The organism is Desulforegula conservatrix Mb1Pa (assembly GCF_000426225.1).
Taxonomy (GTDB): domain Bacteria; phylum Desulfobacterota; class Desulfobacteria; order Desulfobacterales; family Desulforegulaceae; genus Desulforegula; species Desulforegula conservatrix.
Window position 1 is genome coordinate 1 of sequence record NZ_AUEY01000003.1, and the last position, 57,671, is coordinate 57,671.

The following is a 57,671-nucleotide window of genomic DNA, read 5'->3' on the forward strand; positions in this document are numbered from 1 at the left end:
GGCCTTTACCGACGCCTGATGGTGACACTTGTGGCATTGGTACAGATCTCTTGATTTGAGCTCGCAAAATTTCGAACCGCCGCAATTCGGACAACTAAAACCATGCGGCCATCTAAGTCTGAATAATGAGTCTTGGCACTTATCTTCGGTCCCATATTCGGACAGGAATTCGTGAATACTCTTTCCTTTTTGAAATTGGATCATATTTTTTGCCATGCTACACCTCCATCATATCTGGATAATCTTTCACATGCCTTAAGATAAGCATGGCGGAGTAAAAATGGTAATCAAATAGTTTTTTATACAGGCATTACAATGCTTGATTCAAATCAAACAAAATTAGCGCAATCTAACATTTGGATTTTTAACATCGAATTGTTCAGGCGGTCAAGACTTATTTCGAAAAGGATTTTTTCTGTGAAGTGTGTTTATCCGCACATGAAGCCATGTTTTAAGGCTCCATGCGCGTTTGGTTCGAATAGTTTTACTGCTGGCCAGGAATCTTTACCCCGAACAGTTCCTTGATTCCGCCAAGCGATCCAAGAAGATTGCTTGCTTCATAAGGCATGTAGATCATCTTGTTGTCCTGGCCTCCTGCAATAATTTTCAATGCTTCAATATATCTGACTGCTAACAGGTAGTTGACTGCAAGCGCCTCTTTGTCTTTGAGAATCTCTCTGATTGTAGCTATTGCCTGGGATTCGGCTTCGGCGATCTTCAATCTTGCTATTGCGTCACCTTCGGCACGAAGTATGGCAGCCTGTTTTTCACCTTCAGCCTTGTTTACTTCCGACTCCCTCTGACCTTCAGCCTGAAGAATTGCGGATCTCTTATCACCCTCTGCCTGGAGAATAGAGGCTCTTCTGTCTCGTTCCGCCCTCATCTGCTTTTCCATTGCTTCTTTAATATCCCTCGGAGGGGTGATGTCCTGGAGCTCGACTCTGTTGACCTTCACGCCCCATTTATCACTGGCGCTATCAAGTATTTCCCTGAGCTTTCCGTTTATGGTGTCCCTCGATACAAGGCATTCGTCAAAATCAAGTTCGCCGATCACGTTTCTAAGGGTTGTCTGGGTGAGTTTTTCAATGGCATCAGGCAGGTTCGCAACTTCATAAACAGACTTTGCCGGATCTGTTACCTGGAAATAGATCATGGCGTCTATCTCTATGGTCACATTATCCTTGGTGATTACGTTCTGGCGCGGAAAATCATAAATTGTTTCTCTGAGATCTATTGTGTTGGTCATTTTGCTGATAACTATTTTTTGACCATTGGCAGCAACTGTCGTGTATCTCCAGTTGATCGGTCTCGGCTGATCAATAAACGGCCAGATAATGTTGATGCCGCTCACAAGGGACCTGTTATAGCGTCCCAGTCTTTCAATTATAATGGTTTCAGCCTGTTTGACGATTTTGAAGCCTTTGACAATTAGGATTATAACAAATACAGCAATGAAAAGTGGCACTACAAATGCAGATCCCATATTTTTCTCCTTATGTTTTAGATGCTGATTCCATTTCGAATTCAAGCGCCAACCGAATTAATCATGCCGCCATCTTGAACCAGGTTTTCTCAGTCATTTGTTTGCACAGATCATTTTCTTACAACTTTAAGTGTAACCCCTGAAATGCCTTTTATTTCGACAATCTCGTTTGCTTCTATAGTGTCATCATTTTCTGAGCATGCCTTCCAGCTTTCTCCTCCGACCATTACCCGTCCTGCGTTGTCAGTATTGCAGATTCTTTCCTCAACCTTTCCGGTTTTGCCGATCAGGGCACATGTCCCTGTGGCCAGCTTTTCGCCTGAATACAAGAATTTCTGGACAAAGGGTCTTATGGTCACAAAAACAAAAATTGATCCCACAGCAAAAACAATAAGCTGAATACCTACAGAAAATCCGAATACAGCCGCAAGCCCAGAGAACATGCATGCTATACCGAAACTTGCAAGCACAAATCCCGGCGTGTAAATCTCTATTGCAAAAAGAATTATCCCTGCAATGGTCCAGTATTTCCAGTATTCCATGATCAATCCTTTTTACCGCTGTTTATCCGGTTTGATTATTAACGGGGGTTGTTAAAACTCAGAATATTCCCATAAATGAAATGCTATTCTTTGACAAGGTCGCAAAAAGTCCGATTCTCGTCATTCCGGGGCAGGCCGAAATCCAGAAGTGTCTGAAATTTCTGGATGCCGGATCAAGTCCGGCATGACGCTAAAGCCATTTTTGACTTTTTGCAATTCCATCATTCTTTGAAAAGAGCCTTGGTTTTTTATGAATGGCTTGAATAAAAAGACTGGGGTCAAATTCTATACTTTTCTTTTTAGCACCTTTAAAGAGCCTGATTCAAGTGAAAAACCTCATCAAGGTAATGATCTTTATTAATAATCTTTTTAAAGATACTTTTTTTTGCTACATAAAACTTTGGATTTTACTGATTTTAACTTTATGCCAAATGAAGGCGGATTAATTTGATGAGTGGACTTTCTGTTTCAGATATTATTTCGGAGCTTACCTGGTACGACGGCCTTTACAAGAAAGCAGCCGTGGACGCGGCCATCGAACAAAAAGATGAGGTTGTTCCTGAACTGATCCAGAGGCTGATCCGGATTCTTGATGACCCATACCGTTATCTGAAGAAAAAAGGTTATTTTCTCCACGTTTATGCCTCCATAATCCTTGGTCACCTGAAAGTCAAAGACGCACATGAAATAATCATTGCCCTATGCAGTCTGCCAGGCGAGCTGTCTGCGGCTCTCTACGGCGATATCCTGAATACGGATCTTCCCATGGTCTTTCTTAGAACCAGCGGCGGCGATCCCAAAAGAATAATGGAACTTGTAAGGGACAAGGAGGCGGATCTCTATTGCCGCGATGCCGCACTCAAGGCCCTTATGAATGGAGTCATAAAAAATATTTTTGAAAGAGCAATGGTTCTGGAATTTATTGGGAGTCTTTTCACAGGTGAAGAATGCGAAGAAGATTCCGATTTCTGGTCGATAGTTGCTCTCCACGCAAACGATCTTTACCCTGAGGAAATCATAGACACGATTAAGCAGGCCTATGAGAAAAAGCTGATTTCCCCTAATTTTATAGACTATGAAGAATTTGAGCATGTTCTTTCGAATGACAGGGAGGAATGGCTTAAAACCCTGCTTGAGGATCCCGATGAAAATTCTTTTGAGGACATTCACTCCGTAATGGAATGGTGGGATTGCTTTAATCTTGATTCAATAATGGCAAGGCAGCAGCAGAAAAAACAGGTTTCTCCTGAAGACCGCAAGACAAAAAAGAAAAAGAAAAAAATGGCCGCAAATTCCCAGAGAAAAAACAGAAAGAAAAAGTGATGTATTCCTTTGATCTTCCCTTGTTTGAAAATATCTGTCCAAAAACTTTACAAAGAATCTGTGTCAAAGCGGAGGAACTGAAATGTTTATAATCATCGGTGGCGTGATAGTCTTGGGCTGCGTAGTCGGCGGATATCTGCTGTCCAAGGGTAATATTCATATTCTATGGCAGCCAAACGAATTCATCATTATCGGTGGCGCTGCTTTAGGCTCGTTTATCATCGCTTCGCCTCTTAGAGTACTGAAACAGGTTGCTGGATGTGTGGGAATGGTTCTGAAGGGAAAGGTCCATGGTAAGGATTTTTACCTCCAGCTTCTTACCCTGCTTTATGATATTTTCGCAAAAATGAGAAAAGAGGGTCTTCTTTCCATAGAAAAGGATCTTGAAGCGCCGGAAAGCAGCCAGATTTTTCAAAAATACCCGGATGTCATTCATAATCATCACCTCACGGACTTTATCGCAGACAACCTTAAAATCATTGTTTCAATTCCTGTCCAGCCCCATGAAATTGACAATCTAATGGAGCTTGACATTGATTCGACACATGGTGATGAGCATGTCGTCGCACACAGTATAAATACTGTTGCGGAATCATTTCCAGGTCTCGGTATTGTTGCCGCTGTTCTTGGTATTGTTGTAACAATGGGAAGTATCAACGAACCTCCCGAAGTTCTTGGTCATCATATCGGCGCGGCACTGATCGGAACATTCGTAGGTATTCTTGTGTGTTACGGATTCCTGGGCCCATTTGCCACAAACCTTGCGCATCTGTTCAGACTTGAGGGCATTGCTTTCAACTCGGTAAGGGCGGCCCTTGTGGCCTATATGCAGACAACTTCTCCGCAGATGGCCGTGGAATTTGGCAGAAGGGCTATTCCGGCTGTTGACAGGCCATCATTCTCAGAGCTTGAAAAGGCTGTTAAGAAAAAATAATCCGAAGGAGATCTGATCATGGCCAAGGCCGATGGTGATAAGGGTGGCAAAAAAGAAAGCAATATCATAATAAAAAAGGTGAAGAAGATTTCAGGCGGAGCCCACGGCGGGGCCTGGAAAGTTGCCTATGCCGACTTTGTTACGGCAATGATGGCGTTTTTTCTTTTAATGTGGCTGATAGCTGCAATGAAGCCCCAGACAAAGGCTGCGGTCGCAGCTTATTTCAAGTCAGACAGCAAGCTGGCAAAAGGAGGCCCGGCAACGCCGGAAGTCGATGTTCCTCCAACATCTCCCGAAGACAAGCCTGATGTTGGAGAAGGTTTGGCAGAAGCCATGGAACTTCAGCAGGATATTGAAGAGATAATAGAATCAAAACTCTCGGATCTTAAGGATCAGATCATAGTAGAGCTTGCAAATGGAAATGTTAGGATTGAAATAGTTGATAAGGAAAGAAATCCTCTTTTCCAGGTAGGCAGTTCCGCCCTTAATGACAATGCCAAAAAGATAATAAAAGAACTCACCAAGGCTGTGGTTGATGTCCCAAACAAGCTTATAATTGAAGGTCACACAGACTCGTTGAATTTTGCGGGTTCCAAATATACGAACTGGGAGCTTTCGACTGAAAGAGCTTCTGCTGCACGTCAGGTGCTGGAAAGCAGCGGAATGAATCAGGATCGCATTGTAATGGTTGCCGGATATGCGGCAAACATTCCATTGATAAAAAATGATCCGGCCAATCCTGAAAACAGAAGAATCAGCATTGTTATTCTGTCCAAAAATACAAAAAGCTACACAAATCTCTATAAATAGGATTTCTTTGTTTTATGAGATTCATCGCTGATCTTCATATCCATTCAAGATTTTCCATGGCCACGGCATCAAATCTGAACCTCGAAAATCTTTATATCTCTGCCAGAAAAAAAGGCATTACTGTTGTCGGTACCGGTGATTTCACCCACCCTGAATGGTATGCGGAAATGAAAGAAAGGCTGATACCTGCGGAAGACGGCCTTTACAGATTAAAGCCTGATCTTGAGGATGCCTGCGACAGGCTCGTTCCTGAATCGTGCAGGGGCCCTGTGAGATTCATGCTTCAGGCAGAAATCAGCAGCATCTATAAAAAAGACGGCAAAGTAAGAAAGAACCACAATCTCCTTTATTTTCCCACACTGGAATCAGTGTCCAGATTCAATTCCAGACTTTCAGCCATAGGAAATATCAAATCTGACGGCAGGCCTATTCTTGGACTGGACAGCCGCGATCTGCTGGAAATACTTTTTGAAACAGATGACAAGGGATTCATGATCCCGGCCCATATATGGACTCCATGGTTTTCGCTTCTTGGTTCTAAGTCCGGATTTGATTCCATTGAAGAATGTTTCGGAGACCTGTCAAAATATATTTTTGCTGCAGAAACAGGACTATCTTCTGACCCTGCTATGAACCACCGGGTTTCCTTTCTTGACAAAATATCCCTTGTTTCAAATTCAGACGCTCATTCACCCGGGAAATTAGGACGTGAAGCCAATCTCTTTGACACCGACCTTTCATATACATCCATAAGATCTGCCCTTGAAACCGGAGATCCATCCGCATTTCTCGGAACCCTTGAATTTTTCCCTGAAGAAGGGAAATATCACATGGATGGTCACAGAAAATGCGGAATAAGATTTTCACCTGAGGAATCCCTGAAAACAGGCGGTATCTGTCCTGAATGCGGGGGCAAAATGACCCTTGGCGTGCTTTACAGGGTTGAGGAACTGGCTGACAGGAATGACGGAGTTCTGCCTGAAAAAGCAAAGCCCTATCACAGCATAATCCCTTTAACTGACATAATAGCAGAAATTTTTCGGGTCGGGCCATTATCCAAAAAAGTAAATGAATCATATGCTAGAATAATAGACGTCCTTGGCCCTGAACTTGATATCCTTTACAGCATGGATATTGAAAAAATCAGAAAGGCCGACATACCTCTCTTAGGGCTTGCCATAGAAAAAATGCGCAGCCATGATATTGTTCTTTTGCCAGGATATGACGGCGAATTCGGAACCGTAAAGATTTTTACGGATGATGAAAGAAGGACGGCCTCCGGGCAGAAATTTTTTTTTGATATAAAGGATTCAGAAAAGAAAAGTCTCCGAAACCATAAACCAGAAGTGCTGAAACAAAACGCTGCGGAAAAAACTTTATTTGGAAAAATAGAAGCAGATAACAAACTGAAAAAAAACGGCGCTGAAAGCCCGACTCTCAATGACGAGCAGGCAAGGGCCGTAACCATGAAGCCATGCCACATGATTATCACGGCAGGCCCAGGAACCGGAAAGACAAGAACCATAACCCACAGGATATCCCATCTTATTTCCGATCAAGGTGTGAATGCTTCGGAAATAGTCGCCATCACCTTCACAAACAGGGCTGCTGACGAAATGAGGCAGAGACTGAAATCCCTTCTTCCCGGGAAAGAGATCCCTTTCACAGGAACATTTCATGGCCTTTGCTTTAGTATTCTAAGGGAAGCTTTCCCTGAAAAGAAGTTCTGCATAATCGATCAGGATCAAAGAGCTGTCCTTATCAGATCTGCCATGGACAAATACATGGATCAGATCAGTGAAAAAATAAAAAAGCCGGATTTCAATAAAGTTTCAGAATACATCACCATGATGAAACATCCTGTTTCGGAAAAAGAAGAATCAGGATCAGGAGATAAACTGATTCTTTCGGCAGTTCTTGGGCCTGTTTTCTTAATTTATCAGGATCTTCTGGAATCAAAGGATCTTCTTGATTTTGATGACCTGGTGTTCAAGTCCATAAAACTTTTTGAAGAGAATCCGTTAATACTTGAAAAATGGCATGAGAAGCTCAGGTTTGTGTTCATAGATGAATATCAGGATTTAAATAATATCCAGTATCATTTCATCAGGCTTTTATGCGGAAGCTCTTGCCATGTCTGCGCCATAGGCGATCCTGACCAGTCTATTTACGGATTCAGGGGCGGGAGTTCCGAATATTTCGGAAAATTTGCAGGTGATTTTTCCGGGGCAGAAGAACTCAGGCTCGTAAAGAATTACAGATCATCAAAAACCATTCTTGATGCTTCTTTTCAGATGATTCGTAAAGGAGGCAATGATTCAGGGCAAAGGGTTTTTTCAGATATAGAAGCTAAAAAAAGCATAAGCATTTTCAAGGGAAATGATGAATACAGAGAAGCTTCTACCATAGTTGCGGAGATAGAAAAACTTGTTGGAGGCACCTCCAGTTTGTCCATCCATTCAGGCAGGGCAGGTGATGACTGTTCATCTGCCCACGCCTTTTCTGATTTTGCCATTCTTTATAGGACGAGAGTCCAGGCAGAAGCCATAATGGCCGAGCTTGAACGATCTGGTATTCCTTTTCAGCCTGTCAATAAGGATAATTTCCTGCTCCAGCCCTTAATAAGCGAGTCTCTGAAATGCCTTAGCGCTGCCCTGGGTCTGAATGTTTCAAGGCCTGAATATCTGTCTCTGATGTCTGAATCGGCCCTGAAAAAAATATCAGAGCAAGCGCTTTCAGGAAAAATTGTTGCTGCCCTGAATTCAGCCCGGGCTCATCTCATTGAAAATGAGCATTTAGGGATAGCCTCCGATTCTTCGGGCTGGGACAGACTCCTGGAAATAGCAGGGGCTTATCCTTCAGATCCCTTTCTTTTTCTTTCAGACATTGCCCTAATGTCAGATCAGGATGTATACAGCAAGAAGAGTCAGAAGGTTTCCCTGATGACCCTTCATGCATCCAAGGGGCTTGAGTTTCCAGTGGTATTCATAGCTGGCTGTGAAAAAGATCTCCTGCCATATAACAGGCCGGGTGCAGAAGTCTGCGTTGATGAAGAACGGCGTCTTTTTTTTGTGGGGATGACAAGGGCAAAGGAGAGTCTTTACCTGTCCTGGGCTGCTAACAGGCGCGTATTCGGCAGAAAAACTGAAAGGTTCAGATCCCCGTTCCTTGATGATATAGAAGAAAGGCTTCTTGAGTTTTCAAGAACTGCAAGAAAAGCTGGCCGCAAAGAATCTGCCGGAAAACAGCTGGAGCTTTTTTAAACAAAACCTGGAGATCAACATAATGAAGAGATTGGTTGTTTCACTTGTTTCCGTGCTGTTCGCAGTCGCGGCCATATGTCTGGCCTTTCTTAGCTGGGCAGGTCTTTTTTCGGAAATTGAAATATCAGAGGAAAAAGCCGGGCCTTATTTTCTGGCATATGATTCAAGTATCGGTCCATACAAAAAATCTGCCGATGTCATGGACAGAATATACAATACACTGCTTGGCGAAAAAGGCGTATCAGCGACAAAAGGATTCGGGCTTTATTATGACAAGCCGGGCACAGTTCCCGATGATAAGCTCAGAAGCATCGCCGGTTGCATTGTTGAAAAAGAGTATCAGAACAAGCTTCAGGCTACCTCTCCAAAATTCAGGACAGCTTCTATTGATGAGTCAAATGCCATTGTCGCCAGATTCCCTTATAGAGGGCAGGTTTCTGTGCTTATCGGTGTTTTCAGGGTATATCCTGAACTTGGCAGATACATATCCGAAAAAGGATTAAGTGCCGGGCCGGTCATGGAAATATACGATATCAAAAACGGAATTATTTCTTATGTTGTTCCAGGTATGGACAGGTCTGTATTGGAGGGCTTGCTGCCAGCCAAGTAATCCAGGCGCTTCAAATGAAACAGATTAAGCCTGGCCATGGGATAGGGGCTGTATCCTGACTTTTGCGAGGCTATTAATATAACACGTGCAAAAAATCAGAAAATAGCGTCATCGTCATGCCGGACTTGATCCGGCATTCAGTAATTTCAAATACTTCTGGATTCCGGCCTTCGCCGGAATGACTGAAATTGGACTTTTGCGAGACCGTCAATAACATTTATCCGGGTTTTTAGGAGAATTTATGCCTGTAGTAAAAATCGAACTTGCCAAAGGCCGTACCATCGCCCAGAAACGGGAGATGGTCAAACTGATCACAGATGCTGTGGTAAAAACTGCCGGAGTAAAATCCGAGAATGTATGGATAATAATAAACGAATTCGAACCTGATAATTTTTCATCCGGCGGTAACCTTCAGATTGATAAATATGATGCATCCATGCTGCCGTCTGAAAGTGACTGAGAAAAATAATCCAGGAAACGAGTCTCAGGACTTTCCGCCAATTCCAGAGGCGCATAAATAATGACAAGATCGTAAATAGTCCAATTCCCGTCATTTCTGCGAAGACCGGAGTCCAGAAGTAATTGAAATTACTGAATGCCGGAGCAAGTCCGGCATGACGCTGACGCTCCTTTTTTGTTTTTTTGCCAGGCCGTCAATGATGATGGTTGCAATATCAGGATGTTTTGATGTATAGAGCCTCGTTTATCAGGCAATGGTTTTAATGTCCTTTTGGCTCATCAGGCAGGGACAGCAGGCACGGAACTAATTTTTATATTTTTAGAGCAATGAACGACGAAAACATAAAGATTCTTTTTGAAGCAGGTTTTGGCATCGCCACATCTAATATTGAAGCAGGAACCAGGGCAGCTGTTCTCAGGATTGCGCCCGAAGGCACTGGTTTTGCCGAGGAGCTGACATCAGGAATCGAATCTGACAGCTTTTTTTCGGAAATAGCCTGCGGCCCTAATTGTCCTTACTGCTGTTCTATGCAGATCAGAGTCACTCCTCCGGAGGCGCTTCTTGTTGGAGATCATGTCATCTCGACTTATTCAGAAGATCAGAGACGAGAACTGCTTAGGAAAATAGCGCATAACCTTGCGCTGACTGATGGCAAAGATCTGGATGAGAAGGTTGAAAACTGGCACCAGACCCCATGCATTTTTCTTGAGGCAGGCTCATGTTCTCTTTATCCGGTTAGACCATTCATTTGCAGATCATGGCATTCCCTGGACAAGGGCGCTTGCCTGAAGGCGTATGATCTTAAAAAGAAAAATGCTGAAATCGAGAGTTATCCCCACAGAAATCTTGTTTTTGGAACAATCCGCAAGGGTATGATCAAAGGATGTGCATCCAAAGGCCTCCAGTCAGGGATCATGGTCATCACTAAGGCTGTAAAGGCTATTCTTGAATATGAAGGAGATATGGTTGCAGACTGGCTTGAAGGCAAATATGTTTTCCAGGATTCATTCTTTTTAAAAGAATGAAGCTGGTTTGAAAAAAAACTATATAACGCCAGTATTTTTAGATAGTTCTGGATTTAGGTCTGCGCCGGAATGACGGGAATCGGCGCTTTTTGCGACTTTGCCAAATTTATCGGATGTCCGGGTATATAATCAGGCAGACTCCAAAATTTCCCTCACCTTTGTGGCCAGATCAACCGTTGAAAAAGGCTTCTGTATGAAATGAGCACCTTCTGTAAGAGCGCCTCTGTTTGTGATCAGATCTGTGGCATATCCTGACATGAAAAGACATTTTGCACCCGGTTTTATTTTAAGAAACGCATCCGCCAGTTCTTTCCCATTCATCTCAGGCATCACCACATCCGTAATAAGAATATGAATATCAAGGGGATATTTTTCAGCAATAGAAAGAGCTTCTAAAGGATTGTCCGAGGTTATGACAGTATAACCATGGTGCCTTAGCACTGCTTTACCAAGATTAAGGAGAACGGTCTCGTCTTCCACAAACATGACGGTTTCACTGCCACGGTTAACGGCATGAAGTCTGGCCGAAGTGTCCATTTCCTGAATCTCTTCCTCATAACGAGGTATATAGACAGAAAATGTAGTTCCATGGCCTGGACTGCTTGAAACATCAATAAAACCGCAATTCTGCTTTACAATGCCGTACACTGTAGCAAGACCGAGTCCTGACCCTTCACCCACATCCTTTGTTGTAAAAAATGGTTCAAAGATGTTTGCAATGACATCTTCGCTCATACCACACCCGTCATCACTGACGCTTAAAACTACATATTGACCAGGAATTGATCCTGCGTGCTGCATGCAGTAAACCGGATCAAGGTCTATATTAAAGGTGCTTATTGTAATGGTGCCCTTGCCTTTTATGGCGTCCCTGGCATTAACCGCAAGATTTGCGAGTATCTGGTCAAGCTGGGTAGGGTCCATGAATACCTTCCAGAGACTGATTGCGGGCTTAAGGACAAGATTTATTTCTTCGCCTATCATCCTTCCAAGCATTTTAAGCATGCTCGCCACGACATCATTCAAGTCCAAGACTTTGGGCATAACAGTCTGCTTTCTGGCAAAAGCAAGGAGCTGCCTTGTAAGATCCGCAGATCTGTTTGCGGCTTTCTGGATTTCTGTCAGATAGCCGTGAATAATGTCATCGTCCTTCATTTTCATGAGGGCCATATCAGAAAAGCCTATGATGGCTTGGAGCATATTGTTGAAATCATGGGCTACTCCTCCGGCAAGACGGCCAATGGACTCCATTTTCTGGGACTGAAGAAGCTGGGTGTAAAGTTTTTCCTTTTCCTGCTCTGCAAGCTTTTTCTCTGTGATGTCCATTGTATATCCGGCAAGATATTTCGGAACGCCATTTATCATCATTGGGAATTTGATGGTCGTATAAGTTTTCCCGTCAAGCTCTTCAACTACTTCGAGGAGTTTGCCTTCTTTCAGAATTTTTTTATCATCCTCAATTATGCTTTTTGCAAGATCAGAAGGAAACAGCTCGTCCATTGTTCTTCCCAGAATTTCATCAAGGGGCCTGCCAATCATATTCTCAAAATTTCTGCTTAAGTATACAGGCCTGATGTTTTCGTCTTTTATAAAAACATAAATGGGGTTATTTTCCATGAAAAGCCGGAACATTTCAGTTATTTCATGCAGAGCGCTTTCAGCAGCCTTTCGTTCTGTGATGTCTGAGATTATTATTCCAAGCATTGGCTCCGAATCAGGAACATTAATCCTGAATTTGCTTGTCAGAAAAATATGCCCATCACCATATCTGTCAGTCCACTCCTCTTCATAAATTATGTGGCCTTTTTCAAAAGCCTCCCTGTCTTTTGTCAGCATGGCGTCTGCTATATCATCAGAGAAAAGCTCGTGCGGGGTTTTGTTTTTCCATTCGTCAAAAGGGAAAAACTGCATAAATTTATCATTGGCGTAAATAGCCCTGAGCTCGGAATCTTTGATGAGAATAAGGGCAGGAACATGCCTCATGAACGCTGCCATTCTGGCTTCGCTCATTTTAAGGGCGTCCTGGGCCTGATTTTTTTCCAGGGCTTTGAAAACAGCCTCCATCAGAATGGACAGCTGCAATAAATCAGTGTCGTTATAATCTGTTTCCTTGTTACCAACCCCTATGACCGCAATAATTTTATTTTCTTTAAATACAGGAAGGGTCATGAATCTTGATATGTTCACATGGCCTTCCGGATAACCTTTTTTTAGATGATTTTCTGCATCGAAGTCATTAAGGATCATGGCCTTCCTCTGTCTTACAGCTTCTCCCCATATACCTGTCTTTTCAAGCTCATAGCAGGTCATGGGTTTTGTTATGCTGCATTCCTTCATTACATCCCTTGACCATGAATTAAGGGAGAACTCCTTTTTTTCTTCATCATAATGGTAAATATAACCGATTTTACTGTGTGTTAGCCTGATTGCCTCATGAAGGGCAAAATCAAGGAATTCCTGTGAGGTTTCGGATCTATGCTGCATTATGGACAACAAGCTGCTCAGTCGCTCTTCATCTCGCTCCTGTTCATCTTCAGCCTGTTTTCTGGCTGTAATGTCTCTTATTATAGCCCACATGCCCACAGGTTGATTTTTCTCATCCCGGATTAGAAAAGTTCTCAGTTCCACAGGAAAAACAGAACCGTCTTTTCTGATGTATTCTTTTTGATAAATTCCTGAATAGCCTTTGGGAAGAATTTCCTCCTCTACGATTGCTGATTCCATTGCATGCCATTTTAAAGGAGTAAGATCCATATATGTGAGATTTTTAAACTCATCACCTGTGTAACCCAGCATTTCAATGAATGGCTTGTTGAAATCAATTATATTGCCAGACATATCTGTCTGAACAAATGAGTCCATCATGCTTTCATGAAGTCTGCGGAATCTGAATTCACTTTCTGCAAGACGTTCTGATGAGGCTATTATGTCGAGGGTGTTTTTGCGCACACGGCGCCTGAGAAGGATATTGAAAATCAGGACTATGATTGCAGTTGAGCACAAAAGAGCAAAAGACTCCCAGATCCATGACGGAATGACCTCATGGATACCTGCTTCCCTGCGTAGCCATTCTTTCATTTTAGTGTAGTAGGGAGAATTTCTGTCGTCTTTCCATGTTTCAAGATAGCGGTTAAGACTTTCCAGTATATCTTTGTTCGAGTTTTTCCCGACCGTAAAAAAGATGTCAAAAGGATTAAAAACAATTCCGGTTCCCTTGACATCAAAAGATGGACTCTTCCCTGCACCGAAGATGCTGCTGACAACTCCTCCGTCAGCTTTTTTATCCTGAACCATTTTTAAGACTTCATCAAAACTCTCAACTTCAAGATACTCGCATTTGAGTCCAAAAGAATCCGCGAGTTTTTTATAGCTCAGTGCGTTGAAATCATTTTTCATCACGGCAATTCTTTTGCCCTGCATCCTCAGTATTGAATCAAGATCAGAGGATCTATGCACATAAACTTCACCCCAAACCGTAAGAACCGGAGTAGAGCAGTAATCCATGAAATTTTCACGGTCCTGTGTCCGGGCAACGCTGGTTAAAACATCAACCTCGCCTTTTCTTATGCGCTCCAGCCCTTCAGTCCATGAGCCGTAAACATATTCGATCTGCCAGCCTTCTTTTTCAGCGATTATTTTAAAAAGATCGACATAAAAACCTTTTTCAACGCCATCTTTATCTTTAAAAATTGCCGGATAATAATAAAAAGCGCCTATTCTCACGGTTTTTTCAGCAATGGATGAAGATGCAAAAAATAAAGCAATGAGAATAAAAAAAAGAAGGGAAATACCGAAACACAAAGATGAATCAGTGCACGACTTCCAGTTTTTTTCTGTATTTGAAGTTTTTACTGGCTGAACAAGCATCTTGTAATTCCCTTATTAATAATACAGGCAAAACTGAGCTATTCAATCTATAAGTCAGCAGCGTCGAGTCAAGCTATACACATCAATGTCACAGCATGAACATTTGAAATGAGTCAGGCCGTTTGAATGGCAAGCCTGTTGTTGCATAATTACTGGAAAACCCTTTTGAAAAAGGGTTTTCCAGACCTTTTCCAAAACTTTTATGTTTTTTTTATTACGAGTTGAGAACATATGTTTTTAAAGCAAAAGAATCCATAACCGAAAAGTTTTTGCCAAGCTTGTTTCAAAAAGCGGCCTTTGATCTTTCATTTAAAAGAAGAGTTCAAATTATGACGATGTGAAGTATATGTATAATCGAGCTCAGGCCAGTTTCAGCCCATTTGCCACTTTTCTTTCCGGAATGGCAAGTACAACTGCGCCCGAATCCTGAACAAAACCTGTGACAAGAAATTCTGACATGAATTTTCCTATCTGCCTCGGAGCAAAGTTGAGGACTCCGATTATCTGCTTACCCACAAGATCTTCAGGCCTGTAAAGATCAGTTATCTGGGCGCTGGATTTTTTTATTCCAAAACCGTCTCCAAAATCAGCAAAAATCTTATATGCAGGTTTTTTCGCACCAGGGAACTCATGAACCTCGACAACGGTTCCAACCCGAAGCTCCACCCTTTCAAAATCATTCCATTCTATTGTTTCATTTGCAGAATTCTTCAAAAATAACTCCATTGTCATGCATTCCCTGAAACGCAGACCCTCTCAAGCTCAGTAATTGTGGTCACTCCCCTGAGAACTTTTTTCATGCCGTCGTACCGCAATTCCTTGAACCCAATATCTCTTGCCTTTTTTTGGATATCAAGGATGGAAACGCCGGACGCAACCATGGCTCTGATTTCTTCTGTTATCAGAAAGACCTCGTGGATTGCTACACGTCCTGAATACCCGGTGTTATTGCAGTCCGCGCATCCGTTGCCCTTGTAAAAAATTACTTCACGGTCATTTCTAATTATGAAATATTTCTCTGCGATCTCCTTGTCAACAACATAGGATGTTTTGCATTTATCACAGATTTTTCTGACCAGTCTCTGGGCCATGACTCCTATTATGGAGGGTGCCACCAGAAACGGTTCGACACCTATTTCTATGAGACGGGTGACAGCTTGAAGCGCATTATTCGTATGAAGGGTTGCAAGAACCAGATGGCCTGTGAGAGCAGCCTGGGAGGCTATTTTGGCCGTTTCCAGATCCCTTATCTCTCCAATCAGAATGACATCAGGGTCCTGCCTTAGAAAAGCCCTTAACGCTGCCGCAAAATTAAGATTTATGTCGTGGTTTACCTGAATCTGATTAATCCCTGCGATTCTGTATTCCACGGGATCTTCAATTGTCATTATATTGACTTCAGGCTTGTTCAACCTTTTCAGTATTGAGAAAAGCGTCGTTGTTTTACCTGATCCCGTGGGGCCTGTAACAAAAAAAACTCCATTAGGAGAATTAATTATTCTCTTTACAGCCTCAAGGATTGATTTTGAAAACATCAGCTCTTCAAGTTCAGGAACATCCCTTGCCATAACCTGACCAAGGATTCTCATTACTATCTTTTCACCGTAAATGGCTGGAACAGTTGAAATTCTTATATCTACTGATTTACTGGCAAGCTTGAGGGTTATTCTGCCATCCTGTGGTCTTCTTTTTTCTGTGATATCAAGATTGGCCATGACCTTGTATCTTGAAACCATGGGAGCAAGAAGCGCGTGTTCAAGCCTGAGCCTTTCTTGTAGAACGCCGTCAATCCTGAAACGGATATGAAGCATATCTTCCCTTGGCTCTATGTGAATATCACTTGCCCTCTCTTTGACCGCCAGCAGAATTACTCCACTAGCAAGCTCGATCATGGCCTTGTCGCCAGCTATTTTTTCGATCTGCTCATGGGTGATCTTGCCCTGTCCTTTGAATAGTGCGTTATCAAAAATTCTTCCTATGGCTCCTTCAAGAGAATCCTTGGACTGGTAATTAATTGATATCGCATCGGAAATTTCACCAGGAAAAGAAAACACCGGGCTTACAAGCTTTCCAGATACCATCCTGAGCGCCTGGATTCTATCCTGATCATTTGGCCGGTCAGTCGCCACGGTAATAGTGGAGCCAAGCATATATAGAGGTATGGCATTGTATTTTATGGCATTCTCAAGACTCAGGTGAGAAAGGGCTTCTTTCTGAAAAAGGGTTTTTTCAAGGTCGACATAAGCCACGGATATGGCGTCTCCCCATCTTTTTCCTATCTCATTCCTTGGAAGAGCCGCTATCTCCAGAAGGTGATCCCTCAGCTTCTCGCCCGAGTCCCCAAGTTTCATCATCAGCCTTGAAATCTCTTCGGAAGAAAGAACTCCATCTGAAACAAGTTTTACCGCGAAAGACTTTTCACTCATTGGCCTTTCCTTTATTTTTCTTGTCTCTGAGCATTTTCATGATCTCATCCTGGGACATTGCCCGTGGTTTTTCAGCCTGCTTCTTTCCTTCATCTTCCTCAATTTCCTTAAGCATGGCATCAAGATCATACTTTTCGGTATCAGCAGCCATTTCATTCACCTTTATTTATATTCAGAGTTTCAAGTATGATTTCCTTAATCTGGTCTATGGGCGTATCCTTGCGTATATAATGGGACGCGCCTTTTTCAATGCATTGCTGTACAGTTTCAATATCTGAAACTGAAGTCATCATTATTACGCAGGCATCGGGGAACTCTTTCATTATATCTATAAGGGCTTCATCACCGGTTTTTTCAGGCATGTTAATGTCCATGAGAAGCAGATCAGGCCTGGTTTTTCGAAAGATATCGATGGCCTCGTTCCCGTTTTTGGCCTCCCCTACAATCTCGGCTCCTATGGTTTTAAGGACAGATTTTATGAACATCCTGATATGATTTTCATCATCTGCAACCACAACCCTGAATTTATCAGCCATTATTTATCTCCTGAATTGGCAGAAACACCGAAAAGGAGGCCCCATTACCAGGTTCGCTTGCAAGTGATATGGTGCCGCCGTGTGCCTCGATTATTTTTTTTGTGATTGAAAGCCCAAGCCCTGTACTATGTTCTCCTGCCGTAGGTCTTGCGCTGAGTCTTGTAAATTCGCCGAAAAGCTTTGCCCTGTCATCTTCCGTAAATCCTGGCCCCTGGTCTGATACAATGAATACAGCTTTTTCAGCTTCCTTCTTCAAGCCAACTTTGACCGTTGAACCACTTGGTGAAAACTTAAGGGCATTGCTTGTGAAATTGTCTATGACCTGGATTATCCTTGAAGAATCAAGATAAACAAGGCCAAAATGTTCGAGATTGGACTCAAGGCGGATGTTCTTCTTGTCCGCCTGAATGCTGAATATTCTCATTCGTTCGAAAACAAGTTTGCTGAAATCGGTCCATTCTTTTTTTATTGTCAGTTTTCCGCTTTCAAAAGCCGAAACGTCCAGGATTTCATTGATCAGATCAATGAGATGCCTGCTTGCGTCGTTAATAACCTTGATAAATTCTTTCTGTTCTTCACTGAGCGGCCCCATATTCTGATCAAGCAGCAATTCGCTCAAGCCGCGTATCGAGATGAGCGGATTTCTGAGGTCATGGGCCGTCATGCCTATCATCCGATTCTTGAACTGATTGGCTTCATGCAGTTTTCTTTCGGCAAATGAGTAGTCAAGAACAAGCTTTTTAAACAGTTCGTGATTGATCCTGTCATCTTTTTTTACCGCAGATAGCTCCATGACAGAGCTGATTAGAGAAGATATAAGCGGCGTCTTAAGTTCTGAAGGATCAGCCGCGCATATTTTTTCAAGAATTAGGTGCATTCTGTTCCAGCCTCTCAGTTAGTTTTTTTATATTTCCAATGCTCTGATAGGCTCTTTCTCCAAGAAGACTGTCTACACCCACTTTTTCCAGATTGCAGAGTGTTTTAAATACGAAGATGATTTTTTCAGCTCCCTTGATTACACTGCCATGCTGCGGCGCAATCATTTCAAATGGGATTTCCGCCATTATCTCCAGAGCCATTTTCAGTGATCTGTTTGATGGCATTATGGATTGATGAAACTTCATCATATCAACAACAGGGCACGAAGGTTTCTGTCTCGGGCAGTTTTCGTAGTCGGAACAGGTCTGGCATTCACGGTGGTATTCAAAATAAAGATCCCAGTCTCTTCCGAAAGAACCGAAAAGATCGCTGGAAAAAAGAACCTTTGCGACATTGTCAAAGGTTACAAAGCTTCCTGAAGAATGGGCGTATGGAGTATTGTGGAAAGTCAGTCTGCGGCCGGATGAAAAAACATATTCATGATTCATCTGCTCGAGGGACAAAATTCTGGATGCGACAGAGTAGTGCTTAATAAAGGCCTTATTCTGATAATCGGATATGATCATGAGGTCTTCTCTTCCGATGATATCCTCAAAATTCGGAATACCTGCGCACAGATCCGGATCATAATGATGGAAAACCATGGCCTTTATCGAGGATGGATGAATTCCGGTCTGGAGAATTTTCATCATGACATTCGGGAAATCAGGCCTGCTGCCTCCATCCACAAGAACAGCCTCGTTTCCGTCTATGATTATATATGGATTACAGTGAAGGCCGGATTCAGGGTCATGATACCCAACCCAGTAAACTCCATCAGCAAGCTTTACAGGATAGTTGTAATCAATGGAATTCTGATTGCTGCGGGAACTCATAATAAAGATCCTTAATCAGTTTTCATTAAAAGATTTATTACAGGACTCTGTTTGAGGGCAGTGGAATATGCCCGAAGACTTGATATTGAAGCCTGCCGGTATTTATGATCCGGGGCCTGATTATATTTAAGGATTTAAAAGCCGAGTTTCTGTTGCAAGGCCGGATTGTCAAGACCTGAAATAGAATTTTATCTATGGCTTTATTGATAGCACAGATAAGGGTAAGAAATAAAATAAAACTTGGTCTTATGAAGATCGCTGTGCGTTGATAATCATGTCAAGGTTGCAAAAAGCCTGATTCCTGTCATTCCGGCGCAGGCAGGAATTCAGAAGTATCTGAAATAACTGGATGCCGGATCAAGTCCGGCATGACGCCGCCGCTATTTTTGACTTTTTGCAATCTTATTGATCTTATCTTGAAAAAAGAACTGTGAGCTGAGCCTTTGCAATACTGTGCTGGTTCAGGTTAAAACCAACCATTGCGCCTGATGCGGCCTGTTCAAGGGGCAGTTTTTCGACATCGAGTGCGTGTACTGTAAAAATATACCTGTGGGGCTTGTCACCGGCAGGCGGGCAGGCGCCTCCATATCCAGGCTTCCCAAAATCTGTCATGCTCTGGGTGCTTTCCTTTGGCGCCAATCCCGAAGCTGGATCTCCGGCATTTTCAACAAGCTTTGTCGTATTTTTCGGAATATTGAAAATTGTCCAGTGCCACCAGCCGCTTCCGGTCGGTGCATCCGGATCATATACCGTAACCGCAAAGCTTTTGGTTTCTTTAGGCGCATTCTTCCATTCAAGTTCGGGCGAAATATTTTTTCCTGTGCATCCGAAACCAGAGAAGACCTGATCCATTCCCATTTTGTCTCCTTCTTTGAATTTAGGGCTTGAAACAGAGAACATTTCTCCCGCAATTGCAGACGTTGATAACAGGGCCATAAATGTAGCAGCAACGATAATTTTTCTGATCATGATTCTTTCCTTTTTTTTGTTTTTGTTGTCGCAGAATTTTGACAAAGCCGCAAAAAGTCCGATCTCCGTTATTCCTGGGTAGGCCGTAATCCAGAACTGTCTGAAAATAGTGAAAATAATCAATCAATATTTTCCTCAGTTTTAACATCTATGCCGTGGCTGAGAAGCATTTCAGCAAAAAGGCCATTCCCGTCAATGAGTTTCCCTGAAAAGGAGCCGTCGTAGATTTTTCCGCAGCCACAGGAAGGTGACCTTGCCTTTAGTATGGCTGAATCGCATCCGGCAAGAAGGGCGATCTTAAGGCCCTGTTCCGCGCCTTTTTTGAATTCAGAGGAAACATCATCACCGGCTTTTGTGAAAACCATGCCATTTTTGATTTCACAGCAGATTCTTGGGGTAGGAAGTCCCCCAAACTGTTCGGGGCAGACAGGAATTGCCTCACCTTTTCTGACGAGATTCATTACTTCTTCAACCGGGCTTGATTTTCCGTCATATCTGCAATTGATGCCTGCAAGGCAGGCGCTTACTATTTTCATTTTGGATATTCTTTCTGCAAAAAATCATATTTTAAAGGAAGGCTATTTCTTCACATCTGTTTTCAAAACTGAAGTATGGCGTGTAATTTTTACCATGTTTTTTTGTCCAGAAGTCAATGACTGCCCAATTGTCGCCAGCAATTTCAAACTGCGATTCATATTCAGCACATGCCGTGATGGATATAGCTTTAATCTTATGAATACCCTTTGAAAGACTAAATCTGAACATTTTCCAGTTATGCTGATGTTCAACGTCAAATCGTTCATGCAGCACAGCAGTGTCATCAATGAATATTTTTATGTCTGTTATGATAAGATCAAAGCTCTGATTAGAAACGTAGAGTCTGAAATTGCCATCTGGTTTTTCAATCTGGCTTTTAATGTTTGGAAGTTTTAAATCCGTTAAAGATATATCCGGATATTCAATGCAGTTTTGAAGTTCTTCACTTTTGAAACGCTGGCAGCCAAGTGAAAAAAACAAAAAGCAAATTGCAATAAGACAAGTAAATACTTTTAATTTGTAATGGAAAGAGTTTTTCAACTTTTGCCTTTCAAAAGGAAGAATAAAAAATGCTTATTCCATTTATTAGTTTAGATTTGTTGCTGCAAAACTGCTCTCTGATAGGGTCATAGTTGTTCATTTGAAAAAACAAAAAGTTTTTTGCCGAGCTTTTTTACAAAAAAGCGACCCGCTCGAGGCACTCGCCCTATCAATTTCAAAACAGCCGAACAAATACGCTTCGTCTGACTTTGGTTGATTTGGTAATATTGCCTCGCCGGAGGCACACGAATCTGGTGCGCAAGCCTTAGAGCTTGAGCACCCTACGAATCGGATTTTTTCAGGCTGTTTTCTATCTCCGTAATCCTGCCCATTGTTGTTGATACCTTACACCAGACATTGTGTGTGTGAATGCTTTCAAGGCTGAGGGATTCTATTTTTACAGGGGTATCAGAAGAAAGCTTTCCTCCCATGATTCTCCCGGCTGCTCTTGCTGTTTCCCTTGCAGCGTCTTCGGCAAACTGAGGGGCTGAATGGGATTTCAGGACAATTTCAGCCTCGTCGTTTCTTTTCAGAAGGTCATTTGTGGTGTGAAGGGCGGATTTAATACATGTAACAAGATCCTTCCACTCAGGATAGCCGTTTGAAACCCTGACAGCAAGCCTGGTGCTTGATCTCTGGGAATGGGTCGGAAGGCATTTAGAGCTTTCTGTGTTGAAAAGCGCACGGTTATATTCCTGGGTACAAGGACAGGCTGTTATGTGATCCATACCTGCTGACAGAACAGTCTCGAGCTTCAGATTTTCGTCTTTTTTCAGTCCTGAAACTGATATGTCAATCATCACGGAATCTATTGATTTGTTTCTGCTTGCAGTCGTTGTCTGAATCAGAGGAATCTTGCCGGACAGATTTACGCTGACTTTGTCGCCCGTCTGCTTTTCACCAATTTTTCTCGCAAGTTCTTCGGCATAGACTGTGGGACTTTCAAATAAAACACCATGAAGTTCTGAAATTGCTCCTTCCATTCTGGACATGTGAATGCCCCTTGAATCAGGGGGAAGGCTGACAGTTATGGTTGCCTCAAAAGGAATAAGTCCTTCGGGAAGGCTTATCCACAAGGTTTTGTTGCTTATTCCAACTTCATCGAGAAACAATGGGAATGATGGGGCCTGCTCAGGAATGTCTTCGCTGGTGTTTAATATTCTTTTATGTTCTGATTCGGGTATATATTTCAGAGACGAGGCTCCAGATTCTTTGTCGCGGTAAAAAAATCCTGAAAAGTTTTCCATGATGTGCCCTCTTTTCTGGTTATATTCATAGCCTGATCAAAAAAGTGAATAAGAGTCGCGTCTGCTCTTCCTGATGCTTCGACAACTTTTTTGATATTTATGAGAAGATTTTCTATTTTTGGCGCAAGGCTATCAGCGCTGCAAAGGCTGCCCTCATGGAGCATTCTTCTTGATATGACTTTTTCACAAAAACCGAAACTGAATTCTGAGCTCAGTTTTAGAAAAAAAGCCCAGTCTTCGCCTCTGTTCAATTCAGGAAATCCGCCTGCAGAGTCAAATGCCTTTTTTGTTACAGCCGCAGATGAAGGAACCGTAAAGCACCATCTCGCCATATTCCTGAAACAGTCACCTCTGTAACCCTTTCCGTTTTCGGGAATAAGAAATTCACCGCCAGAGACTTCATTGTGGTTGAGGGTGATGCCATAGGCAAATTCATGGCCGCTTTTTATTATTTTATAAAGAGATTCAGCATGATCAGGCAGCCATTCGTCATCTGAATCCAGAAACATGAGAATCTCAGAAGAAGATGCATCTACTCCGAGATTTCTTGCCTTGCCAGGCCCTGTGTTTGCTGTTTTTACAATGATTATATTGGGGAAAAGCCTGGAAATTCTTTCAATGGTCGAATCCGAAGATCCGTCATCGACCATGATTATTTCTATGGACAGACTGGTATTCTGGCTGATTACGCTTCTTATGGCCTTTTCAACCAGATGCTCCCTGTCCTTTGTGGGTATTATGCAGCTTATGTCTTTATTCAAAATATTTTCCGGGATTTGTTGCGGCCTTGTATGTCTGCTGAAAAAATGGTGCGTGGGAGGACGCCACACACCCTACGCTATGAGCATTTCCTTTATCCGACCAGGTCTGAAACATTCGGCTGCGGCTTTGGGTTCTCCTGCAATTTTATATTTAATATATTCTTCAAGCACAGGAAGCATGTCAGACAGATAACGCCCTGTTTCATTTTCCGTGGCAGTTGTGTAAGTCTGGGAAAAAAGGCATTTTCTTTCGCCTCCTCCGGTTGATGGAAGTCCCTGGTCTTCAAGATAATGCTTTGAAACGGTTTCTTCTGAAAAGTCTTCAAAAACAGGGTAGGTGGTTCTGATTCCGAATTTTTCAGAAAAAGCATTCATTGCATCCATGAATGTCGGGGTCTGTTCAGGATAATAGGACTGTTTTTTCGTATATCCTGCCATCAGAAGTTTAACGTCATTTTCCAGACAGTAGATTATCGCCCTTGTGTGCATCGCGGCCTTGCATGCCACGCAGACAAGGTTTTTGCCGTTATACCTGGGCATGAATTCTTCGTATCTGTCCAGCCATAATCCCTGAAAAAGTCTGCCGGAATCAAGCTCTATCAAAAGGCTCTCAGGAAGCTTTTCCTTGGGAGAATGGGATTCAAGAATTATCTTTGCCGTATCGAATCTGTTTTTTGTGAAATGCGGAAATCTGGACATTCCGTTCAGCATATTAAGAAGATGAATTCTTTCGGGCTTAGGCACTGAAGTGTGGCTGCCTGTGAAGCTCATAGCGTATAAAGCCAGAGAATCAGTGCCGCCTGAAAAAAGTATTGCCGAGTCTTTTATGTTTATCATTTTATAACCCTGTATTTTGTAAAGATTTCGCCGGTTTCCCCTGAATGCGAACACTCGACCAGCTCAAGCTTGACAAGGGATGAAATTTTTTCTTTAGAGTCTGCCACAGTGGAAGCCCATTTGTCTCCTGATATGAAAGGTGCGATTGTAAGAAGTACTTCATCTATCAGGCCTTCTTTGAGGCAGGAATAATTGAAGCTGCCGCCTCCCTCCACAAGAATTTTTTCAGCTCCCATCCCGGAGAGCAACCCGAAAACTTCGGAAATGGAAATGCCTGATTTTTGACCTGATTCAGATATTGATCTGGAAACGCCTTTTATTACAGCTTTGTCCTCAAAAACTTTTTCAAGTTCAGCTGACAGCTCAAACGGAACAAAAATTACAGGCTTTGGGCCGTTTATGAAAATCTTTCTGTTTTCATTGGGGATATTTCCCGAAGCTGAAACAAATGCCCTTATCCTGTTTTCCGGAAGCCTGCCACCTGTGCATCTCATTTCAGGATCAGCATCCCGGAGTGTACCCGCGCCCATTATGCTCGCATCTGTCTGATCGCGAATGGATTCAAGCAAACGTCTGTCTTTTATGCTTGCAAAGCCGACAGGACTTATTCTTCCGCATATTGTTGACGCAACTATCATTGTCGCTTTTTTGTTCATCAAATTCCTTTTGAGCTCAGTTCAGACTCCTTGAAAAATCATCAAAAAACGCTGCCCAGAAGTTTAGTTATCAACTCCTCCAGCGGGATCATCGTAAGTATCAGAGGCATTCCAGGCAGTAGGGTAAAAAAAACAAGGTGAACGACCGTCTCCCTGCTGAAAGGAAAAGGCTTTATTTCACGGATCACCTGGAAGCTGTTCCCAAGGTCTGCAAGAGACTGAATATCTCCGCTTCCGACGAGGGCTTCATCATCGCTTGCGCCTCCGCGCACCCATTTCGAGTCAAAATCGCTGACATATTTGCTGGCAAGTATTCCGTATTCGCGCATGCCGGTTCGTTTGGCACTCATCAGGGCAGGCGCGAAAAAAGTCAGGGGCCCCAGCACCAGCATGAGAAGAAAAAGCACCACGCCAAGAATTTCCAGCTGAAAGTCCGGAAGCTTCGCTCCGGCAAAAAAAATTGGATTTGCAATAAGCCCTGCCACTCCAGCTCCGTGGGCCATAAGAAGAGGCGCAAACATTGAGCTGCTACCGCCAAGAAAACCTATTCCTGCGGCACGGTCAGGGTGGGTAGGTATAAGGTCGAGATCGAGCCGCGAGCTTTGCCAGAGAAAACGAGCCCATATAAAAACCCTGAAATACCAGCGGAGGAGAATGAACTGAAACATGGGCCTGCTGATGAAAATATACCAGTAGCCTGCCGGTGAAAATTGGGTGATCCCGTTAACCCTTGTGGAATACCAGCTTCCTGCATCATCTCCGATTCTTGTTATACCACTGAACGTGGCCCAAATATAATGTCCTGCGACAAAAACCAGAACGAACATTATCAATTCAATGAGCACAGAATTTCTCAGTTTCATTGCCGAGGCAATAATATCCCTGAACTTTGGCATAACCTCTTCGGTGATGATCTCGCGGTCTATGAACTGCCCGACAATCATGCGCATTCTTTTATGAACCAGCAATTCGGCGACAATGAGCAAGGGCAGAGACACAAGAAAACGGGCATGGGTTTCGATGTCATAAAAAAAAGGAAGTCCGATACCGCCCCAGGCCCTGGCGCTGAATATAGAAAGAATAAGGAGAGGCAGCCAGGTGATCATGATTACGGAGATAATCCTCCTGTTCATCAGCTCAAGAGCAGGAGTTGCGAGTCTTGAACGAACCAGAAACTGGAACACTGGTCCACCCAGAACGAGCGAAAAATCAGGAGGTTCATGGGAATTATGAATGTTTTGCATAGCCATTCTCCTTGTTAAGTCTTTAGAGCCAATTGCAAAACCAAGAATTGTTATGTCTATATACGCTTTATCGCACAGAAAATTTTTCAACACAAGCAGAGCATAAATATGGAGTAAAATCGAATCGTAGTTATTGACTTGAAGTCAGTTTGAGTGCATAATCCAATCAAATTCAACAACACCCTTATTCCGCTTTTTCCATTTTCTTTGTTCTGATCCAAGATTATATCCCCGAGCATATTTAATCAGTAAGTTTAATGTGACGGGAATTAATAACGGCTTTTATTTTTGACAAGATAGCAAAAAGTTAGGTTTCCTTCATTCCGGCACAGCTCTGAATTCGGAAGTGTCTGAAAATACAAAGATGCCGGATCAAGTCAGGCATGAAGCTGAAGCCCTTTTATGACTTTTTGTAAGACCCCTTATCTTTATAAACGCTTTGTTTTCAGGTGAAGCATGATCTCTCTCTTTCCCGCCACAAGCTAAAGGAGGATGTATGAGCAAGAAGAATTTGATTTTGTCTATTTTGTTAGGTTTTTTTATGGCTGCCTCCCCTGCAATTGCAGACATGGAAGCGGCAAAAAAATGGATTGACAGCGAATTTTCTCCAAGCACGCTCAGCAAAGAACAGCAGCTTAAGGAAATGGAGTGGTTTATCAACGCTGTCAAATCCCTTCCAAAAGACACATCCGTCAAAGTTGTTTCAGAGACTCTTACAACCCATGAATATGAATCAAAAGTACTTGCCAAAGCTTTTACCGAAATTACAGGCATGAAGGTTGAGCATGAACTGACCGAAGAAGGTCTTGTCGTAAGTAAGGTTCAGAACCAGATGAAGGGTGCCAGTCTTTATGATGGCTACATCAATGATAGTGACCTGATCGGAACTCATTACAGATACGGCAAGGTTCTTCCTCTTTCTGACTTCATGACAGGAGACGGGAAGGATGTTACCCTCCCAACCCTTGATGTGGACGACTTCATGGGTAAAAGCTTCTGTACGGCTCCGGACGGCAAACTTTATCAGCTTCCTGACCAGCAGTTTGCGAATCTTTACTGGTTCCGCTATGACTGGTTCACCCGGGAAGATTTCAAGAAGCAGTTTAAAGAAAAATATGGTTATGAACTCGGCGTCCCTGTGAACTGGTCGGCATACGAAGATATTGCTGATTTCTTCACAAATGTTGTGAAAGAAATAGACGGCAAGAAAGTCTATGGCCACATGGATTATGGTCAGCGTCATCCTTCCCTAGGCTGGCGTTTCTCAGATGCATGGTTTTCAATGGCAGGTCTTGGTGACAAAGGAACTCCAAACGGACTTCCTGTTGATGAGTGGGGTATCCGTGTTGAAGACTGCAAACCTGTTGGTGCGTCAGTTTCAAGAGGCGGAGAGATGAACGGCCCTTCAGCTGTTTATGCCCTCACAAAATTCATTGACTGGCTTTATAACTATGCTCCGGCTGAAGCAAGAAACATGACCTTTTCAACGGCAGGCGCAGAGCCTGCAAAAGGAAACATCGCCCAGCAGATTTTCTGGTACACCGCCTTTACCGCAGATATGATCAAACCAGGCCTTCCAGTTGTTAACGCAGACGGCACTCCAAAATGGAGAATGGCCCCTTCTCCGCATGGTGCGTATTGGGAAAAAGGCATGAAGCTTGGTTACCAGGATTGTGGTTCATGGACAATCTTTAAGAATACTCCTCTTGAAAAGCAGAAAGCAGCGTGGCTTTATGCCCAGTTCTGCGTAAGCAAGACTGTTTCCATGAAAAAATTTCTCACCGGTCTTACCCCAATAAGAAACTCAGACATTATGTCTCCGATTCTTGACAAGGAAATTCCAAAATACGGCGGTCTCATCGAGTTCTACCGCAGCCCGGCCAAGGTAGCCTGGACACCGACTGGAACAAACGTACCTGATTATCCAGGCATGGCTCCTTTCTGGTGGCAGGAACTGGGACATGCCACATTCGCAAAGAAAAAGACTCCAAAGGAAGCCCTTGATTCACTCGCCGCAAAATTTGACGAGCGTCTTGGACAGCTTGAAAAGGAAGGAATGGTTAACTGCGCTCCAAAGCTGAATCCTGTGAAGCCTGAATCAGAGTGGCTTGGGAAGGCTCCAGGAGCTGCTCCAAAGGCAAAGCTTGAAAATGAAAAACCAAAGGGAGAAACTGTTCCTTATGAACAACTCCTGAAGGCATGGAAAGAAGGCCGGGCCGAATAGCCGTTGATTATAAACAAACGGGACAGCTTCCTGCTAAAGCTATGGAAGCTGTCCCTGATCTATTGAACGCTTATGTAGTGAGGTTGATATGGATAAAACAGTTATACAGCGCAGCAAATATGGAATTGCGGTCAAGACATCCCTGATCAGCGGGGTAATAGTGCTGGTATTGCTCGGGCTGTCTTCCTTTGCATTGATCAGTTTCCAATCAAAACTGATCGGATCTGTAATCAACACGTACATAAGCAATGTTAACACGGCAATTGACGAGCAGGGCGCTGTTCAGGACGCAGATCTGAAAAAAGCATTCCAGACCAATGCCGATATTGCGGCTGGCGTGGCTGCCCAGTATCTGTACAATGTCGATGCTCTCAATATGAAGGAAGCATTCAAACCATATATGAAGCTTCCGGGAATTCTGGCCATAAACGTTACGGATAACGATAATCAGGCATTTGCGGCTGTATGGAATAAAGGCGCAAATGCCGAAACCGGCGACAAGCTTCCTGATGATTTAAAGCTCGATGAAAATAAATCTTTTAAGGCAAAAGCAACACAGGAAGGTAAGCCCATAGGAAATCTACAGATTTATTATACGGACGATTTGCTGAAGGCAAGCATTGCCCAGGGCAAGGAAAAATCCCAGGCAAAGATTGATGAATTCAGAAAGGAAACTGATTCCAGGATCAGAAAGGCCTTTGCCGTACAGGTAATAGGTGTTTTGTTTGTTGTGGCCATTCTTGTTTTCAGTATTGTTTACTGTCTTAAATTCATAGCCATAATTCCAATCAAAAGAGTTGTTGACGGCCTAAAGGATATGGCCCAGGGCGAGGGGGATCTTACCAGAAGGCTCAGAATCAAGGATATGGATGAAATAGGCGAGCTTGCCTCCTGGTTCAATCTTTTTGTGGAAAAATTGCAGGATCTAATAAAAGATATTGCAAGCACATCCGTAACCCTGACTTCTTCATCAGACGAGCTGAGCAAACTTTCAGGAGACATGACCAAGGGTGCTCACGGCCTTTCCCAGAATTCAAACAGCGTGGCAGCTGCTTCTGAAGAAATGACCGCAAATATGAATTCCGTTGCTTCGGCCATGGAGGAAGCATCCTCCAATGTGTCCATTGTCGCGTCTTCTGCTGAGCAGATGAGTCTTACCATCAACGAGATTGCCACAAATTCTGAAAGGGCTAGGGGCATAAGTGACAAGGCGGTTATCCAGGTTGAAGGCGCCACAAAAAGAGTTAAGGAACTGGGCGAGGCGGCAAAGGAAATTGACAAGGTTACTGAAACAATTACTGATATTTCTGACCAGACCAATCTTCTTGCCCTTAACGCCACCATAGAAGCCGCAAGGGCAGGTGAGCACGGCAAAGGCTTTGCCGTTGTCGCAAACGAGATCAAGGAACTTGCAAAGCAGACTTCAGAAGCCACTCTGGACATAAAAAACAAGATTTCAGGTATTCAGCAGTCAACATCTGATACGGTTTCTTCCATAGACCAGATTTCAAAAGTAATAAGAGAGATAGAGAACATCGTATCAACCATTGCATCTTCCATTGAGGAACAGTCAGCAACAACAAAGGAAATAGCCACCAATGTCGCCCAGGCTTCCATCGGACTTGGAGAGGTTAACCAGAATGTTGCCCAGAGTTCTTATGTTTCAGCCGAAATTTCCAAGGAGATTGCAAATGTCAATATCACGGCCGGCAAAATTACTGACAGCAGCAAGAGGGTCAATGTGAATGCTGACGACCTTTCGGACCTTGCCCATAAGTTGAGGGAGCTGGTGGACAGATTCAAGGTATAGATTCGACATAGCTTTTTTAGCAATTGCAAAATAGTCAGCTGGTTTATTTGAATTATAAAAAGACAATGATTTGCCTTTGCTCGTATACTGTTTAATAACCAAAGCATTCTTGCAGTTTACCAAAAAAAGAGAGGCAGAGTAAGTCGCCAAAGCTGACGCCGAATAGTGCTGTCTTTTAAAGTAAAATAAAGAAAAGGTGCCCGCACCTATCTTAATGTTTGCGGATTTTGAAAACATAGGCGTTTATCAGGACTACAGGCGTGATAAAATGAAAAAGATTGTTATTATCATATGGTTACTGATTCCGCATGCTGCGCTTGCAACTGACCTCATTTTTTTAACTCATAGTTGCGAAATGCAAACAAAAATTGATGAGAAAGGTGAGCTGCGAGGAATTGAACACGCAGGTAAGAGAGCGTTTTATGTAGAATTAATTCGTGAAATGATGACTCTTATGGAAGTTACAAAAAAAATTGAGCAAGTTCCTCTAATCAGGGGAATGAAATGTGTTCAAGAGCGAGATAACATAGCATTCTTCAATGTTAGCCGAATACCTGAAAGAGAAGACTCTGTAAAATGGGTTGGACCGATTTTGGTAGAAGCAGATTACTTCTATGAAATGAAAAATGCGCCAACAGGTATAACAAATTTAGAAGATGCAAAAAAAGTAAAAAAAATAGGAGTTGTCCGCGGAGGCGTACATGAAAAAATTTTATTAAATAATGGTTTTACAAATACTTATCCTGTTACCGAGTACTTGCAAACTTATCGTATGTTAAATGCAGGCAGAGTCAATTTAGTACCTGCAACAGCCGGTGAAGCTTTCGAATCAACGTTAAAAAAAGTAGGTATTCCCCGGGATAAAATTCAGAAGACTCCTGTATTAGTCTTAGAAACAGGAGGATATCTTGTTTTTTCCAAAAATATTTCCGATGATGTTATCCTCCAGTGGCAGGATGCCTTGGATCGGATAAAAGAATCAGGGAAATACCAGCAAATATACAATCTTTATATTTTACCTTAAAAAAAGATGGTTGCTGCTTTTTGATTCATATTAAGTGTAAGCCTCATGACAACTCAGTCCGGTATTTCGTCATTGACCCATTTTCAGCTTTTTGAAAAAAGCTTAAACTTGACAAGGTCGCAAAAAGTCCGATTTTCGTCTTTCCGGCGCAGGCCGGAATCCAGAAGTATCTGAAAATACTGGATACCTGATCAAGTCCGGCATGACGCAGAAGCCCTTTTTGACTTTTTGCAAGACCATCAAACTTGATCACAGATCTGTTTTTAAAGTTGTCATGCCTTTTGTTATTTCATCTGTTTCAAATTTTTCAAGATCTCCAATTTTTCTTATCTGCTTTGCCGTATCATCAATGATGGATTGAAACATCTCCATATCTTCTTTTGAAAGCTCATTATTCTCGTCAGACACCCGGGCAGAGAAAAACTGCATCTGATTCAAGGCATTAAGCACGACATCCTGCACCCTGTTCATGGTGGCCTGCATTGCCTGCATCTGGTCTTCCTGTTTTTCCTTCTGCTTTTGCATTACAACCATTTTTGTGAAAATATAGCAGATAACGGCTGCTCCAAGTATTGTCATTACGAGAACAACCACGGCAGTGACGCCAGTATTTCTGAGCATGTGGCCGATTTCCCGATGAATTTCCTCGTTTTTTTCCGCAAGATGATCCTGGATATCAAGCGCGAGGTTTCTTCTTACCTCAAAAATAGGCATGAAATCGCGTTTTAGTATTTCCAACGCCTCTGAATTACGGCCTTCAAGAAAAATAGGAACTATTTTTTCATCCCTTAGAGAAACTATATCCCCACGCATTTTGATATATTTATCTATAAGACTTTTTTCACGCGGCATGTGATCAAGTCCCTGCAACTCTTCTAACAATGCAGCAACTTTTTTTGCGGAGGATTGCATTGTTTCCATGTCTTTATTGACGCTGCTTTCATTCTTCAATGCAATCATCGCAAGAAGCCTGCTCAGTCTTATCTCATGCATCGCTTCAAGTCTGGCTATGGCAAGATTGGCTGGATTGAAATATTCGTAAATTCTGTCAGTTTTGACAAGAATTCTGTTTATCGAGTAGAGCAACCCTGAAACAGTAATAAGGTGAAGAACAATCAGCATGCCAGCAAGAATATATAGGATTTTTTTGATCAGAGAAACCATGACGGGCTCCTTTCCTGACAAATCTTATCTCAGGAAAAACATATACGGGTAAAAGACTTATTTTCACACCAAGCATAATGACCATAGGAAATCTATAGAAATTGGACTCGCAAAAAGTCGAAAAAGGGCATTGGCGTCATGCCGGGCTTGATCAGGAATCTTCATATTTCCAGATACTTCTGGATTCCGGCTCCCGGTTTTCACCGGGGCAGGCCCCTTCGGAATGACGGGAATCGGGTTTTTTGCAGCTTTGTCAAAGAATATCACCCAGAATTTTTGTTGCATCCTTTACATACTGGTTGCAACGCTTTTCGAACAGATTGTTCTTTTTTGCATACTCATAGCCTTCCTTTGTGCCAATTGAGCAGCCAAGAAGTTCTCTGCACCCAATATGGCCGTGGATTGCCTCAAATTTTTTGACAAATTCATTTATCAGGTTGTTTGTTTTGTTCTTTGAATCAAGATCATTCGCCTTTATTCTTCCATGTTTGAGACTTATTGCCATGAATGCGCCGGTCACTGCTCCGCAGGTTAGTCCCATCCTGCCCATGCCTCCTCCAAATCCGTCTGTAAGCTTTAACGCTGTTTCCGTATCCAAACCTAATTCCTCGCAATATACCCCAAGGACAGCCTGGGAACATGAAAACCCCTGTTTGAAAATTTCAAGGGCTTTTTCTTCGTTTTTCATAATGATCCTTATTACAAGACAATGTTCATTTTTTTTCAGGCCGCAGGTAGGCCACCCAGTATATTACCCCGACAAGCACAGCTCCGCCTATTATATTTCCTATTGTCACAGGAACAAGGTTGGTGACAAAAAAGTCATACCAGGTCAGCGAGTCATAGTCAGAAGCTGTCTTACCTATTTTTGCGAGAAAGGTCCGATCTGTTTTTATCAGAAGTCCCATTGGGATCAAATACATATTGGCGACACTGTGCTCGAATCCTGCCGCGACAAAAGCTGTAATGGGAAATATGATGGCAAATATTTTGTCTGCAACCGAACGACCGCTGTATGTAAGCCATACAGCCATGCACACGAGAGCATTACACAGAATTCCAAGAGCAAGTGCCTGAAAAAAAGCGAGTTGGGTTTTGGATACGGCCACATTTAACGCTGTAAGCCCTATTGATCCCGAACCTCCTGGAAAAGTGTACTGCAGTGTTAAAAACATGAGAGTCGCGGTGGCAATGCTGCCAATCATATTTCCGATATAGACTATGATCCAGTTTCTAAGCATTTTGAAGGTTGAGACCTTGCCGCTGGCCCATGCCATGACAATCAGATTGTTTCCCGTAAAAAGTTCGGCTCCTCCAATAACCACAAGAATAAGACCCAGGCAGAAGGCCAGACCTCCAAGAAGACGCTGAAGACCATATGCCAGAGCCGTTGTATAGACAATTGCGCCGCTTGGGTCTTTTATGCCGATATTGGATGTTCCTGCGAGGACTGTTGTCATGAACATCCCGCCCATTGCTATGAAAGCCCCTGCAAGAACGGCAAGAATTAATGTGCTGAAAACAGGCATCCCGGCCTTCTTTTGCCCAGCCAGTTCTGCCTTGGCTGCTATTTCCGAAGGGATAAGAGCATCAAATTTGATTTCGTTGTTCATGCGGAAGTCCTTCAAGGTTAATAGTGCATAAAGTTTCGGAATTATTATGCTAAAATTTGATGGAATTGAAAAAAGCGAGGCTGAAAAAGTCCGATTTCAGTCATTCCGGCGCGGCCTGGCCCTGTGAAAATCGGGGAGCGGAATCAGGAAGTATTTGAAAATACAAAGATGCCGGATCAAATCCGGCATGAAACTGAAACCCTTTTCTGACTTTTTGCGAGTCCATCAAAATTGCCTTTCATAGTCTCATTGCCATTTAAACAATCTGTTTTACGACTTCGCAAATGTTACTATGAATCTGCTGCCATACCCTTCCTTGCTTTCAATCCTCATGCTACCTCCATTCAGCCTCAGAAATTCCCTTGACAGCATCAGGCCAAGTCCGGCTCCTTTTTCATTAAGAGTCCCAGGAGTTGAAAAGCAACCCTTGTCTGAAAAAATTTCTGTCATTTTCTCGTCAGGAATACCGACTCCATTGTCTTCCACCATCAGAATAACACCTTCGGCCCCAATCACCGAAGTTATGATTATTTTCCCTTTTGGCGGCGTAAATTTTATGGCGTTTGACAGGAGATTTCTGAGTACGACCGATATCATATTGGAATCGCATGATATGATGGCATCATCACTTACATTTATCTCGACATCTATACCCTTGTTTTTTGCATGAACCAGCATAGTTTCCGTTGCCTGCTCAACAAGAGAGGCGAGTCTTATGGTCTCGGATTTCCAGACTACTCCTGAAGAAAGGGAACGGGCCCAACCAAGAAGATCCTCCATCATTATATAGAGCTTTTCAGACATCTCTTTAATATAGCCGATATACTTCCTGCGCTGTGCGTCATCATAGGTATCGTAATAGTTCATGAGCAGATCGGCATATCCGAAAAGAGCATTGAAGGGATCTTTAAGATCATGGGCAATAACAGAGAAAAGCATTTCTTTTTCCGAGTTAAGCCTTATCAGTTCATTCTTCTGACGTTGCAGCATCAGATGGGTCTGTATTCTTGCCAGCAGTTCTTCCTGCTGTATGGGTTTACAGATATAGTCAACTGCTCCGCACTGAAAACCTCTGACCTTGTCTTCCATATCTGTAAGTGAAGTCATGAAAATAACTGGGATGTTTGATGTCGAACGTTTATTTTTAAGCCTTACGCATGTTTCAAAACCGTCCATTGCTCCAGGCATCAAAACATCAAGCAGGATAAGGTCAGGCTTCTCGTTTTCCACAATGAGCAAGGTCTCATCACCGCTTTTTGCGGTAACAATTCTAAAACCGCCTCTATGCAGAAAATGAGCTATAAGATGGAGATTTGTGGGATTATCATCTGCAACAAATATTGTCTGGATATTTTCCTTCAAGTTTCACCCCTGAATTATTGTGGATAATACAATCTAACTGTACTGGAGGTTGGAAAAAAAACCGGATATTTGAACCATAACTGAAATTTGCTAACGATATTTGATGGACTTGCAAAAAGGCAAATAAAATCTCAGCGTTATGCCTGACCTGATCAGGAAATCATACTTTTTAGTTATTGCTGGATTTCGGCCTCTGACGTAAATCAGACTTTTGTGAGCATTTCGTATTTAATTACCAAAAAAAAGCAAAAAACCAAACTATTAATTCATCCGTTAAATAGGTTTAAGCCTCTGTCCTTAGACATATAGCTTTTCGAAACCAGCTGTATTATATAATTGTCAGTGGATTACAGGCGAGGGCAGCCATAGAAAATATAATTAGGTTCATATCATATTCCTGTCTTCTCAAATTTGGCAAGGTCGCAAAAAGCCCGTTTAGCGTCATTCCGGCGCAGGCCGGAATCAAGAAGTGCTTGAAAATACAAAGATGCCGGATCAAGTCCGGTATGCCGCCGCCTTTTTTTGACTTTTTGCGAGTTCATTTTAGTTGCAGGTAATCTAACTCTTTATTTATAAATTTTTTGTAAGGATTTGTATGAAAAAGGCCATTCATAGAACAATCGTTCTTTCAGCAATAATTGCCGCTGTGATCATTTTTGTTTTTTTTGATCTCGGCCATTATCTGACCTTTGATTATCTGAAGGAACAGCAGCATGCCCTTGACGCATATTATTCTGATAACCGAATAGCTACTGTTGTCATATATATGCTGGCTTATATCATTGTGACAGCCTTTTCTCTTCCTGGTGCAGCGGTCATGAGCCTGGCAGGAGGCGCCTTGCTCGGATTCTGGGCAGGGGTTATTGCAGTTTCTTTTGCAAGCACCATCGGTGCGACCCTTGCTTTTCTCACATCCAGATTTCTTCTGGGAAATTACGTTCAGGCAAAATTCGGCGACAGACTTAAGGCAATAAATGAGGGAATGAAAAAAGACGGAGCTTTTTATCTTTTTTCACTCCGACTTGTTCCTGTTTTTCCTTTTTTTATTGTGAATCTTATCATGGGGCTAACTCCAATTAAGCCTATTGTTTATTATCTTGTAAGCCAGATCGGTATGTTTCCTGCTACGCTTGTCTTCATAAACGCGGGCACCAGATTAGGACAGCTTGAGTCGGCTTCGGGAATTCTTTCGCCTTCCCTGCTTTTTTCTTTCGCCCTGCTTGGTCTTTTCCCTCTCATAGCAAAAAAAAGTCTGGATTATTTTAAATCAGGAAAGATTCTTTCAAAATATCCCAAACCAAAAAAATTCGACTATAATCTTGTGGTTATAGGGGCCGGGGCTGCGGGTCTTGTTTCTTCATATATTGCAGCAACGGTTAAGGCTAAAGTGGCAATCATAGAAAAGCACAAAATGGGCGGCGACTGTCTTAATACAGGGTGCGTTCCCAGCAAGGCTTTAATCAGATCCGCCAAGATTATTTCTTATGCTAAACGGGCCAGGGAGTTTGGCTTCAAGTCCATTCAAGCTGATTTTGATTTTTCAGAAATAATGGAAAGAATTAAGAATATAATCAGGATGATCGAACCCCACGATTCCACAGATCGTTACACGGCCCTTGGAGTTGAATGCATAAAAGGCGAGGCAAGGATCACATCACCATACACGGTCGAGGTAAATGGCCGTGTCCTGACCACTCGAAGCATTATTATTGCCACCGGAGCCCGGCCTTTTGTCCCTGAGCTTCCAGGCCTGGAAAAAATTGAATATTTGACTTCTGACAATATATGGAATTTGGAAAAACTTCCTGAAAGTCTTGTCGTTCTTGGGGGAGGCCCCATTGGATGCGAACTTGCCCAGAGTTTTGCCCGCCTTGGCTCAAAAGTAACCCAGATTGAGATGATGCAAAGATTCATGACAAAAGAAGACCCTGATGTATCTGAATTTATAATGCAGAAATTAGAATCAGACGGAGTGAGAATTCTTTCGTCACACAGGGCTAAAGAGATCAGGGTTGAGGGTGATAAACAAATTCTGGTATGTGATTTTAATGGCGTTGAAATTAATATTGAATTCGACCAGCTTTTATTTGCACTTGGACGAGCCGCAAACATAAGCGGATTCGGGCTTGAAGAGCTTGGAGTGGAAATAACTCCAGCAAGAACAATAAGCACGAACAATTTTCTCCAGACAAATTATCCGAACATTCTATGCGCCGGTGATGTTGCCGGCCCTTTCCAGTTCACTCATGTGGCCGCACACCAGGCATGGTATGCATCTGTTAATTCTCTTTTCGGATGGATAAAAAAAATCAAGGCTGATTATCGGGTCATCCCATGGGCTACATACACTGATCCTGAAGTTGCAAGAGTGGGGCTCAATGAAGACGAGGCAAGGGTAAACGGAATTAAGTATGAGCTGACAAGGTATGGAATTGCCGACCTTGACCGGGCAATCGCCGATTCCGAAGCAAGCGGATTCATTAAAATCCTTACAAAACCTGGGAGTGACAGAATTCTTGGAGTCACAATAGTTGGCAACCATGCGTCAGACATCATATCAGAGTATGTTTTTGCCATGAAATATGAACTCGGTCTTAATAAAATCCTTGGAGCAATTCATATTTATCCGACAATGGCAGAGGCGAATAAATATGCTGCCGGAGAATGGAAAAAAGCCCGTGCGCCAAGAACTGTTCTTGGTTTTCTTGAAAAAATACACGGATGGAGAAGGGGCGTGTAAAAAAAGAATATTGCCAACCATTTGTTTTTATTGTAGTTGATTTTAATTAAGATTGGTGAATATTGTTTTTTTATAAAAACCTTAATCCAAGAGGCCTTCATGACAAAGTCAGGCATTTTTCTTTATTCAGCCATTTTTACCCTTGTTTTCACGAATAATTTATTGGCGTTTAAAAAGCTGGATGACAAAGCACTTAGAAAAATCAGCGCTCAGGGCTCTGTTCAGATAGAGATTGACAATATGCATATCACCGCTGATCTTGGCATAACAACTTATACCGACAATGACGGGACGAACGACGGTAAATCTACAACTGTTGCCGTAAGCCATGGCAGGACAGAGCAGAGTTTCAACGCCATACTCGACGGCTCTGACCGGGAAGGTCTTTTGTGCGCCGCATATGGCGACCTTGGTATTCTTGGCGACCATGCGATAAAATCTGCCGAAGACACAAAAAGCCTTACAATAGGCATTGAAGATGAACTACCATTGCTTTCAGCAATAAACAGATTTTCAAAATCTGATACTTCTAATTCTTCTGCCAATGCAGTTCAGGGAATCCTTGTTTCCTTGCCTACGATTGAAATGAAATCATCCGGCGGCTCCCATCATATGATCTTCCAGCAGGAAGGAGCCATTAATAACAATAAAGAATTCAGTATTCATGAGATTTCAGGGCAAAGAATAACCGCAATTTTAGGCGGTAGAGTGGAAATCGCTGGCAGATAGACTGTCTTTGAAGAATTTCCCCCGGTAAACTGATATTATAAAGGCCGGATTTCATTCAAATATGAAATCCGGCCTTTTTTATGCTATTAAGTCGAAGCTCCTGGGTTTATTATTTCTTCATGCGGAGTTTCTTCGAGGGTCTTTTTTAGCTCAAGAATAACATTTGCAATATCAGGACGTTTTTTAGCATATCCGGAAAGGATTTGTTCTTCCAGCTTTTTAATCTTGAATGGTTTGAGTATATAGCCTTCGATCCCAAAAGCGGCGCATTTTTTCACATCGTCCATTGTGCTTTCCGATGTCGACATGATTATAGCGGTTTGCCTGTCTCCAAGTTTTTCCCTTATTATCTGAAGAAGATCAAGCCCTGTAATCTCAGGCATCTTGATGTCTAATAAAAGGACATCCGGTTTCCACTCCTGGTAAATCAAAAGAGCCTGCTTGCCGTCCTTGGCAAATTGCTTTTCAAAATACTGGTCAGTGATGGCCTTTTTATAAAGGCTAATGGTTGCTTCTATATCTTCGGCAACAAGAATTCTGATTTTATCCATTTTATCCTCCGCCGTTTTATATTCTTATAGAGACTATATTCTCAAAGGGGCTTGATGCATAAGGTTTGGCAAGTTAAAAGTTTAATCAAAAAATTATAGCGGATTAACTTGTCAAAAGTCAAAAAAAGACTGATGCGCCTGATATTAATTATATAATCCACATTCAAAATTGATGGTCTCGAAAAAAATCAAAAAAGGGCTTCGGCGCCATACCTGACTTGATCCGGCATTTTTATATTTTCAGATGCTTCCGTATTCGGGCCTGCACCGGAATGACGGAAATCGGACTTTGTGCGACGTTGTCAAAGTTAATCTTCATCCACATACTCGATTTTTACCTTTTCAATATAATCATGAGCATTTTCCATCAGCTCTTTTACGCTTTCCATATCCCTATTTTTAAATGCTCTTTCAATATCAAGGAATATTCCTGAAAGCTCGGCAAGCTCATAATTACCAGCTGCCCCTTTAAGCCCGTGTGCGAGTCTTGCAAGATTTTCACTATCTCCTTCTTCAAGGGCTTTTTTCATATTTTCGGTTTCCCTGCGTATTTCGTCAAAGAGAGCGGGGATCAGATCCTCGAACAGCTTGTTTATTCTTGCGCTGTAACTTTCTTTTTTTCGGGCATACTCTTTTTCTTCTTTGGCATTTTCCAGGGGAGGCACTCCTATTTCATTAATGAGCGCATTACAGTCTGCCTGCCTGATTATCTGCGAGAATCGGAAAAGCACCTGTATCAGTTCTTTTTTCTTGAACGGCTTTGAAATAAAATCCGTGCATCCGGCATCAAAACACTTTTGCCTGTGTTCTGAAAAAGCATGGGCAGTCAAAGAGATTATGGGAACTTCAGCAAATCCGTTTTCTCTTTCCCATTTTCTTATTCTTTTTATCGCTTCGAAGCCGTCCACCTCAGGCATTTCCATATCCATCAGTATGATATCATACTTTCCGTTCTTGTATTTTGAAACCGCATAACCACCATGATCGGCAAAATCAATTTCAACCGGATAAGTCTTCAAGTATGCCTTCACAACCTTTCGATTTGCCTCTATGTCTTCGGCGCATAGTATCCGCATGTATCCGATGTCAAAATTGTCAGCAGTGTTTTCCTTTTCGCTCAGAAGGCATTGTTTTGATCTGATGGCAGAGAGAATACTATTGAGAAGCTCAGCCTTATTTACTGGCTTTGGAATATATTCTGCTATTCCCATTTCAAGAATAGCTGTTTTTGATTCAGCCTCAACGTCTGATGTAAGCAGAATAATCGCAGGAGGCGAGTCATGATGAAGTTTCATGATTTCCCATGCGGCCTGGATCCCATCCATATCCGGCATTTCCGAATCCATTAAAACAAGGTCATAAGGAATTCCAGCCTGTCTGCCTTTGAATATTTCATTCAGGGCTTCGTTCCCGCTTTTGCTTTCATTGACTCTTGCGCCCCATCTTGAAAGATAATCTTTTAGAATAAGGCGGTTTGTTGCATTGTCATCCACCACCAGAACATGAGTTCCAAAAAGATCAGTTTGGGATATTTGGCTTCCGGGTTTAATAGAAACCGTTTTGGGAAGCGGAATAGAAAAAAAGAAGTCTGTTCCTTTACCTAATTCAGATTCCACACTTATTGTTCCGCCCATTATCTCCACAAGTTTTTTGGTGATTGAAAGGCCGAGGCCTGTGCCCCCAAATTTTCTTGTTGTCGATGAATCCGCCTGGGAAAAGCTGTCAAATACTGATTCAAGTTTGTCTTTCGGTATTCCAATTCCAGTATCTTTAACTTTGAAAACCAACGTCTCGGATAAGGCAGCCTCTCGTTCATCCGATGAGTAATCAAATATTTCAAGAGTTACAGAACCTTCCTGTGTAAATTTGATTGCGTTACCCATCAGATTTAACAGTATCTGCCTCAATCTAGTTGGGTCTCCTATCCTGAATGGATGAATGTCTTCAGGCATATTTAAATGCAGATCTATTCCCTTGTCATGGGCCTTCAGGGAAAGAATCCTCATGATATTTTCACACTGTTCGTTAAGATCAAACGGAATAGCTTCTATTTCAATACGGCCTGCCTCAATCTTGGAAAAATCAAGAACATCATTGATTACGCTGAGAAGAAGTTCTCCGGAGGATTTGAATGTCTGGACATAATCCATCTGCTCAGCTGAAAGCTGTGATTCGGAAAGCAGCTCTGCCATGCCGAGGATAGCATTGAGGGGCGTTCTGATTTCGTGGCTCATGGTTGCAAGAAACTCGCTTTTGGAGCGAGTGGATGCCTCTGCCGCTTCCTTGGCTATCTTAAGCTCACTAAGCCTTTTTCTTTCTGTAATATCTTCGGTTATGCCATCAATATGTGTGATATTTCCGTCTTTGTCCTTGGCGGCCTGGGCATTTACAGAAATGGTGATAATGCTGCCATCTCTGTTATAGGCATCGAACTCAAAATCCCTGACTCTTCCAAAATTTATTATTTGCCGTATGAACTCGTCCCTGTCCGAAAGATTGACATAGATGTTTGTCGAGAAGTTTTTTAAATACTCAAAACCATCTTCAACAGACTCATAACCAAAAATTCTGGCAAGTGCATGATTTGCTGCAAGCAGCCTGCCATCAAGGGTTGACTGAAAAATACCCTCTACAGCGTTGTCAAATATAGTGCGGTATTTTTGTTCGGCCGCCTTTAGATTTTCTTCGGCCTTTATCCTCTCGGCAATATCTCGTCCAACACCTCGAAAACCAATGGGGTTACCTTTTTTGTCTTTTATGAGGGTAGCCACTGTTTCAAATATAGCTTTGTCACCATCTTTTTTTATAACTTGCCAGTGAAATGGCTTGCCAGGATTACCTGTTGTAAATATTCCTCCATAGTATTCGTAAAGCCTTGGGATATCTTCGTCAGGAGTTATTTTTCTGAAGTCCAGATTATCGAATTCTTCCTTTGAATAGCCTGTCACTTTGCATACCGAAGCGTTTACAAAAACTATTTTTCCACTAAGATCTGTTTCGCAATAAGCGTCTTCCATTTCCTCAAGGATTTTTTTATATTTTGCCTCGCTCTCTTTCAGAGCCTCCTCAGCTTCTGTCCTTTCAGTGATTTCATTTTTAAGATTTTCATAAAGAGTCGCGTTCTGGATGGAAATGGCAGCCTGGGCCGTGAGGATTCCCAGAACTTCAACCCTGTCCGGAGTAAAAGCACCTGATATATGATTATTTTCAAGATAAAGAACACCGAGAATTGTTCCATGCTGAAGCAGAGGCATGCATAAAACTGACTGTGTCTTATTCTTTATTATGTATGGATCCCTTGCGAAAACATCGTCTGATCCTGCATTGGTGAGAATCAGGTTTTTTTTAGTACGTGCACAGTAATTGACTATCGAAATGGAGAAATCGTCCGAGTTTTCAGCCTTATAAGGCTTAAACCCATCTTTATTTTCCTCGCCCACCGATATTCTGGCTTCAACTGTCAACTCCTCATTTCTGGAAAGAAGGAGGAACCCTCTCTGGGCTCCCGCATTTTCCATTACTATTCTAAGCAGACTGCTTAAAAGCTTGCTTAAAACAATTTCTCCGGAGATTGCCTGGGAAGCTTTCATGACAGACATCAAATCAAGGGTTTTGGAAAGATCAGGTATCTTGCAGGTATCCCCTCCATCTTCAACTGCTGAAATAACGTCGCTGATGTCGGTTATTTCCTTGATGATTTTTCTGTGTTTCTTTTCAAGATCCCTTGCCTTTGCTATCGCTCCCCATTTTGTGTAACACCAGTGAGATCTTGCCATGCATGCAGAAGCCATTTCCTGAAGATTTTTTCCTGCATAGAATTTGGCCATGAGTTCACTTGCCATTGCTTCTTCATGGATGAATCCATTTTCATTCGCAAGATTTACAGCTTTTTCATAAAGTCTGCCTGCTTCAGCATTATTGCCCCTGACCCTTTCAGACTCAGCCGCTATAATAAGATATTTGTGCATATAGTTGGCAGGACAGGTTTCCGCCCATTTTTTTAGTTTCTTCTGGGTGAATCCAACCTTTTTCAGGGTTTTATTTTTTTGGGACGATGAAGAACCAGTGGTTAATGCGGCAAGTCTTATCAGGGCTCTGTAATAATAATAGACAGTGAAGATATATACTCCGGGCACAAATCGCAGATACTTTTTTGCATTGTCTGCTTCATTAATAGCTGCTTCATAATTTTCAAAAATATAGCAGAGAATCATTTTGCTCAGACACAGAAAAAAAGAACCGAACCTGTCACTGGCCTCATCATGGATACCAGCCATGCTCTCTTCATCGTATATTCTTCCCTGTATCATAGTCGGCGTTTTTGACCCTCCCATAAGATTCAGTATTACCTGTCTGAGCATCTGGTTATAATTCAGAACCGTTTTTTGTTTGTACCTTGCCATCTCATCGCTATAGGTTTTCATTTCCTGCTCAAGCTTGCCAAGCTCACTGCCGCAGAAAAAAGAATGATAAGCAAAGACCCAGGCACTCAGTGCAGCAAATTCAAGATCACCTTTATCAACGCTTATCTGCATTGTTTCAAGAAGTTCGGGTATTGTGCTTTTGATATGTTCTGACCAGTGATTTGTATATGAATTGATGGCGTGCCTAACCCTTGCCTCAATTTTGGGGGTGTTGTTCTTTTTTGCCATTTTGATTGCAAGTTTGCCGAAATATGAACTTTTTTCATAAAATCCGGATGCGGCAAGCGCCATTGAATAATATGCAAACCACAGAGGCGATTCAATGGTTTTGCCTTTTTTGAGAATCATTCTGATAATTTTCATTATTAGAACAAAGGCAGCCATGTTGTGTCCTGCGATATAAAGGGCTGAGGCCGCACTTGCGCCTATTCGAATGACTGCGCCAGACAACTGGTCTGTCATCCACGGCATTTCCAAAAGAACTTCTTCGGTTTTATTTTTTAAAGCGAATCTGGTTCTGATGAATTCGATGGATGAATTGAAAAGATTGGGTTTCTTTGGAAAAACTACATTCAGGCGTTCAAGTATTTCATACACAGTTTTTAAGGCATCTCGAAGCATATTCCTGGCCATGAAGCCCTGGATCTTTATTTCATATATCTGAATCGCCTGGGTGATATCCTTGGCGTGCTTAATTGTATCTTCAGCAAGCAAATCCATTTCCTCAAATTCTGTGGAAAGATATGCTGCTTCTGCTCCCTCGGTATGGAGTGAAATGGAAAGTTTATAATTGTCTTCCCATATTTTTTCCCCAAGAAGCTGTATGCCTGTTTTAAAATAGCGGAGAGCATGCTCATATGAGGCTGACAGCCTGGCTTTTTTCCCTGCTGTATAATTCAGTTCGGCAAGCTTCTCTATCTCAGATTCATCCTTGATAAGACTGCTTCCCATGTTAAGATGATTTACAATATCAAAAAGTTTTTCATCAAAACCTACGGTTTTCATATTTTTCAGAAGAGTCCTGCCTATTTTAAGGTGAAGCTCCGGCTTGTTGGCTTTTGCTATCAGGGAATAGGCTGCCTGATGTACCCTGTTGTGCATGAATTTGTACGTGATTTTGGGAGATTCTGTGTTTTCAAGATATTTATAAATGTAGTCTATCGGGTGTATAAGCCCGTCCCTCAAGGGTTCCCACATTTCATCGATTGTTTCTGCCGGACATTTTTCATTTACTATGGACAGGGTTTTCAGTTCGAATTTGCTCCCAATGCAGGCAGCAAGTTGGAGTATCCTCTGGGCGTTTTCAGGCAGCTTCTTTATATTTGCCACCATAAGATCAATCACATTGTCCGTAATATCCATCTGTCTGATTTTTTCAATATCCCATTTCCACGACGATTCCCGTTTGTTGTCCTGAAGAACAGATCTTGCTAACTGATATTCTATGAGCCCTTCTTTATGGAGCGTTGTCAGAAACTGATTGAGAAAAAAAGGATTACCACGGGTTTTTTCAAAACACAGGTCAGAAAGAGGTCTCGCAGCATCGTCAGTGCATTTCAGGGTTTCAGCCACAAGCTTGTTTGTGTTTGAGCGGCTTAATGAACCAAGATGCAGTGAATTTATACCGATTCCCTTTTTTTCCAGATTTTCCACAGCCTGCATGAAGGGGTCTGCCGCGAAAACCTCGTTATTCCTGAAGGCGCAGATAATGAGAATATGGCTGGCATCAGAACTTGTCATGAGAAGTTCGATCATTTTTATTGATGGCAGGTCAGCCCACTGAATATCGTCGAGAAAAATAACACATGGGTGATTATCAGATGCAAATGTCAGGACTGTCTTCTGGAAAACCATGCTGAAAAGATTCTGATATTCCGACGGCAGCAATCCTGAGACTTCGGGCATAGGGCCGGTTATCAGTTCGATATCAGGTATTACTTCAGCAATGAGCTTACCGTTAGGGGAAAGAGCTTTAATAAGCCTGTTTTTCCAATATGCTATTCTGTCAGCGTTCTCTGTAAGAACCTGGCGAACAAGATCCTTGAGAGCCTGAATCAGTGAAGAATAAGGAATGTCGCGCATGAACTGGTCAAATTTGCCGGAAATAAAATACCCTCTTTTCCCCACAACAGGTTTCTGTATTTCCATAACCAGGGCTGTTTTGCCAACACCTGCAAAGCCCTTGACCAGCATCATCTCCATAGCCCCTTTGCCGGCTCTGTCAAAATGGTCAAGAAGCAGCTCAAGTTCTTTTTCCCGTCCATAGAGTTTCTGGGGTATGTGAAATTTATCTGACAAGTCATCCATGCCTATTTCAAATGAACTTATTCTTCCTGACAGCCTGAGCTGATCGACGCATTTCTGCAAATCGTTCTTTAGGCCGGCAGCGCTCTGATAGCGGTCTTCAGCCTTTTTGGAAAGGAGCTTGAGTATGATGTCAGATATGACACCGGGTATTTCAGGTTTTGTCTCGGAAACCGGACGAGGAGGTTTTGCAATATGACAATGAACCATCTCCATTGAATCATCTGCAATAAAGGGTTTTGAGCCGGTAAGAATCTCATGAAAACCGACTCCGAGTGAATACAGGTCTGTTCTGTAGTCCATTGCCCTGTTCATTCGTCCCGTCTGTTCAGGAGAGACATAGGCAAGATTGCCTTCCATGAGTCCTGGACTCCGTATTTCAGGGTTCTCGCTCGTCAGGGACGTTGCGATGCCAAAGTCTATAATTCTAATGCTATCGTTTTTCTGGTTCCAGATGATATTTGAAGGATTTATGTTTTTGTGCATTATTTCAAGCTGATGGATCGAACCAATGATGCCGGTAATGCTTATCGCAAGGGGCAGGAACTGTTCATGATTTATGCCTTTTTCCGGTATAAGGCTGTCCAGGGATTGACCGCCGGTGTCTTCCATTACCATGGCGATCGTATTGCGGATTTTTTCAAGGGCTTTGATTTTTATTACTCCGTCCAGATTTATTTTTCTGGTCATTTCATATTCTCTTATAAAACGCCCTGTCTCCTCAGGGGAGGGGTTATCTCTGTTCAGAATTTTAATTATTACTGGCTGGTTGTCGCTTGTTTTTATTCCTCTGTATATGATTGTTGCATCGCTTTCATAAATACAGTCATTTATTTCATACCCTGGTATCGTGGCGGTCATATAGTCACCTTATGAAATGAACAATTGAGGACAAGTATCTTTTCTGCTGATCCGGGAGTAGGCTTTTTTACTGAAAGGCTGTGAACCAAATCCTTATAAGATTTGTAAATTGGGGCCATAGTTCCTTAATGGGGCTTATGAATATTTTTAAGAATATTTCATATAAAGACTTGAGTCAAGGACTGGGGCTGTACGGTCGTTTGGTTCAAAAAAATATCCTTTAAAAATCCTGTACAGGATTAAAATGCCAATGGTGGTGTCAGCATTTGATGGATATAACAAATGCATTTCGGGAATATAAAAATGACAATAAATCTAAAAATATTTTTCTTACTTTAAAATTTTCTATAAAAATAAGGCTGTTGCGTAATAATATCTTGCAGGCATGTATTTTGCTTCTCGTTTTCGGATCATCAATATAAACTCCGAGAGAAGCAAATGAGCAAATATCTGAATTTTAAAGCTGGAGAAAAAGCCTTACAAGTCATCCGGGACAAGGGACTATCGCCTGATGATGTAAAAATCATGGCAGGAGCTTCAGGAGCTGCAAAATGGCTTGTTCTGTCTGATCTTGACAGATTTCTTTTTTCAAAATGGTTCAGAGTCAGAAAGACGCCTCTTTTTCTTGCAGGAACGTCCATCGGTGCCTGGCGTTTTGCAGCTGCGGCGTGCCCTGATCCTGAAGATTCTCTTCTGAAGCTTGAAGACAGTTACATCAACCAGACCTACATAGGAAAACCGACAAAAAAAGAAATAACTGCATTCGGTTGGCAGATAATAGACAGAATCTTTGATGACAGATCCGTTTCCCATGCCCTGAATCACCCCTCTTTCAGGCTTAACATCATCGCGTCCAGAAGCAAACCTGTTGTCTCATCATCTTCATCAATTCTCACTGGCGCAGGTTTTGGACTGAGCATTCTGGCAAATTCTGTAAGAAGAAAATATCTGGGATATTTTTTTGAAAGGGCTCTGTTTTTCGATCAAAGAGGCCTCCCTCCTTTTTATGATATGAACTGCTTCCCCATGAAAAGAATATGTCTTTCTCCGCAAAATCTCAGGGAAGCTGTCATGGCTTCAAGCGCAATCCCTTTTATGACAGAGCCTTTGAAAAACATCAAAGGCGCTCCGTCTGGAATTTACAGAGATGGGGGAATCCTCGACTACAACCTGGACATCCCTTTTCTTCCTGAAGGCAGCAATGACATAGTTTTCTATCCCCATTATTCAGAACGAATCACACCTGGATGGTTCGACAAAAAACTGAAACACCGAAGGCCGCTTGAAAAAAACATGTCGAATGTTCTCCTTGCTTATCCCTCTGCGGAGTTCCTTAAGCTTCTTCCGCATGGAAGAATCCCTGACAGGAAGGATTTCATGCATTTTTTCGGAAAAGACGGGGAACGAATCAGATATTGGAAGAAATCAGCCGAGATTGGCCGTGTTATCACCGAGGAATTTAATGATGCGGTGGAATCAGGCCGTATCAGAAATATGGTCAGGCCTTTTTTTTGAACAATTATTCAACATCCTTAAATATTTAAATTTTTTGCGGCACGTTTCTTAAAACAAGCGATCCGCTGGAGGCAAACATGAAAAAAACAAAAGTGCTATTTACATCGGTTTTTGGTCCATTCGGAATAAAGGATGAATGGGGCGAAGAACTCGGAATGCAGATGGAGCTTCTAAATAATCAGGTAACAAGGCAGCAGGGCGTTCATTCTCCGAGGCAATCCTATCTGACCTTTGCCCTTTACCTTTTGGCAGAAAATATCTCTGTGCCAAGCACAGTTCTTGATTTTCCGCTCTGGAACGATTTTGTCGAAGAACTTAAAAAAGGCTATTCCCATGTGGCAATTTCATTCATTGTGCCCAATGTCCTTAAAGTGAAAAGAATGGCTGAATACATCAGGGCAAACTATCCTGATATCAAGATAATCCTTGGAGGTTACGGCACAATCATTCCTGATCTTAAAACAATTGTCCCCCATGATGAGTGCTGCCGGGGCGAAGGAGTCAAATGGCTCAGGGAATATTTCGGAGATAACCCAGATACGCCGATATTTCATCCGGTTCTTAAAAATCCTGTTTACAGCTATATCTACGGAATGCCGTCAAAACCAAGGGGGTCAGTTATATTTCCAGGGGTTGGATGTGAAAACGGCTGCCGTTTTTGCATAACTTCCCATATGTTCAAAAAAGAGCATGTTTCCCTTCTGCCCACCGGACGAGACGTTTTTGACGTCTGCCTTCGGGCTGAAAAAGAACTGGACGCCAGAAACTTCATGGTTCTGGATGAAAACTTTCTCAAACACGAAAAAAGATCAAAAGGGCTTCTGCATGAAATGGAAGCTCATCTGAAGCCATATGTTTTCGTTACATTTTCATCAGCCGAAAACATAAAACGCATGGGTGTGGATTTTCTTGTAAGATGCGGGATCAGCAGACTCTGGGTCGGAGTCGAATCAAAACGCAATCTCCATGACAAAACCAAAGGCATTGATCTTAAAGAACTTTTTGCCGAACTAAGATCAAAAGGCATCATAGTTCTGGCATCCACAATTCTTTTCCATGATCATCATGACAGGCACACAATTGATGAGGAAATTGACTGGGTAATTGATCTGAATACTGATCTTGTTCAGTTCATGAATTATCATCCTTGGCCAGGAACTCCGCTTTATGAAGACTTGAAAAATGAAAACCGTCTTAAAAGTGTTCCGTACAGACATCAGCACGGAGCATCCGAGCTTAATTTCGTTCATCCTCATATAACTGGGGCAAAAGATCATGAAGAATATCTTAAAAACGCCTTCAGACAAAAATACCTTAAAGGTGGGCCAGCTATTGTAAGCATGGCAGAGACCACATTAAGGGGGTATCTGAGAGCAGTTAAGGATCATGAAACCCGCATGGCCGAAGGTCTTTTCTGGAACAGCGAGACAATGAAATACGAGAAAAGATCTGGAAAAACCGGAGATTCTTTCATGGAAGCCAGAATCAAGGCAATACGTGATGAAGCTGTGCGCTATTTTCCTTCACTTCTGCCTGCATTCTTATTTGCGCCGAATACAAAATCACGCCTCAAGACATTGTCTGTGTTTAGGCTCTATATAAAAGCCTTTGGCAAACCAGGATGGGCGGATCTTCTTAAATCATTTGCCCTGACAGCAAGTGCTCTTACAGAATTTATCAGGATTATTATGAGCCGAATAAACGGCCATGAAGGTATTATCCGCCAGCCAAAAGTTAACAGGGTTGAGTGTTCGGGAAATATGGCAGTGGCCGTGCATGATATTGCTGCATGAAATTTTGATGAAGTCGAAAAAAGTCTAAAAATGGCTTAAGCGTGATGCCGGACTTGATCCGGCATCCATAATTTCAGCAACTTCTGGATTCCGGCCTGCGCCGGAATGACGGTAATAGGGCTTTTTGCGAGTCCATCAAGTATCACCCAGTTGCCTGATAAGCTCAGGCAAAAAAACTTTCACATCCTCAACTATCCCAATGTCAGAATGTCTGAAAAACGGGGCGTTCTTATCTGTATTTATGGCAATCACCATTTCAGAATCCTGCATTCCCTGGATGTGCTGGGAAGAGCCAGATATTCCGCAGGCAATATAAAGTTTTGGAGAAACAATTGCGCCTGTGATTCCGACCTGATGTTTGTATTCCATCCATCCCTGATCGCAGACAGGCCTTGAACACCCCACTGCGCTTCCTGGAATCAGTTCAGCAAGATCATTGATCAGATCTATATTTTCAGGCCCGCCTATTCCCTGTCCTGCTGAAATTATGACCTTTGCTTCTTTAAGTCCTGCTTCTGCCTTGGCTCCGTATGTCCATCCCTCGACAACAGATCTTGACTCGTGTTCAGGAGTATCCATGAATCTGACCTTGAACTGCCCGTTTTCCCGGATTATTCTTTCACCGAACGCAGATGATGGAGTCGTGATTACCGTTGTTTCTGCCTTAGATACAATATCAGCCAGGAATTTGCCTCCCCATACGGATCTGCTGAAGACAAGATTGCTTTCGGTGTCATTTATTCCACTGACTCCTGAAATCCATGCCGCATCGAGTTTTGCAGCAAGAGCAGGCGCGACAGCAGAGTATTCAGGTGTCTCAGGAAAAATAATGAAGCCCGCTTTTATTTCTGAAAAAACCCCTTTAAAAATTTTCAGCAAGGCTTCCGGGGCGAGTGAAGCAGCCTGTACTTCAACGGCAAAAATATCAGAATGTAATTCCTTTGCCATGTCACCGGCTTTTTTAAGAATATCGGGCCCGGTTATCAGAAGGGCAGACGGAAGACCTGTCTGCATAGAAATCCTTGAAGCAAGGCTCATTGCTGAAATTGTTCTTGGAGATGAGACTAATTCCATACTTGATACAGTAATGATATATTTTTTAACATCTAAGTTCATGATTAACCTCCGACTTTTATGGCTTTTAACAGACCATTCTCCTTCATTATTCTTATAACCTCGGACGCTTTTTCAGATGAGCTTCCCCGGAGGATTTTTGTTTTTCTAGACGCTTCAGGCTGCCTGTAGCCCTTGATGTTTTGTTTTAATGCAAAAGTGCCAAGGCATATTGTCTCTATTTCGGCCTGGTTGGCTCTGAGCATTGCTGAAAGCTTTGGATAGCGCGGAGTGTTTATTCCTGTCTGAAGAGTCACAAGCGCGGGCATTTCCAGGCTGATCAACTGGCGCAGGCCACCATCCATTTCGCTTGCCGACCTTACTGCGTATTCTCCGGAAATAATTTCCATTTCAACGGAAGAAACAGCAAAAGGGAGTCCGAGATAAGAGGCAATCATGGGGCCTGTTGCTGACTCCATCCTGTCTTCTGACATTGATCCGCAAAGAATCAGATCATAGCCGCCTTTATTTCGGACTGTTTCAGCAATTTTTTTGGCCACTGTCAAAGAATCAGGTTCTTCGTGTTCATCATGAACTATATGAATTCCGTGATCGGCGCCCATTCCCATGGAACGCCTCACCACCGAATCAGTATCAGGATTCCCGCATGTCAGGACATCAACCCGTTTAGCTATTCCGCGCTCTTTTAACTGAACAGCCGCTTCAACTGAACAAGAATCCCAAGAATTGAGTCTGTAGCCACTTGGCATGATGGGATCAATCCTTTTTTCTGTTTCATTTGCCATGATGCCATGGTCTGTTTGGGGAATAGCTTTTATACAGACAAGAATTTTCATCGCGTAGCCTTTTTATCTGATTTATAAACCTGTTTTTGATAAATATATAAAATTGTAGATGATTTGAGTCAATAAAAAAAGAGCATTCGCTCTATTTTTTATCTTGACCTTGAAATTGGCCTTGTGTATATTTGTCAAAAAGAACGAATGTTCGTTTTTGATAAATCAGGAGGAATCATGGGGTCTCTGTACTTAATCCGTCACGGTCAGGCTTCTTTTGGGAAAAATGACTATGACCAGATGTCTGAGCTTGGCATAAATCAGGCATGTGTTCTTGGTGATTTTTTCAAAAGCAGGGGCATCGGTTTTGACGCTGTTTACTCAGGATCTCTGAATCGTCAGGTTTTCACCGCAGATGCAGTTAGCAAGGCAGCCGGACTCGTTCTTTTTCCTGAAGCACTCATTGATCCGGCTTTTAACGAGTTTGACGGAGAAGGCATTTTCAGAAGCTATCTTCCCATTCTTGCTGAAAAAGAGCCTGATTGCGTTCCTGATATCAGCTCGATTCTAAAGGATAACAGATCATTTCAGAAAGTTTTTTCAAAGATAGTCGAACTCTGGATCTCAGGTGATCATGAAGTTGAAGGGGTTGAGTCGTGGAACGCCTTTCTCCGCCGTGTTGAAGCAGGATTTGACTGGATAGCCAAACTGAGGGGCTATGGAGAATGTGTGGCTATCGTAACTTCCGGTGGCGTCATTGCGGTGGCATTAAAGAAAGCTTTGGGACTAAGTGATGCAGACGCAATAAAAGAGTCCTGGAAATGCATGAACTGCTCGATTTCTGTTTTTGATTTTAATTCGGAAATACTGACCCTTCAGGATTTTAACAACACCGAACATCTTGAAGCCCTCAATGACAAGGGGCTTCTCACGTACAGATAATTACAAAGGAGGCACAAATTATGGATTTCGGAATATCAGACAGGATTAAAACCATACTTGGCATGATCAACGAATTTGTTGACCGCGAGCTTATTCCACTTGAACCTGAATATCTCACAAAAAATTTCAGTGAGATGCTTCCGGTTCTGAAGGAAAAGCAGAGAATGGTCAAGGAGATGGAGCTTTGGGCTCCAAATTATCCGAAAGACATCGGCGGTATGGGCATGACCCTTCTTGAGCACGGACTTGTTTCCGAAGCTCTCGGACGCTCTCCTTTAGGCCATTATGTTTTCTGGTGTCAGGCTCCTGATGCCGGGAACGTTGAAATTCTTCATACCTATGGGACAGAAGAGCAGAAAAAGAAATATCTTGAGCCCCTTGTTCGCGGCGACATCAGAAGCTGCTTTGCAATGACCGAAGTAGATATGCCAGGCTCAAATCCTACCATGCTTGAAACTACAGCAGTAAAAGACGGCGACGATTATATAATAAATGGCCACAAATGGTATACCACAGGAGCAGACGGGGCTTCCTTCGCAATAGCTATGGCAGTGACAGACCCTGACGCGCCTACTTACAAGCAGGCGAGCATGATTATTGTCCCCACGGACACTCCTGGATATAATCTTGTAAGAAATATCCCTGTAATGGGCCATTCCGGTGATGATTACGCAAGTCATGGCGAAGTGATTTTTCAGTCCTGCCGTGTTCCCCAGTCAAATCTTCTCGGACCCGAAGGCCACGGATTCGTACTTGCCCAGGACAGACTCGGACCAGGAAGAATTCATCATTGTATGAGATGGCTCGGTGTATGCAAACGATCCTTTGAGCTTATGTGCAAAAGAGCCGCAACCAGAAAGATAACCAAGGACGGAAGACCTCTCGGAAGCAAGCATATAGTCCAGGAATGGATTGCGGAATGCGCAGCTGAAATCCAGTCAGCCCGTCTTCTAACCCTTCATGCGGCATGGATGATCGATAATGTCGGCGCAGCAGACGCCAGGGATGAAATATCTTCAATTAAATTTTATGTCGCAAACGTTATGATGAAGGTTGTTGACCGTGCGCTTCAGGTTCATGGCGGACTTGGAATGACAGACGATACAATCCTTGCTTATTTTTTCAGACATGAAAGAGCAGCAAGAATATATGACGGGGCTGATGAAGTTCACAAAACAGCACTTGCCAAGAGAATACTCAGACAGTACGGCGCAAAAGTATAGGTTTGTGTCATATATAAAAAATCGGGGGGTTTTAAAAAAAGCCCCCATAGCCACAAAATATTATTCTAATCGTTCCTTCAGACTTATTCGTGCTGCCAATCCAGGCTGTGTTCTGGTATGGATGGCAAACTAAAAAAAGCGATGGGCCCGATGGAGAATAGATGACAACAGACAATATGACTTTCCAAAAATTCAGGGAAAAGCACGAAATATCGATGGAAGATCTTTGCAGAAAGATTTTCAACGAGAACCGTGAAAGCATAAAAATTAAAAAAGAAGAAACTGCTGTACGCAATCTGATGACAATTTTCAGTGCTACTCTTGATCTCGCAATGGAGAAAGGCTTTAATGCCATGACCCTGCGTGATTTGAGCAAAAAGTCAGAACTCAGCATGGGGTGTCTGTATTCGTATTTTTCAAGCAAGGAAGAGCTTCTTGATCTAATCCAGACCCAGGGACGAATGGCTGGCATGACGATACTTTCTTCAACAGTAAAAGAAGCAAAAGAACCCGTTGAGAAATTCAGAATGGCTGTCCGTTCCCATCTTTACCTGAGCGAAGTCATGCAGAAATGGTTCTATTTTTCATATATGGAGACAAAAAACCTGAGTAAGGCTCAACACAGGAAATCGATAGAGAATGAGCTTTTCACAGAGCAGATTTTTGCGGATATTCTGGAAGAAGGGCAAAAAGCCGGCATTTTCAAGATTGAAGGCGCTCTTCTCACAGCCGCCGTAATAAAATCAATGCTCCAGGACTGGTACCTTAAACGCTGGAAGTACAAGAAAAGAAATATCAGCGTCGAAGCATATGCGGACTTTGTTATTTCTTTTGTTGAAGCCGCTATAAGACCATAATTATCCTGGATCATGCAGAAAAAAGTATTCCGTAAACCGGATCAATCGGGAGAAGCATATGGATGTAAATGATAAAGCTGTTGACGTAAGGCAGGGCGAAGACCTTGATACAGAAAAGGTGGGGGCCTATCTAAAAAATAAAATCCCTGGGCTTGAAGGTGAGATGAAAGTAGGCCAGTTTCCCAGCGGTTTTTCAAATTTGACTTATCTAATAAGCGTCGGCAGCAGGGAAATGGTTCTCCGCCGCCCTCCATTCGGAAAAAAGGCAAAAACAGCCCACGACATGGGCAGGGAATACAGAATGCTTAAAGCCCTGCGTCCATACTTCGGCTATTGCCCTGAGCCGCTTCTTTTCTGTGAAGATCAGGAAATAATGGGCTGCGACTTTTACGTGATGGAGCGCATCCCTGGAATAATTCCGAGAAAGGAATTCCCCAAGGGCGTTGAATTAAGTCCGGCTGATAATCTCAAGCTCTGTCAGAGCCTTGTTGAAGTTCATGCAAAGCTTCACAATCTTGATTACAAGGCCATTGGGCTTGGAGATTTTGGAAATCCAACCGGTTATGTGAAACGTCAGATCGAAGGCTGGAGCAGAAGATACAGAGACGCAAGAACGCCCGATGTGCCTGATTTTGAAAAAATCATGCAATGGCTCGCTGAAAAGATGCCAGCGGATTCAGACAGGCCAGGAATCATCCATAATGATTATAAGTTCGACAATGTTGTTCTGAATGCGTCCAATCCGCTTGAAATAATCGGTGTTCTTGACTGGGAAATGGCCACGATAGGCGATCCTTTAATGGATCTTGGATCATCCATGGCTTATTGGGTCAATCAGGACGATCCTGAAAATCTCCAGGCAATGCGTCAGATGCCCACAAACAAGCCAGGGATGATGACAAGGAACGAGATCGTAGAATATTACGGCAAACTGACCGGAATAGATGTCTCAGGTTTTGATTATTACTACTGCTTCGGACTTTTCAGGCTGGCTGTCATCGCCCAGCAGATTTATTACCGTTATTATAATGGCCAGACCAAGGACTCAAGGTTCAAGATGCTTGGTTTTGTTGTCGCAATTCTGGAAGAGGCGGCAATGAAGCTGATTTGATTTTCGATTTTTGAATTTGGATTTTTGATTATGTTTTGGAAACTATGAATTTTAACAATCATAAATCTGAAATCAAAAATCATCTGGTCGTAGGGTGCTCAAACCACAAGGTTTGCGCACCATTGCGCATTTGGGCAAAGTTCTTTTTTAGAAGTATTTCAACATGAATATTCAAAAATATAAAAATCAGGAGGTGGCAAAATGGGAGTCTTCTCACTTGATGGAAAAATAGCTCTTATAACAGGCGCAAGCCGCGGAATTGGCGAAGCCATTGCAGTCCTTCTTGCAGACCACGGCGCTCACTGCATTCTCACAAGCCGTAAGGCAGCAGGTCTTGAGACAGTTGCCGACTCAATCCGCAAGAAAGGCGGGAAAGCAGATGTTATCACCTGCCACATGGGCGAACTTCCGCAGATAGACGCACTCATGGAAAAAATTGAGCAGCAGTTCGGCAGGCTCGACATTCTTGTTTCAAACGCTGCCACCAATCCTTATTTCGGTGAAATCACAGGCTGCGACGAAAACGCCTGGGACAAGATCATGGACGTGAATCTCAAAGGGCCGTTTTTTCTCATGAAGGCTGCCTCAAAGCTTATGGAAAAAGGCGGAGGAGGCTCAATTGTGACAGTTTCCTCTATAAATGGAATTTCTCCTGCTCCTTTCCAGGGTGTTTACGCTATTTCAAAGGCGGGCGTAATAGCTACCACAAAGGCATTTGCCAAGGAACTAGCGACCAAGAACATCAGAGTCAATTCTCTTCTGCCCGGTCTTACAGACACCAAATTTGCGGAAGCCCTTATTTCCAATGACGATATCAAAAATTATGCAGTCAACCAGATTCCTATGCGCCGCTATGCACAGCCGTCTGAAATGGCTGGAGCTGTGCTTTACCTTGTTTCGGATGCGGCATCGTTTACAACCGGTACTTGCATAATCTGTGACGGCGGTATGATGGCTTAGTTGCGTGTAGGTTTCGTGATGTTCTTTCACGCACCATTTATTTGAATTCATTGTGTCAATAAGGGATCAAAAAATTACCCTTTCTGGACAAATATCTCGGATGAGTGATCTATGAAAAATCTTGAAAATAAAGTGGCGGTAATAACAGGCGCAGCCTCAGGCATTGGCAGAAGCCTTGCTCTGAAGCTTGCAAAAGAGGGATGCATGCTTGCACTTTCAGATGTCAATGAAGACGGGCTCGCAGAGACAGTTTCAATGACCGGTCTTCCTTCTGAAAAAGTTTTCATAAAAAAGCTGGATGTTTCAAATGAAGCTGATTTCAATACATTCGCATCTGATGTTGTATCAAAATTCGGAAGCGCGGACATTTTGATAAACAATGCCGGCGTAAATCATAACGGTAAAGTTATTGATACTCCGACAGAAGATTTGAAATGGATTTTTGATATAAACTTCTGGGGAGTCGTATATGGCAGCCGTGCTTTTCTTCCCCATATGATGAAAAGACCGGGAGCTTCCCTTGTCAATATTTCCAGCCTTTTCGGACTTGTGGGAGTCCGCGGACAGTCAGCTTACTGTGCCACGAAGTTTGCGGTAAGGGGGTTTACAGAATCGCTTCGCCAGGAATTGAAACTTGCCAAGGCTGAAATGGATGTAATTTCAGTGCATCCTGGCGGAATCAAAACCAATATAGCCAAGAACGCCCGTATGGTCACCGCAAACGGAGCAGCATCAGATGCTGAACTGAAAAAATTCGCCTCTCTTTTTGAAAAGGTTGCAAAAACCACGG

Annotated in this window: 46 protein-coding genes (1 of these 46 running past the window's edge); 20 read left to right on the forward strand and 26 right to left on the reverse strand. The window is 42.7% G+C overall.

Going from position 1 to position 57,671, the window contains the following annotated elements:
- The 3 genes from K245_RS0101895 to K245_RS0101905 form a co-directional block, all read right to left on the reverse strand.
- The coding region (locus tag K245_RS0101895; protein WP_027358070.1) for a transposase at nucleotides 1-216 on the reverse strand (216 nt) is incomplete at its 3' end.
- Between the two features lie 268 nt (nucleotides 217-484).
- Entirely contained in the window at nucleotides 485-1,483 is a 999-nt protein-coding gene (locus tag K245_RS0101900; protein ID WP_027357947.1) for an SPFH domain-containing protein, read from the reverse strand.
- 110 nt (nucleotides 1,484-1,593) lie between these two features.
- Nucleotides 1,594-2,025 (reverse strand): NfeD family protein, encoded by a 432-nt coding sequence (locus K245_RS0101905; RefSeq protein ID WP_027357948.1) that lies wholly within the window; start codon nucleotides 2,023-2,025, stop codon nucleotides 1,594-1,596.
- A gap of 450 nt (nucleotides 2,026-2,475) precedes the next feature.
- Here K245_RS0101905 and K245_RS0101915 point away from each other — a divergent pair, with 450 nt between their 5' ends.
- The 7 genes from K245_RS0101915 to K245_RS0101950 all read left to right on the forward strand — a co-directional run bounded on the left by K245_RS0101915 (nucleotide 2,476) and on the right by K245_RS0101950 (nucleotide 10,450).
- Nucleotides 2,476-3,348, forward strand: a complete 873-nt coding sequence (locus K245_RS0101915) for a DUF1186 domain-containing protein (RefSeq protein ID WP_027357949.1) — start codon at nucleotides 2,476-2,478, stop codon at nucleotides 3,346-3,348.
- An 82-nt stretch (nucleotides 3,349-3,430) separates the two neighbouring features.
- Nucleotides 3,431-4,282 carry a flagellar motor stator protein MotA gene (gene motA / locus K245_RS0101920; protein WP_027357950.1) on the forward strand — a complete coding sequence of 284 codons (852 nt, stop codon included), beginning with the start codon at nucleotides 3,431-3,433 and terminating at the stop codon, nucleotides 4,280-4,282.
- Nucleotides 4,283-4,300: 18 nt separating this feature from the next.
- Nucleotides 4,301-5,092, forward strand: a complete 792-nt coding sequence (locus tag K245_RS0101925; protein ID WP_035276342.1) for a flagellar motor protein MotB — start codon at nucleotides 4,301-4,303, stop codon at nucleotides 5,090-5,092.
- Nucleotides 5,093-5,106: 14 nt separating this feature from the next.
- Complete coding sequence (locus K245_RS0101930; RefSeq protein WP_027357952.1) at nucleotides 5,107-8,355, forward strand: UvrD-helicase domain-containing protein; 3,249 nt, start codon at nucleotides 5,107-5,109, stop codon at nucleotides 8,353-8,355.
- A gap of 22 nt (nucleotides 8,356-8,377) precedes the next feature.
- Entirely contained in the window at nucleotides 8,378-8,965 is a 588-nt protein-coding gene (locus K245_RS0101935) for a GyrI-like domain-containing protein (RefSeq protein WP_027357953.1), read from the forward strand.
- A 241-nt stretch (nucleotides 8,966-9,206) separates the two neighbouring features.
- Nucleotides 9,207-9,425: a 2-hydroxymuconate tautomerase gene (locus K245_RS0101940; protein ID WP_027357954.1), complete on the forward strand. Its 219-nt coding sequence runs from the start codon at nucleotides 9,207-9,209 to the stop codon at nucleotides 9,423-9,425.
- A gap of 326 nt (nucleotides 9,426-9,751) precedes the next feature.
- Nucleotides 9,752-10,450 carry a YkgJ family cysteine cluster protein gene (locus K245_RS0101950; RefSeq protein WP_027357955.1) on the forward strand — a complete coding sequence of 233 codons (699 nt, stop codon included), beginning with the start codon at nucleotides 9,752-9,754 and terminating at the stop codon, nucleotides 10,448-10,450.
- Between the two features lie 129 nt (nucleotides 10,451-10,579).
- Here the strand turns inward: K245_RS0101950 and K245_RS26195 are convergent, their stop codons facing one another.
- From K245_RS26195 to K245_RS0102025, 15 genes are all read right to left on the reverse strand, one after another.
- On the reverse strand, nucleotides 10,580-14,317 hold the full coding sequence (locus K245_RS26195; protein WP_051283784.1) for a PAS domain S-box protein: 3,738 nt from the start codon (nucleotides 14,315-14,317) through the stop codon (nucleotides 10,580-10,582).
- A gap of 360 nt (nucleotides 14,318-14,677) precedes the next feature.
- Complete coding sequence (locus tag K245_RS0101960; RefSeq protein ID WP_027357957.1) at nucleotides 14,678-15,031, reverse strand: tRNA-binding protein; 354 nt, start codon at nucleotides 15,029-15,031, stop codon at nucleotides 14,678-14,680.
- 14 nt (nucleotides 15,032-15,045) lie between these two features.
- Entirely contained in the window at nucleotides 15,046-16,743 is a 1,698-nt protein-coding gene (locus tag K245_RS0101965) for a GspE/PulE family protein (protein ID WP_027357958.1), read from the reverse strand.
- Nucleotides 16,736-16,894 (reverse strand): hypothetical protein, encoded by a 159-nt coding sequence (locus K245_RS27590; RefSeq protein ID WP_156906671.1) that lies wholly within the window; start codon nucleotides 16,892-16,894, stop codon nucleotides 16,736-16,738. Before K245_RS27590 ends, K245_RS0101965 begins: the two co-directional genes overlap by 8 nt.
- 1 nt (nucleotide 16,895) lies before the next feature.
- Nucleotides 16,896-17,279: a response regulator transcription factor gene (locus tag K245_RS0101975; RefSeq protein WP_027357959.1), complete on the reverse strand. Its 384-nt coding sequence runs from the start codon at nucleotides 17,277-17,279 to the stop codon at nucleotides 16,896-16,898.
- A complete protein-coding gene (locus K245_RS22655; protein WP_051283785.1) occupies nucleotides 17,272-18,156 on the reverse strand; it encodes a sensor histidine kinase in 885 nt (294 codons plus the stop codon). Before K245_RS22655 ends, K245_RS0101975 begins: the two co-directional genes overlap by 8 nt.
- On the reverse strand, nucleotides 18,140-19,033 hold the full coding sequence (locus K245_RS22660; RefSeq protein ID WP_051283786.1) for an oxygen-binding di-iron domain-containing protein: 894 nt from the start codon (nucleotides 19,031-19,033) through the stop codon (nucleotides 18,140-18,142). Before K245_RS22660 ends, K245_RS22655 begins: the two co-directional genes overlap by 17 nt.
- 411 nt (nucleotides 19,034-19,444) lie before the next feature.
- Nucleotides 19,445-20,125: a YbhB/YbcL family Raf kinase inhibitor-like protein gene (locus K245_RS0101990; protein ID WP_232223786.1), complete on the reverse strand. Its 681-nt coding sequence runs from the start codon at nucleotides 20,123-20,125 to the stop codon at nucleotides 19,445-19,447.
- Nucleotides 20,122-20,538: a DUF523 domain-containing protein gene (locus K245_RS0101995; protein ID WP_027357961.1), complete on the reverse strand. Its 417-nt coding sequence runs from the start codon at nucleotides 20,536-20,538 to the stop codon at nucleotides 20,122-20,124. The genes K245_RS0101990 and K245_RS0101995 overlap by 4 nt, the downstream gene beginning before the upstream one ends.
- Nucleotides 20,539-20,569: 31 nt before the next feature.
- Nucleotides 20,570-21,019 carry a hypothetical protein gene (locus tag K245_RS0102000; protein WP_156906672.1) on the reverse strand — a complete coding sequence of 150 codons (450 nt, stop codon included), beginning with the start codon at nucleotides 21,017-21,019 and terminating at the stop codon, nucleotides 20,570-20,572.
- Nucleotides 21,020-21,360: 341 nt separating this feature from the next.
- Nucleotides 21,361-22,326 carry a GTP cyclohydrolase, FolE2/MptA family gene (locus tag K245_RS0102005; RefSeq protein ID WP_027357963.1) on the reverse strand — a complete coding sequence of 322 codons (966 nt, stop codon included), beginning with the start codon at nucleotides 22,324-22,326 and terminating at the stop codon, nucleotides 21,361-21,363.
- Nucleotides 22,269-23,087, reverse strand: a complete 819-nt coding sequence (locus K245_RS26200; RefSeq protein WP_027357964.1) for a glycosyltransferase family 2 protein — start codon at nucleotides 23,085-23,087, stop codon at nucleotides 22,269-22,271. Before K245_RS26200 ends, K245_RS0102005 begins: the two co-directional genes overlap by 58 nt.
- Nucleotides 23,088-23,159: 72 nt before the next feature.
- Nucleotides 23,160-23,924, reverse strand: a complete 765-nt coding sequence (locus K245_RS0102015; RefSeq protein WP_027357965.1) for a hypothetical protein — start codon at nucleotides 23,922-23,924, stop codon at nucleotides 23,160-23,162.
- Entirely contained in the window at nucleotides 23,921-24,580 is a 660-nt protein-coding gene (locus K245_RS0102020; protein WP_027357966.1) for a RibD family protein, read from the reverse strand. Before K245_RS0102020 ends, K245_RS0102015 begins: the two co-directional genes overlap by 4 nt.
- A 41-nt stretch (nucleotides 24,581-24,621) precedes the next feature.
- Nucleotides 24,622-25,824 (reverse strand): hypothetical protein, encoded by a 1,203-nt coding sequence (locus K245_RS0102025; RefSeq protein ID WP_198013805.1) that lies wholly within the window; start codon nucleotides 25,822-25,824, stop codon nucleotides 24,622-24,624.
- 496 nt (nucleotides 25,825-26,320) lie between these two features.
- On the opposite strand from K245_RS0102025, the gene K245_RS0102030 reads away from it, so the two are divergent.
- From K245_RS0102030 to K245_RS0102040, 3 genes are all read left to right on the forward strand, one after another.
- On the forward strand, nucleotides 26,321-28,048 hold the full coding sequence (locus K245_RS0102030; protein WP_027357968.1) for an ABC transporter substrate-binding protein: 1,728 nt from the start codon (nucleotides 26,321-26,323) through the stop codon (nucleotides 28,046-28,048).
- 88 nt (nucleotides 28,049-28,136) lie between these two features.
- On the forward strand, nucleotides 28,137-29,858 hold the full coding sequence (locus K245_RS22670) for a methyl-accepting chemotaxis protein (protein WP_051283787.1): 1,722 nt from the start codon (nucleotides 28,137-28,139) through the stop codon (nucleotides 29,856-29,858).
- A 268-nt stretch (nucleotides 29,859-30,126) separates the two neighbouring features.
- Complete coding sequence (locus K245_RS0102040) at nucleotides 30,127-30,882, forward strand: substrate-binding periplasmic protein (RefSeq protein ID WP_198013806.1); 756 nt, start codon at nucleotides 30,127-30,129, stop codon at nucleotides 30,880-30,882.
- A 249-nt stretch (nucleotides 30,883-31,131) separates the two neighbouring features.
- On the opposite strand, the gene K245_RS0102050 is transcribed toward K245_RS0102040, so the two are convergent.
- The 4 genes from K245_RS0102050 to K245_RS22675 form a co-directional block, all read right to left on the reverse strand.
- Nucleotides 31,132-32,046, reverse strand: a complete 915-nt coding sequence (locus K245_RS0102050; RefSeq protein WP_027357971.1) for an MCP four helix bundle domain-containing protein — start codon at nucleotides 32,044-32,046, stop codon at nucleotides 31,132-31,134.
- Between the two features lie 253 nt (nucleotides 32,047-32,299).
- Nucleotides 32,300-32,734 (reverse strand): C-GCAxxG-C-C family protein, encoded by a 435-nt coding sequence (locus K245_RS0102060; RefSeq protein ID WP_027357972.1) that lies wholly within the window; start codon nucleotides 32,732-32,734, stop codon nucleotides 32,300-32,302.
- Nucleotides 32,735-32,759: 25 nt separating this feature from the next.
- Nucleotides 32,760-33,659: a formate/nitrite transporter family protein gene (locus K245_RS0102065; RefSeq protein WP_027357973.1), complete on the reverse strand. Its 900-nt coding sequence runs from the start codon at nucleotides 33,657-33,659 to the stop codon at nucleotides 32,760-32,762.
- A gap of 270 nt (nucleotides 33,660-33,929) precedes the next feature.
- Nucleotides 33,930-35,021 carry a hybrid sensor histidine kinase/response regulator gene (locus K245_RS22675; protein WP_051283788.1) on the reverse strand — a complete coding sequence of 364 codons (1,092 nt, stop codon included), beginning with the start codon at nucleotides 35,019-35,021 and terminating at the stop codon, nucleotides 33,930-33,932.
- A gap of 595 nt (nucleotides 35,022-35,616) precedes the next feature.
- Here K245_RS22675 and K245_RS0102085 point away from each other — a divergent pair.
- Together K245_RS0102085 and K245_RS0102090 are read left to right on the forward strand one after the other, a co-directional pair.
- The gene (locus K245_RS0102085; RefSeq protein WP_027357974.1) at nucleotides 35,617-37,761 is read left to right on the forward strand and encodes an FAD-dependent oxidoreductase; all 2,145 of its coding nucleotides are present in this window, start codon (nucleotides 35,617-35,619) and stop codon (nucleotides 37,759-37,761) included.
- Between the two features lie 99 nt (nucleotides 37,762-37,860).
- Nucleotides 37,861-38,490: a hypothetical protein gene (locus K245_RS0102090; protein ID WP_027357975.1), complete on the forward strand. Its 630-nt coding sequence runs from the start codon at nucleotides 37,861-37,863 to the stop codon at nucleotides 38,488-38,490.
- A gap of 86 nt (nucleotides 38,491-38,576) precedes the next feature.
- Here the strand turns inward: K245_RS0102090 and K245_RS26205 are convergent, their stop codons facing one another.
- Both K245_RS26205 and K245_RS26210 read right to left on the reverse strand, forming a co-directional pair.
- Nucleotides 38,577-39,041 (reverse strand): response regulator, encoded by a 465-nt coding sequence (locus K245_RS26205; RefSeq protein ID WP_051283789.1) that lies wholly within the window; start codon nucleotides 39,039-39,041, stop codon nucleotides 38,577-38,579.
- 308 nt (nucleotides 39,042-39,349) lie between these two features.
- A complete protein-coding gene (locus K245_RS26210) occupies nucleotides 39,350-46,630 on the reverse strand; it encodes a response regulator (RefSeq protein ID WP_051283790.1) in 7,281 nt (2,426 codons plus the stop codon).
- Between the two features lie 438 nt (nucleotides 46,631-47,068).
- On the opposite strand from K245_RS26210, the gene K245_RS0102115 reads away from it, so the two are divergent.
- Both K245_RS0102115 and K245_RS22690 read left to right on the forward strand, forming a co-directional pair.
- On the forward strand, nucleotides 47,069-48,145 hold the full coding sequence (locus K245_RS0102115; RefSeq protein ID WP_027357976.1) for a patatin-like phospholipase family protein: 1,077 nt from the start codon (nucleotides 47,069-47,071) through the stop codon (nucleotides 48,143-48,145).
- Nucleotides 48,146-48,222: 77 nt separating this feature from the next.
- The gene (locus K245_RS22690) at nucleotides 48,223-49,938 is read left to right on the forward strand and encodes a B12-binding domain-containing radical SAM protein (protein WP_051283791.1); all 1,716 of its coding nucleotides are present in this window, start codon (nucleotides 48,223-48,225) and stop codon (nucleotides 49,936-49,938) included.
- Between the two features lie 135 nt (nucleotides 49,939-50,073).
- Here the strand turns inward: K245_RS22690 and K245_RS26215 are convergent, their stop codons facing one another.
- Both K245_RS26215 and K245_RS0102130 read right to left on the reverse strand, forming a co-directional pair.
- Nucleotides 50,074-51,054, reverse strand: a complete 981-nt coding sequence (locus tag K245_RS26215; RefSeq protein WP_051283792.1) for an electron transfer flavoprotein subunit alpha/FixB family protein — start codon at nucleotides 51,052-51,054, stop codon at nucleotides 50,074-50,076.
- A gap of 2 nt (nucleotides 51,055-51,056) precedes the next feature.
- Nucleotides 51,057-51,848 carry an electron transfer flavoprotein subunit beta/FixA family protein gene (locus tag K245_RS0102130; protein ID WP_027357977.1) on the reverse strand — a complete coding sequence of 264 codons (792 nt, stop codon included), beginning with the start codon at nucleotides 51,846-51,848 and terminating at the stop codon, nucleotides 51,057-51,059.
- A gap of 177 nt (nucleotides 51,849-52,025) precedes the next feature.
- Between K245_RS0102130 and K245_RS0102135 the strand changes: the two genes are divergently transcribed.
- The 6 genes from K245_RS0102135 to K245_RS0102160 form a co-directional block, all read left to right on the forward strand.
- Nucleotides 52,026-52,730, forward strand: a complete 705-nt coding sequence (locus K245_RS0102135) for a histidine phosphatase family protein (protein ID WP_027357978.1) — start codon at nucleotides 52,026-52,028, stop codon at nucleotides 52,728-52,730.
- Between the two features lie 20 nt (nucleotides 52,731-52,750).
- On the forward strand, nucleotides 52,751-53,953 hold the full coding sequence (locus K245_RS0102140) for an acyl-CoA dehydrogenase family protein (protein ID WP_027357979.1): 1,203 nt from the start codon (nucleotides 52,751-52,753) through the stop codon (nucleotides 53,951-53,953).
- A gap of 161 nt (nucleotides 53,954-54,114) precedes the next feature.
- The gene (locus K245_RS0102145) at nucleotides 54,115-54,810 is read left to right on the forward strand and encodes a TetR/AcrR family transcriptional regulator (protein WP_027357980.1); all 696 of its coding nucleotides are present in this window, start codon (nucleotides 54,115-54,117) and stop codon (nucleotides 54,808-54,810) included.
- Between the two features lie 58 nt (nucleotides 54,811-54,868).
- Nucleotides 54,869-55,921 carry a phosphotransferase family protein gene (locus tag K245_RS0102150; RefSeq protein WP_027357981.1) on the forward strand — a complete coding sequence of 351 codons (1,053 nt, stop codon included), beginning with the start codon at nucleotides 54,869-54,871 and terminating at the stop codon, nucleotides 55,919-55,921.
- Between the two features lie 201 nt (nucleotides 55,922-56,122).
- Nucleotides 56,123-56,881 (forward strand): SDR family oxidoreductase, encoded by a 759-nt coding sequence (locus K245_RS0102155; RefSeq protein ID WP_027357982.1) that lies wholly within the window; start codon nucleotides 56,123-56,125, stop codon nucleotides 56,879-56,881.
- 111 nt (nucleotides 56,882-56,992) lie between these two features.
- On the forward strand, nucleotides 56,993-57,671 hold the 5' portion of the coding sequence (locus K245_RS0102160; RefSeq protein WP_027357983.1) for an SDR family NAD(P)-dependent oxidoreductase. The gene runs 143 nt beyond the window's last position; the window shows 679 of its 822 coding nt (coding positions 1-679); its start codon is at nucleotides 56,993-56,995; its stop codon lies off the right edge, out of view.

What these genes read in the sequence shown, in the direction of transcription:
- K245_RS0101900 (WP_027357947.1), bottom strand. Translation starts at nt 1,483, where the DNA reads ATGGGATCTGCATTTGTAGTGCCACTTTTCATTGCTGTATTTGTTATA.
- K245_RS0101905 (WP_027357948.1), bottom strand. Translation starts at nt 2,025, where the DNA reads ATGGAATACTGGAAATACTGGACCATTGCAGGGATAATTCTTTTTGCA.
- K245_RS0101915 (WP_027357949.1), top strand. Translation starts at nt 2,476, where the DNA reads ATGAGTGGACTTTCTGTTTCAGATATTATTTCGGAGCTTACCTGGTAC.
- motA (WP_027357950.1), top strand. Translation starts at nt 3,431, where the DNA reads ATGTTTATAATCATCGGTGGCGTGATAGTCTTGGGCTGCGTAGTCGGC.
- K245_RS0101925 (WP_035276342.1), top strand. Translation starts at nt 4,301, where the DNA reads ATGGCCAAGGCCGATGGTGATAAGGGTGGCAAAAAAGAAAGCAATATC.
- K245_RS0101930 (WP_027357952.1), top strand. Translation starts at nt 5,107, where the DNA reads ATGAGATTCATCGCTGATCTTCATATCCATTCAAGATTTTCCATGGCC.
- K245_RS0101935 (WP_027357953.1), top strand. Translation starts at nt 8,378, where the DNA reads ATGAAGAGATTGGTTGTTTCACTTGTTTCCGTGCTGTTCGCAGTCGCG.
- K245_RS0101940 (WP_027357954.1), top strand. Translation starts at nt 9,207, where the DNA reads ATGCCTGTAGTAAAAATCGAACTTGCCAAAGGCCGTACCATCGCCCAG.
- K245_RS0101950 (WP_027357955.1), top strand. Translation starts at nt 9,752, where the DNA reads ATGAACGACGAAAACATAAAGATTCTTTTTGAAGCAGGTTTTGGCATC.
- K245_RS26195 (WP_051283784.1), bottom strand. Translation starts at nt 14,317, where the DNA reads ATGCTTGTTCAGCCAGTAAAAACTTCAAATACAGAAAAAAACTGGAAG.
- K245_RS0101965 (WP_027357958.1), bottom strand. Translation starts at nt 16,743, where the DNA reads ATGAGTGAAAAGTCTTTCGCGGTAAAACTTGTTTCAGATGGAGTTCTT.
- K245_RS27590 (WP_156906671.1), bottom strand. Translation starts at nt 16,894, where the DNA reads ATGGCTGCTGATACCGAAAAGTATGATCTTGATGCCATGCTTAAGGAA.
- K245_RS0101975 (WP_027357959.1), bottom strand. Translation starts at nt 17,279, where the DNA reads ATGGCTGATAAATTCAGGGTTGTGGTTGCAGATGATGAAAATCATATC.
- K245_RS22655 (WP_051283785.1), bottom strand. Translation starts at nt 18,156, where the DNA reads ATGCACCTAATTCTTGAAAAAATATGCGCGGCTGATCCTTCAGAACTT.
- K245_RS22660 (WP_051283786.1), bottom strand. Translation starts at nt 19,033, where the DNA reads ATGAGTTCCCGCAGCAATCAGAATTCCATTGATTACAACTATCCTGTA.
- K245_RS0101995 (WP_027357961.1), bottom strand. Translation starts at nt 20,538, where the DNA reads ATGAAAATAGTAAGCGCCTGCCTTGCAGGCATCAATTGCAGATATGAC.
- K245_RS0102005 (WP_027357963.1), bottom strand. Translation starts at nt 22,326, where the DNA reads ATGGAAAACTTTTCAGGATTTTTTTACCGCGACAAAGAATCTGGAGCC.
- K245_RS0102015 (WP_027357965.1), bottom strand. Translation starts at nt 23,924, where the DNA reads ATGATAAACATAAAAGACTCGGCAATACTTTTTTCAGGCGGCACTGAT.
- K245_RS0102020 (WP_027357966.1), bottom strand. Translation starts at nt 24,580, where the DNA reads ATGAACAAAAAAGCGACAATGATAGTTGCGTCAACAATATGCGGAAGA.
- K245_RS0102025 (WP_198013805.1), bottom strand. Translation starts at nt 25,824, where the DNA reads ATGCAAAACATTCATAATTCCCATGAACCTCCTGATTTTTCGCTCGTT.
- K245_RS0102030 (WP_027357968.1), top strand. Translation starts at nt 26,321, where the DNA reads ATGAGCAAGAAGAATTTGATTTTGTCTATTTTGTTAGGTTTTTTTATG.
- K245_RS22670 (WP_051283787.1), top strand. Translation starts at nt 28,137, where the DNA reads ATGGATAAAACAGTTATACAGCGCAGCAAATATGGAATTGCGGTCAAG.
- K245_RS0102040 (WP_198013806.1), top strand. Translation starts at nt 30,127, where the DNA reads ATGAAAAAGATTGTTATTATCATATGGTTACTGATTCCGCATGCTGCG.
- K245_RS0102050 (WP_027357971.1), bottom strand. Translation starts at nt 32,046, where the DNA reads ATGGTTTCTCTGATCAAAAAAATCCTATATATTCTTGCTGGCATGCTG.
- K245_RS0102060 (WP_027357972.1), bottom strand. Translation starts at nt 32,734, where the DNA reads ATGAAAAACGAAGAAAAAGCCCTTGAAATTTTCAAACAGGGGTTTTCA.
- K245_RS0102065 (WP_027357973.1), bottom strand. Translation starts at nt 33,659, where the DNA reads ATGAACAACGAAATCAAATTTGATGCTCTTATCCCTTCGGAAATAGCA.
- K245_RS0102085 (WP_027357974.1), top strand. Translation starts at nt 35,617, where the DNA reads ATGAAAAAGGCCATTCATAGAACAATCGTTCTTTCAGCAATAATTGCC.
- K245_RS0102090 (WP_027357975.1), top strand. Translation starts at nt 37,861, where the DNA reads ATGACAAAGTCAGGCATTTTTCTTTATTCAGCCATTTTTACCCTTGTT.
- K245_RS26205 (WP_051283789.1), bottom strand. Translation starts at nt 39,041, where the DNA reads ATGGATAAAATCAGAATTCTTGTTGCCGAAGATATAGAAGCAACCATT.
- K245_RS26210 (WP_051283790.1), bottom strand. Translation starts at nt 46,630, where the DNA reads ATGACCGCCACGATACCAGGGTATGAAATAAATGACTGTATTTATGAA.
- K245_RS0102115 (WP_027357976.1), top strand. Translation starts at nt 47,069, where the DNA reads ATGAGCAAATATCTGAATTTTAAAGCTGGAGAAAAAGCCTTACAAGTC.
- K245_RS22690 (WP_051283791.1), top strand. Translation starts at nt 48,223, where the DNA reads ATGAAAAAAACAAAAGTGCTATTTACATCGGTTTTTGGTCCATTCGGA.
- K245_RS26215 (WP_051283792.1), bottom strand. Translation starts at nt 51,054, where the DNA reads ATGAACTTAGATGTTAAAAAATATATCATTACTGTATCAAGTATGGAA.
- K245_RS0102130 (WP_027357977.1), bottom strand. Translation starts at nt 51,848, where the DNA reads ATGAAAATTCTTGTCTGTATAAAAGCTATTCCCCAAACAGACCATGGC.
- K245_RS0102135 (WP_027357978.1), top strand. Translation starts at nt 52,026, where the DNA reads ATGGGGTCTCTGTACTTAATCCGTCACGGTCAGGCTTCTTTTGGGAAA.
- K245_RS0102140 (WP_027357979.1), top strand. Translation starts at nt 52,751, where the DNA reads ATGGATTTCGGAATATCAGACAGGATTAAAACCATACTTGGCATGATC.
- K245_RS0102145 (WP_027357980.1), top strand. Translation starts at nt 54,115, where the DNA reads ATGACAACAGACAATATGACTTTCCAAAAATTCAGGGAAAAGCACGAA.
- K245_RS0102150 (WP_027357981.1), top strand. Translation starts at nt 54,869, where the DNA reads ATGGATGTAAATGATAAAGCTGTTGACGTAAGGCAGGGCGAAGACCTT.
- K245_RS0102155 (WP_027357982.1), top strand. Translation starts at nt 56,123, where the DNA reads ATGGGAGTCTTCTCACTTGATGGAAAAATAGCTCTTATAACAGGCGCA.